The sequence below is a fragment of the Bradyrhizobium sp. 190 genome, from assembly GCF_023073415.1.
GTDB lineage: Bacteria > Pseudomonadota > Alphaproteobacteria > Rhizobiales > Xanthobacteraceae > Bradyrhizobium.
In genome coordinates this window covers 1-56,007 of the sequence record NZ_JADPJL010000070.1, presented here as the reverse complement: position 1 = coordinate 56,007, position 56,007 = coordinate 1, and the positions used below count along the sequence as shown (strand labels likewise).

The window sequence follows — 56,007 nt, the reverse complement described above, 5'->3', positions numbered from 1 at the left end:
GAATTCGTCGGCCTGGAAAATTACCAGTCGCTGTTCGCCCAGCCCGAATATTACGCATCTATGCTGGTGACCGTAGTGTTCTCCTCGCTGGTTGCGGCGTTGTCGCTCTCCATTGCGCTGCTATTTGCCACCCAGGCCGACAAGAACCTGAAAGCCGCCGGCGCCTACAAGACCCTGATGATCTGGCCCTATGCGGTAGCGCCTGCGGTTGCCGGCGTGCTGTGGATCTTCATGTTTCATCCCTCGCTCGGCACGCTGGCACGCCCGCTGCGCTGGATGAATTTCGACTGGAATCCGCTGCTGAACGGCAACCACGCCATGGCGCTTGTGGTGATGGCTGCGGTGTGGAAGCAGATCTCCTACAATTTCCTGTTCTTCCTGGCCGGCCTGCAGTCGATCCCCAAGAGCGTGCTGGAAGCCAGCGCGATCGACGGCGCCGGTCCGCTGCGGCGGTTCTGGACCATCACCTTTCCGCTGCTGTCGCCGACGACATTCTTCCTGCTGGTTGTCAATGTCGTCTACGTCTTCTTCGACACCTTCGGCATCATCGACGCGGTCACCGGCGGCGGCCCGGCCGGCGCGACCACCACCATGGTCTACAAGGTGTTTGCCGACGGGCGCCTCGGCGGCGACCTTGGCGGCTCGGCCGCGCAGTCGGTGGTGCTGATGGTGATCGTGATCGCGCTGACCGCGATCCAGTTCAAATATGTCGAGCGCAAGGTGCAGTACTGATGGTCGAGCACCGCCCGCTCAGCGACATCATCGCCTATGCGATCCTCACGCTTGGCGTGTTCATCGTCGCCTTTCCGGTCTATCTGGCGCTGATCGCCTCCACCTACGACGCCGCCACTGTGGTCGGTGGCAGAATGCCGCTGTCGCCCGGCGATCAAATGCTGGAAAATTACTACCGCGCGATATTCGTCGGCGGCGCCCGCACCAGCCGCGAGCCGGTCGCTCAGATGCTGATCAACTCGTTCATCTCCGCGTTCGGCATTGCGCTCGGCAAAATCTTCATTTCGATGCTGTCCGCCTATGCGGTGGTGTATTTCCGCTTTCCGTTCCGCAAGACCGCGTTCTGGATCATCTTCGTCACGCTGATGCTCCCCGTAGAGGTCCGCATCTATCCGACCTACAAGGTGGTGGCCGACCTCAAGATGCTCGACACCTATGCCGGACTGATCTTGCCGCTGATTGCGTCCGCCACGGGAACGCTGCTGTTCCGGCAGTTCTTCATGACCATCCCTGAAGAATTGCTGGAGGCGTCGCGGATCGACGGCGCAGGTCCCTTCCGCTTCTTCTGGGATACGCTGCTGCCGCTCTCGGTGACGACGATCGCCGCGCTGTTCGTGATCCAGTTCATCTATGGCTGGAATCAATATTTGTGGCCGCTTTTGATCACCACGCAGGATTCGATGCAGACCATCGTCATCGGCATCAAGAAGATGCTGTATACGACCGACGAACTCGCCGAATGGCAACTCGCGATGGCGACCGCCATTCTCGCGATGCTGCCGCCGGTCGCGGTCGTCGTATTCATGCAACGGCTGTTCGTGCGCGGCCTGGTCGAGACGGAGAAGTAGGGTAGTCATGGCTAACGTCACCCTCCGTAATGTCCGCAAGACCTATGCCGGCGGCTTCGAGGCCATCAAGGGCATCGATTTCGACGTCGGCGACGGCCAGTTCTGCGTGCTGGTCGGCCCGTCCGGCTGCGGAAAATCCACGCTGCTGCGCATGGTCGCAGGCCTGGAGACCATCACCGGCGGCGAGATCGATATCGGCGGGCGCGTCGTCAACCAGATCGAGCCGGCCGACCGCGACATCGCGATGGTGTTCCAGAACTACGCGCTCTACCCGCATATGAGCGTCTACAACAACATGGCCTACGGCTTGCGCAACCGCGGCATGGCCGAACCCGAGATCAAGACCCGCGTCGAAGAAGCCGCGCGCATTCTCGAACTCGGCGCGATGCTCGACCGCAAGCCGCGGCAATTGTCCGGCGGCCAGCGCCAGCGGGTAGCGATGGGCCGTGCGATCGTGCGGCAGCCAAAGGTGTTTCTGTTCGACGAGCCGCTGTCGAACCTCGACGCCAAGCTGCGCATCGCGATGCGGGTCGAAATCCGCAAATTGCAGCGCCGCCTGTCCACGACCTCGATCTACGTCACCCACGACCAGCTCGAGGCGATGACACTGGCCGATATTCTGGTGGTCATGAACGGCGGCCAGGTCGAGCAGATCGGCAATCCGCTCGACATCTACCAGAAGCCTTCGACCACCTTCGTCGCCTCCTTCATCGGCGCGCCGCCGATGAATCTGATGCCGTTGCGCTCCGACGAGATCAAATCGCAGCTGGCCGGCGATATCAGAGCCAGCGAAGCCGGCATCCTCGGCATTCGCCCTGAGGATTTCGTCATCACGAACGAAACGGTTTCCGGCGGCGTGGCGCTCGGCCTCACCGTGGAAGCGATCGAGCGGGTCGGCGCCGAAACTTTCATCTACGGCACCCGTCAACAGGAGGAGCAGGGCGTCGCGGCGACCCCGGGCGAGCTGCCGCCCGGCGAAATCATCGTGCGGATTCCCGGCGCCATAGGCCCCGCCATCGGCGAGCGAATCAGGGCGGTCGTCGCCAGCGACAAGCTGCATCTTTTTACCGCCGATGGCCGCAAGCGAATCGGTTCCTGAACCGTCCTTTACCAGCGCAAAAGCCTGTGACCCCCCCCGCCGCGGCCGATTTACGCAGCTTTCAGAGGCGCTTGAACCGTTCCCAAATCACCCCCATATTCCCTTGTGACCGGACGGCAAGTCGGCCGGCCGGTTGAATGGGGCGCCGCAAGGGCCCCTCAAAGTCGCTTCGAGAGGACTTTGTAATGTCTCGTGTTCCTTCGTTATCCAGTCCGTTCCTGCTTGGGTTCGACGAAATCGAGCGCGCGCTCGATCGCGTCGTCAAAGGCGCCGACGGTTATCCTCCCTACAACATCGAGCGGTGTGACCGTGCCAACGGCCAGCCCGAACGGTTACGCATCACGCTCGCGGTAGCGGGTTTTACCCGCGACCAACTCGATGTGAGCACTGAGGAAAACCAGCTCGTGATCCGGGGCCGCCAGCAGGACGACAAGGCCCGGCAATACATCCATCGCGGCATCGCCGCGCGCCACTTCCAGCGCACCTTCGTGCTGGCGGAGGGGATGCTGGTGCTGGGCGCGGATCTGAAAAACGGGCTGTTGTCGATCGACCTCGCCAGGCCGGAGCCTGAAAGGGTCGTTAAGACAATTGCTATCAATGAGCACGAATAATGGAACAAGTAGCGGACTCGACCGCTTAGACCCAGAAGGAGTCGAGACCATGAGTGACGTGAGTGTGACCTTCGAAGCCGAAAAGGTTTCCGTCGAGGCGCTGGCCCATCTTGGTGAAGGCCATATCGCCTACGTGAAACAAGTCCGTTCCGAGGATGTGCCGGGACTGTTTCCGCAGGCGCCGAAAATCGCGCCAGGGCTGAAACTGTTCGCGCTGCATGCCGCCGACGGCACCCCGATCATGCTGACCGACAGCCGCGAGGCTGCGATCGCCAATGCATGGAGCAACGAGCTTCAGGCCGTCAGCGTGCACTGACAAAGCCTGCCGTCGCTGACGCGGCGCTTGCTGCTGTTACAGACGCAAGCTTGACGGCCCGATTGAGGTCGCAAGAGAGTTCACAATACGCGGGCACGTCCTTGATGGGATCGGGCCCGCGTATTTTTTTTGCATTTTCGAATGCGCCAAAGATGCCGCCGAACGCCGCATCAGATGCCTTCCATGCGGCGTTGGGCTTTGTCGAGGTCGGCTTTGTCGAGGTCGGCACCGCCAGCATCCATAACGGAAGCCGGACGGTACGCTACCTGTCGTACACGCCGGCGAGCTAGCTCACGCCGCGCGCACGGTCGAGAGGAATTTCTCCACCTCACCCTTGAGATGATTGCTCTGTCCCAGCAGCGACCGGGCCAGCCCGTGCACATGCGTCGACGCCGCGCCGGTATCGGTCGCCCCGCGGTTGACGTCGGTGATGCTGCCCGCGACCTGTGTGGCTCCCTGCGCGGCCTGCTGCACGTTGCGCGAGATTTCATGCGTCGCGGCGCCCTGCTCTTCCACGGCTGCCGCGATCGCCTGCGAGATTTCCGCGATGCGGCCGATCGTGCCGCCGATTTCCTGAATGGAAGATACCGACTGATGGGTCGCCGATTGCATCTGGCCGATCTGCTCGCTGATTTCCTCGGTCGCTTTCGCGGTCTGCGCGGCGAGCGCCTTGACCTCGGATGCGACGACGGCAAATCCCCGTCCCGCCTCGCCGGCGCGCGCCGCCTCGATCGTGGCGTTCAGCGCCAGGAGGTTGGTCTGCTCAGCGACCGCGCTGATCATTTTGACCACTTCGCCGATCCGGCTGGCGGACTGGGCGAGATCGGCAATCCGGGCATTGGTCTGCTCTACCTGGCTTACTGCCTCGCGCGATATCTTGTGCGAGTCCTGCACCTGGCGGCTGATCTCCGACACCGATGAGGCCATCTCTTCCGCGGCCGCCGCGGCGGACTGCGCGTTGGCCGAGGATTGCTCCGATGCGGACGCGACGGTTGCCGAAAGCACCTGGGTCACCTCGGCGGTCTTGGTCAGTTGTCCCGCCGATGATTCGAGTTCGGACGAGGCGGTCGATACGGTCTGGATGATTTTTCCGATCGCGGAATCGAAGCCGTCGGCCATCTGCTGCATCGCGGCCTTGCGCTCGCCTTCCGCCTTCAGCTTCAGGCCGGCCTGCTCCTGTTCCATCGACTGAACGCGCAGCGCGTTATCCTTGAAGACCTGGACCGCGCGCGCCATGGCGCCCACTTCATCGCCGCGGCTGAGCGCCGGAACCGAAACGTTGAGGTCGCCACCCGCGAGCCCCTTCATCACGTCCGTCATTGCCGCGATCGGGCGAATGACGCCGAATGCCACGCCGAAGATGCCCGCACCGATGATGAGAAACACCACCGTGGAAACACCCCATAGCAACAGGGTGAACATGCTGACGCGTTCGGTCGCCGCGACTTCCGTCGCCGCGTTCTGATCGTTGGTTTGCTTGACGATGTCGTCGATGATGGCGCGGTGCGCGGCATAACGTGCGGCGATCTCCGCATAGGACTTCGCCGCCGCGGCATTGTCGGCCTTGGACAATGCCGGCAGCAAACCTTCCTGGATCGCGGTCCAGAAGCGCCGCACTTCGTTGTGGGATTTTTCCACCAGCTTGGTCTTCAGCGTCGGGTCGAGATCGGACTTCACCCAGAATGCGTGCCGCTCGTCATATTCCTTCTTGAGCTGTGCAAGCCTGTCGCGATGCGCCGGAAGCTGGGCCGGATCGTGCAGCACGAGGGTAGCCTCGAGATAGGCCTCGATCACGTATTCCGGTGGCGGCAGAATGTCGGCGATCAGGTCGTTGCCGAGCTTGATCTGGTTGTAGAGCGGACCACCGACCTTGAGCTGCGACAGCCCGTAAACGCTGGTGGTAATCACGGCACCAAGGCCTAATGCGGTAACCAGTCCAAAAATCAATATTGCGCGCGAAATCGTCAGCCGCAGCGTCATGGCAATGTTCTCCGGGTGAGAAAAAATCCCAGCGAACGCAATAACTGCTATTTAGCTTAAAATTGCGTTTATCCGATCTGCTACCATGCAGGGAAGTTGTTTCGCCTGGCGAAACTAGGCCGCGCTCGCGGGCGGCAACGCCAGCACGGAATAGATCGCTTGGGCGTCGCGGGAGGCGCGCAGCTTTTTGGCGACGTCCTGGTCGCGCAACAGGCGCGCGATTCGCGCCAGCGCCTTCAGGTGATCGGCGCCGGCGCCTTCCGGCGCCAGCAGCAGGAAGATCAGGTCGACCGGCTGGCCGTCCATCGCCTCGAAATCGATCGGGCGCTCAAGCCGGGCGAACAGCCCGAACAGCTTTTCCAGTTTCGGCAGCTTGCCGTGCGGAATGGCGACGCCGTAGCCGACGGCGGTGGTGCCCAGTTTCTCCCGCTGCAACAGCACCTCGAACACCGAGCGTTCGTTCTGGCCGGTCAGGGCGGCGGCCTTGGCCGCCAGTTCCTGCAGCGCCTGTTTCTTGCTGATGACCTTCAACGCCGGGAGAATCGCCTCGGGTGCGACCAGATCGGTAATCGTCATTGGGCGTTCCGAGGTGAATTGAACCGTCAGGTTGCGAAGTAGGTTCTAGAACTGGGGCGACACGAAGATGAGACGGGAGGCGGGCTTAGACCCGGGTCCCGATTTGGGGGCTTCTACTCCAACGCATGGTCGGTGCCAACTCCCGAAGGGCCAGTTCCTGCACCCTGTCCGTTGAGGCGGCGGACCATAGGGAGAGCGGCTGTGGGCGTCAATGCTGTCAGGCATAATGTCACGGGGTAACCGCCGGGGGGTCGACCCAGCCGACATTGCCATCCGTACGGCGGTAAATGATGTTCACCCGGCCGCTGGAGCCATGCTGGAACACAATGCAGGCAGCCCCGGTCAGATCCAGTTCCATGACCGCCTCGCTGACCGAAAGCCGCTTCAGCGATGTGGTCGCCTCGGCAATGATGACGGGGCTATAGGTGGTGACTTCGTCGTCGCCCTCCGCCGGAGCCTCGATCACGTAGCTCGGCGCGTCGATATCCGCTAGCGCCGCATTAGCGGCATAGGTCTTGCGGGCCGAACGGTCCTTCAGCCGGCTCTTGTAGCGGCGCAGACGCTTCTCGATCATCAGGAGCGCCTGATCGGCGCTGGCATAGGCATCGGTGGCGTTGGAATCGGCCTCCAGCGTAATCCCGGAATCCAGGTGCAGCGCGCAGTCGGTGCGGAAGCCGAAACCATCCTTACTCAGCGTGATGTGGCCGGAATAATTGCCGTCGAAATATTTTCTCAGGACCTCATCGGTGCGCTCGCTGACGCGCGAACGAAGGGCGTCGCCGACACTGATGCTTTTCCCGGAGATTCGAAGGGTCATTGGATGCCTCGCTTGGTGCCTCGACCACTCTGGTTTTGTTGGAGAATCTTTTCGAAAGACCGTGCCCACTCTCCTTCATGCTGTGGCGGGGAACCGAGACTATCGCGATTTGGCGCGAACGCAATCAGGCCGGAGCCGTATCGCGGGACCGGTCGGCGGCGGTGGCAGGGGCGGAAAGTGCGTTACCGAGCATGCTCTGTTTGTCGCGGCGGCGCTGGACCGAGGAAGGAATGCGCATCGCTTCGCGGTATTTCGCGACCGTGCGGCGGGCAATATCAATGCCGGATTCGCGCAATCGTTCCACGATGGTGTCATCGGAGAGGATCGCGGACGGGGCTTCCGCGTCGATCAATTGCTTGATGTGGTGGCGGACCGCCTCCGCGGAGTGCGCCTCGCCGCCGTCGGCCGATGCAATCGAGGCGGTGAAGAAATATTTCAGTTCGAAGCTGCCGCGATTGGTCGCCATATATTTGTTGGCGGTGACCCGTGACACCGTCGATTCGTGCATCTGGATCGCGTCCGCCACCGCCTTGAGATTCAGCGGCCGCAAATGCGCGACGCCATGGGTGAAGAAGCCGTCCTGCTGGCGGACGATTTCGGTAGCCACCTTCAGAATGGTGCGGGCGCGCTGATCAAGCGCGCGCACCAGCCAGGTCGCGTTCTGCAGACAATCGGTGAAATAGGACTTGTCGCCGTCCTTGCGGATCGTCTTCGACAGCTCGGTGTAATAGACCTGATTGACTAGCACGCGCGGCAACGTGTCGCTGTTGAGTTCGACATGCCAGCCGCCGTCCGGGCCGGGCCGCACATAGACGTCCGGCACCATGGTCTGCGTGCGCGCCGAGCCGAACTTCAGGCCGGGCTTGGGATCGAGACGGCGGATTTCACCGATCATGTCGGTGATATCTTCGTCGTCGACGCCGCACAATTTGCGCAGAGAGGCGATGTCGCGCTTGGCCAGCAGATCGAGATTTTCCACCAGCGCTTGCATGGCGGGATCGTAGCGGTTGAGTTCGCGGAGCTGGATTGCGAGGCACTCGCTCAAATTCCGGGCACAGACGCCGGGCGGATCGAACTTCTGCAGCACGGTCAGCACCGCATCGACATCCGCTTGCGAGGCGCCCAGCCGTTCGGCGGCCTGCCCAAGATCCGGCGGCAGATAGCCGGCATCGTCAACGAGATCGATCAAATATTGTCCGATCATGCGCTGTGCCGGCCCGCTGAACGCCACCGCGAGCTGCTCGGCGAGGTGGCTGCCGAGCGTCACTTCGGCGGCGACGAAAGCTTCCAGATTGTAATCGTCGTCGTTGGAGGCGCCGCCGCCCCATTCGGTGTAGGCGGTCGGCGCCGCGTCCTGCGCCACGCGGGCGGCAGCTTCGGCGGGTTCTTCGGAAAAGACGTTGTCGAGCGGGGTGTCCAGCGTCTGCTCGATCTCGGTACGGGTGCCGAGATCGCGGTTCAGCCACTCCTCCTGACCGGTTTCGAAGGCGTCGCTTCCTATGCTGGTGCCCATATCGGAGGCATCGCCGCCCTCGTCACCATAGCTGCCTGAATCGCCCGAATCGGAGAACTCGGCGCGTTCGGCAACCGGCTCGCCCGCGACCGGGAGTTCGGGGCCGTCGCTGGCGCGATCCAGCAGCGGATTGCGCTCCAGTTCCTCCTCGACGAACGCCGAGAGGTCGAGATTCGACAATTGCAGCAACTTGATCGCCTGCATCAATTGCGGCGTCATCACCAGCGACTGCGACTGGCGGAACTCTAGTCTCTGCGTCAGCGCCATGAGGGCAAGAACCGATCCACTAAAAGTTGGTCCGATTCTTGCTTATATTAGTCCAGCGACCTTGTACACGGCTTGACGAACGCCAAAATCCGATTAGAGGCGGAATTCCTCGCCAAGGTAAAGGCGGCGTACATCCGGATCGTTGACGATTTCTTCCGGACTGCCCTCGGTCAGGATCTGCCCGGCATAGACGATGTAGGCACGGTCGGTCAGGCCTAGCGTTTCCCGCACATTGTGGTCGGTGATCAGGACGCCGATGCCGCGGTTGGTCAGGTGGCGGACGAGGTCCTGAATGTCGCCGACCGCGATCGGATCGATGCCGGCGAAGGGCTCGTCGAGCAGCATGTAGTTCGGGCGCGTCGCCAGCGCGCGCGCGATTTCGACGCGGCGGCGCTCACCGCCGGACAGCGCGATCGACGGCGATTTGCGCAAGCGCGTGATGTTGAACTCATCGAGCAGCGAATTGAGTTCGGCCTCGCGCTTCTTGCGGCTGGGCTCGACGACCTCGAGCACGGCGCGAATATTCTGTTCCACGGTGAGGCCGCGAAAGATCGAGGCTTCCTGCGGCAGGTAGCCGATGCCGAGCCGTGCGCGCTGATACATCGGCAGCTTGGTCACGTCGTGGCCGTCGAGTTCGATGGCGCCGCGATCGGCCTTGATCAGTCCGGTGATCATGTAGAACACCGTGGTCTTGCCGGCGCCATTCGGGCCGAGCAGGCCGACCGCCTCGCCGCGGCGGACATAGATGCTGACGCCGCGCACCACCTGGCGGGTGCCGAAACTCTTTTCCACGCTGTGCACGGCGAGGAAGCCGGGCCGCTTGATCAGGCGCGGCGCTTCGCCGCCATTGGGCTTGGCGCTGGACTTGGGACGGGCTTGCGCACGGGGACGCGGTTCGCGCGGCGGTTCTACGTCGGGCTGCGACTGCGGCAAGTCCAGCCCGGGCAGTGACGCTGAACGCGCCATCGGCGGCCCATCGCGCACCGGGCTCGCCAGCATGTCGCCAAAGGAATCGCCGAGAGCAGTGATGTCGTCGCGCGAACGCGCAAACCCCGGGGCGCCGCGTTTCGCGGGGCGTCGACGGAACATGCCGAATAAATCCACCATCCCGCTTCGCTTACGCCTTTCACGGTGATTCCGCGACGCGTCCGCCGGCGAATCGCTTCGCTAGCGAACCATGAATGAATGGATGTCCCTGCCCAGCGAAACACCCCGCCGTGCGCCCTGCCCAGTAAATACAGGCTCGCGCTATCAGCTTCAACCGCACGAGCTATAAATATTCTTTAAGGCATTGATCTACAATTATTTTTTACCGGGGATCAGCGACGGTATCTGTACCGGAGCCGGAGCCGCTTTCGACCCGCCCGATCCCGACCCGCAATCCTGTCCCTGGATGAACATGCCCTGCACCTTGCCGCTGTCGGATTCGACCCGCGACACGCCGGTGGTCATGTCGACTTTGAGGCGGTCGCCGCGGAGCACATTCTTGCACTGGGTCAGCACGACCCCACCGACCATGGTGATGAGGTTGGCCCGCGTGTCGAAGATCGCGGTCTCGCCCGTCACGACCTGGTCCTTCTGCGTGACCACGACGGAGCCCTTGGCTTCGAGCCGGCGGATCGACGAACTGCCGCCGGGCCCCGGCGTCGCGGACTGCATCGGCCCGGATTTCGATCCCTTCGGCGCGGCGGGCGCAGGCGTCGCCGGCGCCGGGCCGGAATCGTAGAACACCACCAGCGACTTTGAGGTCATGGTGGTGTCGCCCTGCACGACCTTCACGTTTCCGGCGAAGGTCGCCTCCTTCTTCTTGTCGCGCATTTCGAGCGACGCCGCTTCGATCTGAATCGGCTGGTCGCGGTTTTGCGAAAAGCCCTGCATCGCATTCGGCACGCCCGACATGGCGCCTTGCGCCAGGGCGTCACCGGAGGCGACCAGCGCGAACGCAAGCGCTGCGGCCGCAAAACTGCGCGAGAAGAACTGCATCATAAATTTCATTTCGCGTTTGATGACTTGCCGGTGACGGACCGCGTCCTCGGCGGTGGCGACGGTTCGGGCTCGGGCTCGGGCGCCGGAGGGCTTTCCATGATCAGGTTCATCACGACATTGCCTTCGAAGCGAACGATCTCGCCGCTGTCGACGATCCTGAGCCTGTCGGCGGTGAGCGTACCGTTCAGCAATTTGACGTCGACATGCTCGTCCGACGTCACCGTTCCCTTGTTGATGTCGACATAGGCCTGCGACATCCGGGCCTCATAGCCGGTGGAGGATTGCAGGAAGATGTCCTTGCGCAGGTCCAGCATCTGCTGCTTGCTGTCGTAAAATCCCGTGCGCGCATCCATCGTCACCGTGCTCTTGTCCTCCATCATGACCTTGGCCCGCAGCGTCCGCAGCTCGACGTGATCGGGGTTGGCCAGATCCTGAATCGCAGCCTTGGCCCACAATTCGTATGGACGCTGGTCGGCAGAGAAACCCGCGAGGTGCGGCGTTTCCATGGTGATCTTGGTGCCTGACACCACAAGATTACTCATGTCGACGGGCAGCTTCGTCAGCCCCGTGATGCGGAACGGGTTGAAGACCGAGATGGCGACGATACCCGCCATGGCCAGCAGCACGGCCGCCGGGACCGCGACGCGCAGCACCCGCACCATCCGGCTGTGGCGGGCCGCCGCGGCAAAGCGGGCCTCCATTCCGGTGGCATAGGCTGGGTTCTGTACCGAGTTCACCGTTGCTCCAAGGGGCCGCTAGGAACGCCAAGACAGCGTTATTCTACCCGCAATCGTGGGATTATGCAGCCCGGACACTCGCGATGAGTGTGACCGAAACGGGGCGGAGGCGGCAGCCGAACCGCTTCAGATAGCCTCGGTCACGAATGCGCGAAGATGTCGTCGGCCTCCCAGCCGCCGAGATCGAGCTTGGCCCGGGTCGGCAAGAAGTCGAAACAGGCCTGCGCCAGCGGCGTGCGGCCTTCGCGCGCGAGCATGGCGTCGAGGCGCTCGCGCAAACCATGCAGATGCAGCACGTCGGACGCGGCATAAGCGAGCTGCGCTTCGCTGAGGCTCGCTGATCCCCAGTCGCTCGACTGCTGCTGCTTCGACAGGTCGATGTTGAGCACTTCGCGCACCAGATCCTTCAGGCCATGCCGGTCGGTATAGGTGCGCGTCAGCCGCGAGGCGATCTTGGTGCAATAGACCGGCTGCGGCATCACGCCGAACGTGTTGTAGAGCGCGGCGAGATCGAACCGCGCGAAGTGAAAGATTTTTGTGATGTTCGGATTGGCCAGCAGCGCTTTCAGGTTCGGCGCGTCGGTATGGCCCTTGGGAATCTGGATGACATCGGCGCTGCCGTCGCCGTTGGACATCTGCACCACGCACAGCCGGTCGCGATGCGGGTTGAGCCCCATGGTCTCGGTATCGATCGCCACCGAATCCTTGTAGCGGGACAAATCGGGCAGATCGCCGCGATGCAGGCGGATGGTCATGAAGGAAAGCCTCGTGTCTCAGGTCGATTCGACGGGAACACTAGCGCCCGGAGCCGCGGGAGGCGAGCGGTTGGGCATGGCTTATAGGACGGGAATTGGCGGCTTCGTCGGGATTCTTACCCGCCAATCAGGCATTCGCATGCTTCGCGCGAACTGAAGCGTTACCACAACTACGGTTTGCGCCGAGAGGGCAGGGCCATTCAGGCCGTCTTCTCTTCAGACGATTTCGGCGGCTGAAGCTCCGGACTGTTGGCCCAGCGGTCGAGATTCTCCATGACGTCCGCATGGCTCGGCCGCCGTGGAGGCGGCGATTTCTGCTCTTCGGACAGCTTGCGCGGCAGCTTGATGTTCTCGGTCATGGGCGGCTCCATGCAGAAATTATGCGCCCGCGCAGACCATAAATCAACCATTAACGCAATGTTTTTACTACGGTATTTAGATAATTTGGCGTCTGAATCTCGTTTGATGGAACCACCGCCAAGAACAAGTAGTCCGCCCGCACATAGTGGCCCCGCGACCACGAACCCAGCCCACCTCCACAGCGACCAAATCCTCCGCGAATTGGGCATCGAGGTCGGGCTATGGGTCGCGACGTCATATTGCTGCTCGCTCTCGCCGCCTGCACGCCACTTCGCGGCCTGCACCGCCGGCGACGGAGGCCCTGAAGCGATCAGCGCATGCTCGCGGATCGTCCTGGTCGCGAAAATCCCGCTGCTTGGCTTGCAATTCGATGACCGCGACCTCGCCCAGGTTTACATGGCACGCGGCGGTCGACTTCGATGAGGCGATCCGCCTCGACCGGCGCATGGTCGGCCCTAGCGCGGCGGCATATTTCGCGAGCGTGGCGCGCACGCAAGGCGCTCGACGATTTCACGCTCGCGATCCGCAACGCGCCGATGCAGGCGCGCCTCTACGTCGAGCGTGCGCAAGGCCACGAGAAGCTCGGCCGGCTGTTCGGAAGCGCTCGACGATTTCCGCGTCGCGCGCGGGCTCGACCCGCGGATGCAGAAGGCTCGACTGCGACAGTTCAGCGAATCATGGGCAAGGGCAATGGTGCCCAGGAAAGGACTCGAACCTTCACGGCCGTGAAGCCACTGGCACCTGAAGCCAGCGCGTCTACCAATTCCGCCACCTGGGCCCGGGCGGGTTAGTAAGGAACGGTCACGCGCTTGTCAAATCGCTTCAATGCCAACCAAATACGCTGTACAGCGACCGCGTGTTGGCGTATCGCGAATCCGCTAAATTCAACCGATATCTCTCGAATTCGACCCGCGCAGGAATTGACCATGGCATCGAACCTGGAAACGCTCGTCACGGTTTTTGGCGGATCGGGGTTTCTGGGGCGAAACGTGGTCCGGGCGCTGGCCAAGCGTGAATACCGGATCAGGGTGGCGGTGCGGCGGCCGGAACTGGCCGGCCACCTGCAGCCGCTCGGCCGGGTTGGCCAGATTCACGCCGTGCAGGCCAACCTGCGTTATCCGGCTTCCGTCGAGGCGGCGATGCGCGATTCCCAGGTCGCCATTAATCTCGTCGGCATCCTGACCGAGAGCGGCGCGCAGACCTTCGAGGCGGTTCAGGCCACGGGCGCCGAAACGATCGCGAAGTCCGTCGGCGCCACGGGCGCCCGTATGGTGCACATTTCCGCGATCGGCGCCGACGAGAACTCGCCTTCGGGTTACGGCCGCGCCAAGGCATCGGGCGAAAAGGCCGTGCTGGCGGCCGTGCCCTCGGCCACGATCATGCGGCCGTCGCTGCTGTTCGGCCCCGAGGATCAATTCACCAACCGCTTTGCGGCGCTGGCGCGGATGTCGCCCTTCCTGCCGCTGATCGGCGGCGGGGAGACCCGCATGCAGCCGGCCTATGTCGGCGACGTCGCGGCCGCGATAGCCAATGCCGTCGACGGTAAGACCAAGGCGGGCGCGACTTACGAGCTCGGCGGACCGGAAGTGCTGACCATGCGCGAGATCATGGAAGTCATTCTCACGATCACCGAGCGCAAGCGCATGCTACTCTCGCTGCCGTGGGGCTTGGCGAGGCTGCAGGCGATGTTCCTTCAATTTGCGCCGGGGCCGCTCAAGCTGACGCCGGACCAGGTGGCGATGCTGCAATCGGACAATGTGGTGTCGGACGCCGCCAAGGCCGCGGGCCTGACGCTTGAGGGGCTCGGCATCACGCCCGAATCGATGGAGGCGATTGCCCCGCAATATCTCTGGCGCTTCCGCGCCGCCGGGCAATTTCAGCGCAAGAGCGCGTAAGTCGTAGGGTGGGCAAAGGCGCTCTTGCGCCGTGCCCACCATCCAACACCGCGCTCGTGATGGTGGGCACGCTTCGCTTTGCCCACCCTACGACTTCGAATCCTACTTCCCCAGCGCCAGCGCGATCAGGCCGACCGTGCCGATGACGACGCGCCACCACGCAAAGAGCGTGAATCCGTGGCGGGTGACGTAAGTCAGGAACGTCTTCACCACGATGATCGCCGTGATGAAGGAGACCACGAATCCGATCGCTAGAATGCCTATGTGATCGACCGTCATCTCGGCGCGGTTCTTGTAGAAATCATAGGCGAAAGCGCCGACCATGGTCGGGATCGCCAGAAAGAACGAGAACTCCGCCGCCGAGCGCTTGTCGCCGCCGAGCAGCATCGCCGCCACGATGCTGGCGCCGGAGCGCGACACGCCGGGGATCATCGCCACGCATTGCGCGATGCCGATCCACAGATACATCATCAGCGGATAGCGCGTGGCATCGTCGTGGTGCGGCTTGAGATCGAGCTGATCGACCCACAAAAGGATCGCGCCGCCGACGATCAACGTGAAATTCACCACCCACGGATTGAACAAAAGCTCCTTGATGTACTTGCCGGCAACCAGGCCGATGACCACCGCCGGCAGGAACGCTACCAGCACGCCGATCACGAACCGGCGGTCGTCGGCATTGGTGAACATGCCGAGCGCTACGCGCCATAGCTTGCCGAAATACAGCGCGACGATCGCAAGGATCGCGCCGAGCTGAATCAGGATCACAAAGCTCTGCCAGAAGGCGCCCTCGCCAAGGCCGAAGAAGCGTTGCGCCAGCAGCATATGGCCCGTGGAGGAAACGGGCAGAAATTCCGTGATACCCTCGATGATGCCGAGAATCACCGCCTTCACTGCATCAGACATCATGCTGTGGTCCGTTTTGACTGGAAAAGCCGGGCCCTTCTCGCCTATTCGATCCCGTGCCGCAATCGCAAAAAAACGGCAAAACACCATTGTCTCGCGCGTTTGCTTGGCTAGTGTCCGATTCGCATGACGCGGCTTGACGGCCCCTAGGGTTCCTCCAGCGCCGCGAGTTTACTTAGGGATTTCATGTACACGCTCTATCATCACCCGTTCTGTCCGCATTCGCGCTTCATTCGCCTGGCGCTGGGCGAACACGGCCTTGACCTGCGCCTGGTGGAAGAACGGGCCTGGGAACGGCGCGAAGGGTTTCTCGCGCTCAATCCCGCGGCCACCACGCCGGTGTTGATGGCTGACGGCTTTCCGCCGATTCCGGGCGCTGGGATCATCGCGGAATATCTCGACGAGACGCACGGCCTGGAGGCGGGTGAGCGGCGGCTGTTGCCGGCCTCGATGGGCGAGCGTGTCGAGGTGCGCCGGCTGATGGCGTGGTTCAACGAAAAATTCTTCGAGGAGGTGTCGAACCCGCTGGTGACCGAGCGCATCTACAAGCGTTTCATGAGCGAGGAGAACGGCGGCGGGGCGCCGGCGACCGACGTGATCCGCGCAGCCAAGGTCAATGTGCGCTATCATCTGGCCTATATCGGCTGGTTGGCGCAGACGCGGAATTTCCTCGCCGGCGACCGGCTGACCTACGCGGATCTCGCCGCCGCGGCGCATCTTTCGGCGATCGATTATCTGGGCGACGTGCCATGGAGCGAGGACGACGCGGCAAAGGCGTGGTACGCGCGGGTGAAATCCCGCCCGTCGTTCCGCCCGCTGCTGAGCGAATGGCTGGCGGGCGTGCCGGCGTCGCGCACCTACGTGGACCTCGACTTCTGAACAAGGACGCTAAACTCTCCGCCGCCGATCTGAAGGCCGCGCTCAAGCGCGAAGCGGAGACGCTAGGTTTCGACTGCATCGGCGTGACCGGTCCCGACACGATCGGCAGCGCCGGCAAATACTTCCGCGAGTTTCTCGATGCCGGCGCGCATGGCGATATGGACTGGCTCGCGGCGCAGCCCGAACGGCGAATGGACCCGCGCGTGCTGTGGCCTGGCGTGCGCTCGATCATCATGCTCGGCGTCAATTATGGCCCCGATGAAAATCCGCTCGCGCTTCTCGAACAACGTACGCGCGGCGCGATCTCCGCCTACGCGCAGGGCGACGACTATCACGACGTCATCAAGAAGCGACTGAAGACGCTGGCGCGGTGGCTCGTCGCCGCGTCAAGCGAAGAGGTGAAGGTTTTCATCGATACCGCCGCCGTGATGGAGAAGCCGCTGGCGCAGGCCGCGGGGCTCGGCTGGCAGGGCAAGCACACCAACCTCGTCTCGCGCGAATTCGGCTCATGGCTGTTTCTCGGCGCGATCTTTTCCGCATCCGACCTGCCGCGCGACGAGCCCGACAGCGATCATTGCGGCTCCTGCAATGCCTGCCAGGAGATCTGCCCGACCGCGGCGTTCCCCGCGCCCTACAAGCTCGATGCGCGCCGCTGCATTTCGTACCTAACGATCGAGAACAAGGGACCGATCCCGCATGAGTTCCGCAAGAGCATCGGCAATCGCATCTATGGCTGCGACGATTGCCTCGCCGTGTGCCCGTGGAATAAGTTCGCGCAAGAGGGCCGCGAGGCCAAACTGGCCGCGCGCGCGGAACTGCGTGCGCCGTCGCTGGCAGAGCTGGCGCGGCTCGACGACGCGGCGTTTCGCGCGCTGTTCACCAAATCGCCGGTCAAGCGTATCGGCCGCGACCGCTTCATCCGCAACGTGCTGATCGCGATCGGCAACGCCGACGATGCGTCGCTGGCGGCGGAGGCCGAACGTTTGCTGGATGATGCGAGCCCGCTGGTTCGCGGCGCGGCGGTATGGGCGCTGTCGCAGTTGGTGGAGCGGGAGAGGTTCGCCGCGCTGGCGACGAAGGCGGTGGGTGTCGAGACGGATAAAAATGTAGTTGAGGAGTGGAGGCAAATCTCGACCGTCATGCCCCGCGAAGGCGGGGCATCCAGTACTCCCTGATGACGGTGACCTTGCGCGACCGCGCCGACGTGGCGCTGTGGTCGACAACGCTCGATCGCAAACCCGTGTAGCTGTTGCGACGGGCGCAACCGCTCAAGGCCTGATGCCGCCGTTCTTCAGCAGCGCCCGCAGCGCATCGGTCGAATAGGGCTTGGGCAGCCGCAGCTTCGTCGCGAATGCAGCCGGAAGCCGGGCGTCGGCGCCATAGCCGGTGACGAAGGCAAACGGAATCTTGAGCGCCTCCAGCCGTTCGGCGACGGCAAAACTCTTCTCGCGGATGAGCCCGACGTCGAGCAGCGCGAATTCCGGCGGCCGGTCAGCGATCATATCGAGCGCTTTGGCCACGTTCGCGGCGGTCCGCACCGTCTTCACGCCAAACCCCAAAATCGTGTCTTCGAAATCGAGGGCAATGATTGGATCGTCTTCGACGACCAGCACATCGTTGGGCATGCCGTCGGAGGAGGCGGGGTCCATGTTTCTCGCCAGTTCAAGGGTTCAGCATTTGATCAGAGGCCGGGCCGAAGCCCCGGAAGGCGCAAGGCCAGCCGACACCCGTAAAAAGCGCATCCCGGTTCCGGAACTGAAACCACCACATGTAAGTTCTACCGTCTGTTCACTAGTGAACACATAAACCGGTATTGGATCGATTATTGTGCTCCGGCGAGGAGCAGGAACCTTCAATGATTTTGCGACAGGAAGATACGGCTCGCGAGCGGCCGTTCAACAATCTGCTGCGCCGCCTGAACGACGCCGATTTTGCGTTGATCGAACGGCACCTCATGCCGGCCGACGCAGCTCCGAACGATCTGCTCTACAGCCCCGGCGACCACGTCGAGACCGTGCACTTCCCCTGCGGTCCCAGCCTCGTGTCCTACATGGTGACCAACGAGGACGGCCGCGATGTCGAGACCATCCTGATCGGCCGCGAAGGCGCCGTCGGCGGCATCGTCAGTCAAGGCTTTCTTCCCGCCTATACCCGCATCACCGTCAAATTCGCAGGTCCCTTCGTGCGGCTGCCGGTCGGCAAGCTCGACGCGGCGAAATCGAAATCACGTACGCTGAGCAACATTTTCGCACGTTACGCCGACTGCATGCTGGCTCAGATCTTCCAGTCAACCGCCTGCAACGCCATCCATTCGATCGAGCAACGCACGGCGAAATGGATCATTTCGGCGATGGAACGCGCCGACGGCGACGAGGTCGTGCCGCTGACGCATGAGCAATTGGCGACCCTGCTCGGGGTCGGCCGCTCCTATACCAGCCGGGTCATCCAGACCTTCAAGGCAGAAGGCACGCTGGAGACCCGGCGCGGCTCGATCCTGGTCCGTAACCCGGAGGCCATGCGAAACCGGTCCTGCCAGTGCAATGAGGCGGTCAAGGCCCATTTCGAGGAGGTCTTGCGGGGGGTCTATCCCGACCCCGAAAAAGGCAATTAGGGCCGGCGTCACGCCCAAAATCGGCTAACCAAATGCCAAACAAACCATTGTTTTTTGGCGTTTTCTGAATATATTGCGCCGCAACGCGTTAGGTGTGCCCGGTCTTTTTGGCCGGGCTTCCTTTTTGGGGGGAAAGCGCCCCCGGAGCATGATCCGGAAAAGTGGGTACCGGTTTTCCCTCGGGACAAACGCGGTACGCGTTTGCCCGGAGATCATGCTCAAACAAAAAGATGGATCGGGATGACGATTCGAAGAAGCGTCATCACGCGCCAGTATTCCAGGTTTTAGAAGCGCGATCCGGAAAAGTGGGTCCCGGTTTTCCGGTGAGATCGCGCATCCACCATGCACGACCAGAAGAAGAGCCATGAACCTTCGTAACGTCGCCATCATCGCCCACGTCGACCACGGCAAGACCACCCTCGTCGACCGCCTGCTGCAGCAATCCGGCACCTATCGCGAGAACCAGAAGGTGACCGAGCGCGCGATGGACTCCAACGACCTGGAGCGCGAGCGCGGCATCACCATTCTGGCCAAGGCCGCCTCGGTGCAGTGGAAGGACACGCGCATCAACATCGTCGACACCCCCGGCCACGCCGATTTCGGCGGCGAGGTCGAGCGCATCCTGAACATGGTGGATGGCGCGCTGGTGCTGGTCGACGCGGCCGAAGGTCCGCTGCCGCAAACCAAATTCGTGGTCTCCAAAGCGCTCAAGGTCGGGCTGAAGCCGATCGTCGTCATCAACAAGGTCGACCGTCCCGACGCCCGCCCGACCGAAGTCATCAACGAAGTGTTCGACCTGTTCGCGGCGCTCGACGCCAGCGAGGAGCAGCTCGATTTTCCGATTCTCTACGGGTCGGCCAAGCAGGGCTGGATGGCCGACAGCCCGGACGGTTCGCCAGAAGCCGGCATGCAGCCGCTGTTCGACCTGATCGTGCGCCACGTCGCGCCGCCGACCGTCGAGGAAGGCCCGTTCCGGATGATCGGCACCATCCTCGAAGCCAATCCCTATCTCGGCCGCATCATCACCGGCCGCATCACTTCCGGCTCGATCAAACCGAACCAGGCCGTGAAGGTGCTCGGCGCCGACGGCAAGACCATCGAGCAGGGCCGCATCACCAAAATCCTCGCCTTCCGCGGCATCGAGCGTACCCCGCTCGATGAAGCCGACGCCGGCGACATCGTTGCGATTGCGGGCCTCACCAAGGGCACCGTCGCCGACACCTTCTGCGATCCCTCCGTCGAGACGCCGCTGGTGGCGCAGCCGATCGATCCGCCGACAGTGTCGATGTCGTTCATCGTCAACAACTCGCCGCTCGCCGGCACCGAAGGCGACAAGGTGACCTCTCGCATGATCCGCGACCGCCTGCTGCGCGAGGCCGAAGGCAATGTCGCGCTGCGCGTGGTCGAGGCGACGGACAAGGATGCCATGGAAGTGTCGGGCCGCGGCGAATTGCAGCTCGCGATCCTGATCGAGACCATGCGCCGCGAGGGCTTTGAGCTTTCCGTGTCGCGTCCGCGCGTCGTGCTGCAGAAGGATGAAGCCACCGGCCAGTGGCAGGAGCCGATCGAGGAAGTCGTGATCGACGTCGACGAGGAGCATTCCGGCGTCGTCGTGCAGAAGATGAGCGAGCGCAAGGCCGAGATGATCGAGATGCGCCCGTCCGGCGGCAACCGCCTGCGGCTGGTGTTCTACGCACCGACCCGCGGCCTGATCGGCTATCAGGGCGAATTGCTCACCGACACCCGCGGCACCGCCATCATGAACCGCCTGTTCCACGGCTACGCCAACTTCAAGGGCGACATTCAGGGCCGCCGCAACGGCGTACTGATCTCCAACGATCAGGGCGAAGCGGTGGCCTATGCGATGTTCAAGCTGGAAGATCGCGGCCCGATGATGATCGAGCCGGGCTGGAAGGTCTACAAGGGCATGATCGTCGGCGAGCACACCCGCGACAACGACCTCGAAATCAACGTGCTCAAGGGCAAGCAGCTCACCAACATCCGCACCACGTCGAAGGACGAAGCGGTGCGCCTGACGCCGCCGATCCGGATGACCCTGGAAAAGGCGCTGGCCTATATCGAGGACGACGAGCTGGTTGAGGTGACCCCGAAGTCGATCCGCCTGCGCAAGAAGTTTTTGGACGCCAACGACCGCAAGCGCGCGGAAAAGGCCAAGGAAGCGGTGGCGTAAGGTCTTCGCGGCCACTTATGCAAAGCTCTCGCGAAGGCGGGGCATCCAGTACGCCGCGACCTCTCGATTCAATCACTTACGTCTCTGGAATACTAGGTCACCCGCCCCAGTGCGCAATTGCGCACAAGGCGGGTGATGACGGCTATGCACGGGGCGGCTTCAGGCGCGGCGGCGAACATGCTAGAGGCAATGGCATGTCCTCCCTCCCCTCCTCAATCGATGTCGCCATCATCGGCGCCGGCGCTGCCGGCCTCGGCGCCGCCAATGCGTTGAAGAATTCCGGCCTCTCCGTCCTCGTGCTCGAAGCGCGCGACCGCGTCGGCGGCCGGGCGCACACCATCATGGCTTCGCCTGACGTCACCTTCGACGTCGGCTGCGGCTGGCTGCATTCGGCGGACCAGAACTCCTTCGTTAAAATTGCCGAGCAACTGAATTTCGAAATCAACAAGTCGCTGCCGCCCTGGCGCGAGCGCGCCTATGGCAAGGCGTTTCCGCAAGACGACCGCGACGACTACATGCGCGCTCTCGATGCGTTCTACGATCGCGCCGAGAAGGCTGCGATCGAAGCCGAGCGGAGCGGCCGCGATGTTGCCGCCAGCCTGTTCCTCGAGCCCGGCAACCGCTGGAACCCGATGATCGATGCGATCTCGACCTACATCAACGGCTGCGAGCTCGATCAGGTCTCCATTCTCGACATGGACGCCTATGAGGATACCGACCTCAACTGGCGCATCCGCCGCGGCTACGGCGCGCTGATTGCCGCCTACGGCGCGACATGTCCGCTCGCGTTCAACCGCGTGGTGACGCTGATCGATCATTCGGCAAAGCGCGTTCGCATCGAGACCTCGCAGGGCGTGCTGACGGCCGACAAGGTCATCGTCACCGTGCCGACCAGTTTGATCGCGGACGAAGCCATCCGCTTTCATCCGCCCTTGCCGGCAAAGGTCGACGCCGCGCGCGGCCTGCCGCTCGGCCTCGCCGACAAGGTGACGCTCGCGCTCGACGAGCCGGAAGCGCTGCCGAAAGAGGGCAATCTGCGCGCCGCCACCATGCGCACCGCAATGGGCACGTATCACATCCGCCCGTTCGGCCAACCCTGCATCGACGGTTTTTTCGGCGGCCGTTTTGCGCAGTCGCTGGAAGACGCCGGCCCCGGCGCGCTCGCCGCCGAGAGCATCAACGAGATCGTCTCAATCCTCGGCAATGATTTTCGCCGCAAGCTGAAGCCGCTTGCGGAATCGCGCTGGGCCCACGACCCGTTTGCGCGAGGTTCGTATTCGCACGCGCTGCCGGGTCACGCAGGAGATCGAGAGGTGCTGGCGGCGCCGGTCGACGGCCGGCTGTTCTTTGCGGGAGAGGCAACGTCGCCGGAATTTTTCTCCACCGCACATGGGGCGAGGGATAGTGGGGAGAGAGCGGCTGAGGAAGTTATTGCTGCGCTCGCGGGTAATAGAGGGGGTCGGGTCGGAGTCTGATCGATCCGCTATTAGTTCGAAGCATTAACGATCTCCTATCACGGACACAGTGCAAACGCGCTTCCGGGTACCCCACCGGCCCCTAGACACAAATCGCAAAAACAACCCCATGCAAAGTAGAATGGGCCGGTTCGCAGCCTTGGGCAAAGATCGTCCGTCGCCACAGCTCAGCCGAATCTCATCCTGCTCCGAGGAGTTTTGCGGGAAGCTTAGTGCGGCCCTACTCCATCACCCGCGCCCGCATCTCCGCATCCGGCACGAAGCATTCCTCATACTTGCCGAAAATCCGGTACCGGTTGCGCGCAACGAGGCCATAGACGCCATCCCGCAGCGGTTTCGGGACCGCGAACAACGCGCGCGTCCATTGCCAGCCGGGCAGTGAGCTCAGCACCGTCAACGCGGCATCGGATTTGAACCAGGCCACGCCGCCATGCACGACGGCATTGGTATCGGGGTCATCGGGATCTATCCCGAACGCCTGCGCCAACCGCGTGCCGTAGGGCGACTGGATCGCGGTGAAGCGGAATCTTCGCTCGACGTCGCGGGTCGCGACGAAGCGGACCCAGCGCGAGCAGAAGACGCAGACGCCGTCATAGAGGATCACGTCATCGTCGGGCCATTGGGTCACGGGTTTTGGGGTCATGGGTTTGGGGTCATCGATTATCCAATGTCAGTAGCGCCACCAGCATCAGCACGACGGCGGGGCAGGTCTTCACCAGCGCGCCGAGCGGCTCGATCCAGAGGTCCGGCGTCAGGATCGCCGCGCCCATCATATAGCCGAGCGACGCGGCGATGCCCGCGATCAGACCAAATGCCGCGGTGCGGCGGAACGCAATCAACACGCCGATGCTCATATCCATCAGGCTGGTGCCGACGGTGATGGGGCCTATGAGCGCCGGCGGGAAGCCGTGGCTGCGCAGGATCTCCGCCGCAGCGTCATAGGAAATCACCAGCGCAATGAAGCCCGAGACGACCCAGAACAGCACGAGGCTTGCGATGACAAGCGCCTTGATCGGGAACAGCCGGGCAAACCATTTGTCCTGAATGGTCGCCGGGCGCCTTCCGGCCGTCTGTTCGATGCGCTTCGGCACGATGCCGGTGGCGGCCATCCAGCCGGCGGGGTCGCCGCTGACGCCGCGGCGCAGCTCCGCTATCGCGGTGGTTCGCATCGGCGGCATCCAGCCGAACTGGTTCGCGAGATCGCCGAGCCTGGCGCCGAGATCGAGCAGGAACGCCGGCATCACGATGCGCCACCATCTGCCGGTGCCGAACACCTCGCGGAATTGATCGATCACGTCACCGAGCGTGACCGGCTGCTCCTGCATCAGGTCCCATGTCACGGCGTTCGCCTCGCCAGGATCACGCGCCGCAAGCCAGGCGATGGTCGCGGCAATGTCCTCCATGGCGACCGGCTGGAATGGCGCGGCCCGTTCGGCGGCCGGGAGATCGAGCGGATACGCCGCCAATGAGCGCACCATGGCGCTGCCGCCATAGGCCGCAAGCGCCACCACGAAGCCCGGCCGCAGGATCGTGAACGCGACGCCGGACTCCGCGATCAGCCGCTCGGCCTCGCGTTTGGTGATGCTGAAGGCGGTTCGGTCGGTATCGCCCGTGCCTGGAATCGAGATATGCACCAACCGGATCACACGGTCGCTGTCGCGGATCGCCTGCAACAATCGCGCGATGAAATCGCGATGCACAGCGGCGGTGTCGCTGCCGGGGCCGTCCTGCAGCACGCCGAGGCAATTGACGACGACATCGATGCGGTGATCGCGCAGCAGCCGCGCCAGTTGAGCTGCTTCCATCGACATGACAGGCAGTTCGAGATCGAGTGGGCCGCCCTTCTGAGAAGCGGCTAATCTTCGGGCAACGCCCACTACGGAAAATCCTCGCCCGCGCAGATCGTCGGTCACGAAGCGGCCGATCAGACCGGAGGCGCCGAGCACGAGGATTTTTCGGATGTCGGCGTTCATGTGCCTAAAGCGGTTTGGCGATCATCAGCCAGAGAATAGCCATGACAGAGCCAAAACCGGGAATGCCGAACAGAAACCAGCGGTGGAAAAGTGCGAAGTAGCGCGGTGGCAACTTCTGGTTCTGCTCAGCCGCCTTGCGTGCGAGATCGCGCATTTCGATCTGCATGAAGGTCACCGGCACCCAGAACAGCCCCGCGACCGCATAGAGCCCGAGCGAGGTCATCAGCCAGCGCTCGCTCCAGGCGGTGGAGGACAACCACATCAGCACGCCACCGCTCACCGGCTGCAGCAGCACCGCCGTCAGCGTGAACAGCATGTCCGCGATCACGACGGTCCCAGCCGTACGCGCGATGAAGGCCGCGTCCCGGCTGCGATGGGCCATCAGCATGAAGAACGCGATGCCGGCGCCGGTGCCGATAATGACGATCGCGCCGACCACATGCAGATATTTGATGAGGAAATACAGCGTCACCGCTTCTTTGCCGAGGTTGCAGATCGTGCCTTCAAGGCGCGATCGAGGTCGCGTCCAGCGAGTTTTACCCCGCCCTCGGTTTCCACCAGCCAGTGCCCCTCGCCGCCATGGGCCGGCAGCACGTGAAAATCGGCCTTGCCGCCGGGGTTGCGAAACGCGTCGACCAGTTGGCGCGAGAATGCGGGCGAAAAGTAGCTGTCATTGGCGGCTACCAGCCAGGTCACCTTCACGCGCGCGGCCTTGCCGAATTCGCCCGCCGCGGCCATCAGCGCGTGCGGCGCGCAGACCCGGTTGGGAAAATCATTGGCATGCCCGCCGCGCCCCGGCGCGAACGCGACGATGGCGGCAATTTTCGTCGGTTCTTCGCTGGCCAGCGCCAGCGCACCCCAGGCGCCGGCCGAATGGCCGATCACCACGATACCGTCCGGCCGGATGAAGGATTGCTTCCGTACAAAGCCGACCGCTGCGGCTATCGCATCCGCCGTGGCGCGTCCCGCCTTGGCGTAATCAGCCTCATCGCAGCCGCCCTGATCCTCGAGGTACTTTCCACCGGTCGCGCCATGGCCCGGACGCTCGGGAATCAACACGGCAAAACCGCGCGCCACCAGCCAGGCGGCGAGCGCGCGGTATTCGGACTGCGGCATTTGCGCCCGTCGCAGCGCGTTCTGGGTGGAGGCGTGGGCGATCACGGCAAGCGGAAACGGACCCTCGCCGGGCGGCCGAAACAGCACCGCATGCGCAGCGGTGGCGGGATCGGGAGAAGGTACCAGCCATTGCTGCAGCCGGTGAGGCTCGCCTTCCGCACCTTGCCCGCCAAGGGCGGGCTGCGCCGCCGCAGCCCTCATACCGAGCGCGGCAACGAGAACCAGCGCAAAAAGCACGTTTGGCGAACGCATGAACGGGCCTGACACAGCCGAGGGAGGGCGCATTTGCGAAGTCACCAACAGAATACCGCCGGCGAATCAAATCCAGCGCATTTTTCCGTGAACGGAATTCGCGGAGGCGTTTCCGCAGGTAATTCTGACAACCATTTCGCCCACATTCATCGGCAAATACCGTTAAGGACAGCACCGTTGTCCTCTTTCGATACAGAAGGACAGAAAAACTGATGCAGAAAATCCACAGGTTAACCGATAATTAACGATGGACCTTGAAGCCGGCCCGCTGACTTGCTTTGATCGGGTCATGAGCACAACCCTGATCGAGGTCCGACCGGCCAAGGCTGCAGACGCAGCTGCGGTGGCGTCTACCCATGATGAAGCCTGGCGGTCCGCCTATCAGGGCATCATTCCCGGCGCCGAGCTCGAAAAACTCATCAACCGCCGCGGCCCGCAATGGTGGGACAGCGCGATCCGCAAAGGCAGCCGCGTCAGCGTGCTGGTGTTCGGCGACAAGGTCGCGGGCTACGCCAATTACGGCCGCAACCGCGCCCGCAGCCTGCATTTCGAGGGCGAGATCTACGAGCTCTATCTGCGGCCGGAATTCCAGGGCCTCGGCTTCGGCCGCCGCCTCTTCACCGCCGCCCGGCGCGACCTGATGCAAAGCGGGCTGAAGAGCATGGTGATCTGGGCGCTGTCCGACAACGACACGGCGACGGAATTCTACCGTGCGCTCGGCGGCCGGATGGTGGCGCGCTCCTCGGAGAAATTCGGGCCCAAGTCGCTCGATAAAGTCGCTTTCGCCTGGACCAACTGAAGCTATTTCAGGCTTTTCCCTGCTCCGCTGCGGGTCTAAACGGACCCTGACGTGCGCCTGATTCCGGGCGTGCCCCTTAACGCCAGCGGAGCCCCTTATGCGCATTGACGCCATCCCGATCGGAGTAAATCCGCCACACGACGTCAACGTCATCATCGAAGTGCCGGTTGGCGGCGAGCCGATCAAGTATGAAATGGACAAGGAAGCCGGCACGCTGGTGGTCGACCGCTTCCTCTATACGGCGATGCGCTACCCAGGAAATTACGGCTTCATCCCGCACACGCTGTCCGGCGATGGCGACCCCTGCGACGTGCTGGTCGCCAATACCCGCGCGATCGTGCCGGGCGCCGTGATGAGCGTGCGCCCCGTCGGCGTGTTGTTGATGGAAGACGAGGCCGGCGGCGACGAGAAGATCATCGCGGTACCGTCTTCGAAGCTGACCCAGCGCTACGACAAGGTCAAAACTTACAGCGACCTCCCCGATATCACGCTGCAGCAGATCCAGCACTTCTTCGAGCACTACAAGGATCTCGAGAAGGGCAAATGGGTGAAGGTGCTGCGCTGGGGCGGCGCCGAGGATGCCCACCGGCTGATCCTGGAAGGCATTGAGCGGGCGAAGAAGAAGTAGGCGTCGCGCGGATACCGTCATTGCCTGCGACAAACGCGAAGCGTTTGCACAAGGGAGCAAAGCGACGAGCAATCCAATTTACCGCTTGTTGCTCCATGGATTGCTTCGCTACGCTCGCAATGACGGGGGACAACACCATGCGCCGGGCACTTCGCATCATCCGCAACATCCTGCTGCTCGCGATCGCTGTTATCATCATCGTCGCCGGCGTATTGGCGTTCAACACCTTCACCCACGGTTCGCGGCAGCTCCAGGTAACCGCCGTGCCGCGCGCCGAGGTCGACGCACAGGCATCCGCCAAGCGCCTGGCCGAAGCGATCCGCTTCCGGACCATTTCCAGCTACGAAAAGCCCGACCAGCACGCCGAAGCGCTCCGCGGCATGCGCGCGCATATCGAAAAGAGCTTCCCGGCGTTTCATGCCGCGGCCAAACGCGAAATCGTCGGTCGCTACAGCCTGCTCTACACATGGGCAGGCTCCGACCCGAGGGCGCAGCCGATCGCATTCCTCGCGCATCAGGATGTCGTGCCGGTGGCGCCCGGCACCGAGAAGGACTGGCAACAGCCGCCCTTTGACGGCGTCATATCGGACGGCTTCATCTGGGGCCGCGGCTCCTGGGATGATAAGGGCAACCTCTATTCCATGCTGGAGGCCGCCGAGGCGATGGCCAAGGCCGACTTCCGCCCCAAGCGCACGATCTATTTCGCGTTCGGCCATGACGAGGAAACGGCCGGCACCGCCGGCGCCAAATCGATCGCGGCGCTGCTCGCCTCGCGCGGCATCCGCCTCGATTTCGTGATCGACGAGGGCCTGTTGATCACCGAAGGCATCATGAAGGGCCTCGACAAGCCGGCCGCGCTGATCGGCGTTGCCGAAAAGGGCTATGCCACGCTGGTGCTGAACGCGCAGGCGACGCCCGGCCATTCGTCGATGCCGCCCCGCGACACCGCGATCGGCATGATGAGCGCAGCGCTGGCGCGGCTGGAAGATCGCCGCCTGCCGATGCAGATCCGCTCTACGGTCGCGGAAATGTTCGACACGCTGGCGCCCGAGATGTCCGGCTTCAACCGCGTGGTGCTGTCGAACCTCTGGCTGTTCAGGCCGCTATTGCTGCGCGAGTTCGAAAAGAGCGGGCCGACGGAAGCGATGGTGCGCACCACCACCGCGCTGACGATCTTCAACGCCGGCGACAAGGACAATGTGCTGCCCGGCAATGCCGAGGCGACTGTCAACTTCCGCCTGATTCCCGGCGACACGCAAGGAAGCGTGATCGATCACGTGCGCAACACGATCGCCAATGACCGTATTTCCATCAAGCCGTTTCCCGGCAACACCGACCCGCCGCCGGTGACGGCGACCGCAAGTCCATCGTTCCAGATGCTCAACCGGACCATCCGGGAAATCTATCCGGATGTGATCGTCGCGCCCGGCCTGATGGTAGCCGCCACCGACTCGCGCCATTACACAGATATCACAGACAAGATTTTCCGCTTCTCGCCGGTACGCGCCAATTCGGAAGATTTGAAGCGCTTCCACGGCACCAACGAACGCCTTCCCGTCGAGGGCTATGCCGACATGATCCGGTTCTATCGGCGGCTGATCGAGAATGCGGCGGGGTAGCTATTTCCGACGTCATTGCGAGCGAAGCGAAGCAATCCATTCTTCTGGCGCGGCGAGATGGATTGCTTCGTCGCTTTCGCTCCCTTGCGCAAACGCTTCGCGTTTGTCGCAGGCAATGACGTAGAGAGAGCGTTGCCTCACACCGCAGGCTTCGGCAGCCCGTGAATCCCACAAGCCGCGCGCAGCGTATTCACCAGGAGGCACGCCACCGTCATTTGCCCGACGCCGCCGGGCACCGGCGTGATGGCGCCGGCGACCTCGGCGACTTCCTTGAACGCGACATCGCCGACCAGCCGGGGTTTTCCGTCGGGTAACGGCGTGCGGTTAATGCCGACGTCGATCACTGTGGCGCCCGGCTTGATCCAGTCGGCGCGCACCATCTCTGGCTTGCCTACGGCGGCATAGACCAGATCGGCGCGAGCGCAGAGTTGCGGCAGATCCTTTGAGCGCGAATGCGCAATCGTCACCGTAGCGTTCTCGTTGAGCAGCAATTGCACCAGGGGACGGCCGACCAGGTTGGAGCGGCCGATCACGATGGCGTTCAAGCCTTCCAGCGAGCCATGCACGCTCTTGGTCAGGATGATGCAGCCGAGCGGCGTGCATGGCGACAGCGCGGCAAAGCCGCCGGCCAGCCGGCCGGCATTGTTGGGATGCAAGCCGTCGACATCCTTGGCGGGATCGATCGCGTTGATGACCGTTTCGGTGTGGATCGATTTCGGCAGCGGCAATTGCACGAGAATGCCGTGCACCGCTGGGTCGCCGTTGAGCTTTGCGATCAGCGCCAGCAGATCGGCCTGCGCCACATCGGCGGGCAGTTTGTGCTCGAACGAGGCCATGCCGGCCGCCTGGGTCTGGGTGTGCTTGCTGCGGACATAGACCTCGCTCGCGGGGTCGTTGCCTACCAGCACCACGGCAAGGCCCGGCGTGAGCTGATGCTCGCGCTTGACCTTTGCTACCTCTTCCGCGACGCGGGCGCGAAGCTCCGCCGCAATGACCTTTCCGTCGATAATGCGTGCCGTCATCTCAATCCTTCGTCTTTTCCGCCTTGGCGACGGTCGCCTTCCGAAGCGTTTCGCCGAGAATTTTGGGATCGCCTTCGATTGCGACCTGTTTCAGCCGCGACGTGACGCCTGACAGAATCTTCACCTTCGCCTTCGGTACGCCAAGCGCCTTCGCCAGTAATTCGGTCACCGCGCGGTTAGCCTCGCCACCTTCGGCGATGGCGCGGACGCGCACCTTGACCACGGAGCGCCCGTTGGCGAGCGTTTCAACGCCGTCGATGTCGTCGCGGCCACCGCGCGGTGTCACCCGCAGCGCGACACTGATGCCCTCGGTGGAATAGCGCCAGGGATCCATGAGCTATCCATCGGCGGCCGGCGCCCGCGATCAGACGACGTTGGGATAGACGTAGTAGGCGATCACCCGCTGAACGAACATGATGACCAGGATCAGGATGATCGGCGAGATATCGAGCCCACCCAGATTGGGCATGAACCGGCGGATCGGCGCCAGCGCCGGCTCGGTGATCCGGTACAGGAACTCGGCCACCGCCGCGACGAACTGGTTGCGCGTATTCACGACATTGAAGGCAATCAGCCAGGACAGGATGGCCGAAGCGATCAGGAGCCAGACGTAGAGGTCAAGGACGATGATGATGATATCGAGGACAGCGCGCATGTGGAGGGGGCTCGAGAGGAAGGGTATCAGCTAGATATCGGTTCATCCCCCCGCAAACAAGGGAAGTTCCCGGCAAAATGACGCCAAAATCGGCCGTTTCAAGTTTCTTGCACCGTTCTTGACTTGGCCTTGGGCCGGACTGTAAATGGCGCCGATTGTCGGCCGCTTCGGGTCACTTCGAGGCGGTCGCGACGGGGCCATAGCTCAGCTGGGAGAGCGCGTCGTTCGCAATGACGAGGTCGGCGGTTCGATCCCGCCTGGCTCCACCACGCTTCGCCCTTCGGGCTACGCGTGGCACAGCCACGCAAGAGCCCGAAGGGTGAAGCGTGGTGCCCGGCATAGCCCGAAGGGCGACGACGGGCTGGACCCGCAAGCAATCACTTCCCCGTAAACTTCGGCGGCCTCTTCTCCACAAAACTCGCCACACCCTCGCGGAAATCACTCCCCTTCAGCGCGATCTGCATTTCGCGGTTGGCCTCGATGGTGGCCTCGGCGAGCGTCTGGAACGGCACGTCGTAGAGCTGCCGCTTGATCACCGAAATCGCACTCGGCGAGACGAAATCGGCCAGATCCCGCGCATAGGCATAGGTCTGCTCGCGCAACTGGTCCGGCGGATAGAGCCGGTTGACCAGCCCGATCCGCAGCGCCTCCTCGCTTGAGACCCGCCGCGCGGACATCAGGAGATCGAGCGCGTTGGCGTGGCCGACGATGCGCGGCAGCATCCAGCTGATGCCGTGCTCGGCAATCAGCCCGCGGCGCGCGAACGAGGTGGTGAAGACGGTGTTGTCGGCGGCAAAACGCAGGTCGCAATAGAGCGCATGGACGAGGCCGATGCCGGCGGTGGCGCCGTTCAGCATGCCGATCACGGGCTTTGGGATCGCCGGATAATAAGCATAGCGCGTCTGCCAGTCCGCCCGCCGGTTCATGTCGAACGATGGCGTGTTCTCGCCGCGCCTGATTTCGCTGGGATCGATGGCCTGCAAGGCTTCCATATCGGCGCCGGCGCAGAAGGCGCGACCGGCGCCGGTGAGCACGATGACGCGGACGTTGTCATCACCGGCCGCCGCCTCCATCGCATGGCGCACGTCGCGCTCCATGGTCGCGGTCCACGCATTCATGCGGTCGGGCCGGTTGAGCGTGATGGTCGCGATCTTGTCGCTGACCTCGTAGAGAATATGCTGATAGTTCACCGCGACCTCCCTGTTGTTCTTATCATTGACGTTTCGCGCGCGAGCCTTCGGTGAAATGGTTGGCGAAGCGCGCGCCATCGCCTGACTCCGCCGATCGCGTGAAATCACTGAGGAGCGATGCAAACTCGTCGCCGGTCATGTCGCCTCCCTTCGCCCGCTGATATCCGCAGGCTTCAGATAGCGACTCTATCACATCCAGGAATTTTGAAAGATGCTCGCAGGCACGGATAAAATTCCGCGTGGCGGCTATTCGGCGGCATCCAGCATGATCGCGCGCGGCGCTCGCCCGATCCAGCCTGCAATGAAATTCTTCAACCACGCCCGCTCGATCACGTCGTGCGCCGCGCGGCCTTCGAAATGAAGGTGACGCGGCTGCGCACCCGGCGAATCCATGCGGACGCACCCGCGCGTGGTCCAGCGGTGCATCATGGCGTAGGTCACATCAGGATGAAACTGGAAGCCGAACGCATGATCGTGCTGATACGCCTGCACCGGAAAGTCGTCGCCTTCGGCGAGCAGTTTTGCGCCGCGAGGCAGTTGAAATCCTTCGCCGTGCCAGTGGTAGACGCGCTCCGGCCAGTCCGGGCATAGCGCATGTCCGGCCTCCGTTGGGCGGATCGGATAGTAGCCGACCTCGACCCGGCCTTCATGATGCGGCGCGACCTGCGCGCCTAATTGTTTGGCAAGCATCTGCGCGCCGAGGCAGATGCCGAGAAACGGCCGCTGCTCACGCAGGGGAACTTCGATCCAATCGATTTCGCGGCGGACATAGTCGTCGGAGTCGTTGGCGCTCATCGGGCCGCCGAATATGACCGCGCCGGCATGCCGGTCCAGTGTTTCCGGCAGGGGATCGCCGAACCGCGGACGCCTGATGTCGAGGGGGTGGCCGAGCGCCCGCAGCGCATTGCCGACGCGGCCCGGCGTCGAGGTTTCCTGATGGAGAACGATCAGGACCGGTGGCAGCGGCGTGGGGTCAGTCGCCCCCACCGTGCGTCGGCCCGGAAAGGGCAGCACGTTTTCGTGATTATTGTTCGACCGGAACGACATCAGCGTTGCTCAGGTACCTCACACCGAAACCATACCTAGGTGACTCTTAATTTCGCGTGAGTTCACGCACACATCCAAAAATGTAAGCAAACCGCGGGCCAGATGCGGTCAGCGCGTCCGACCGCGGTGCGAACAGGCTTTGGCCCCGCAAAAACCCGGGATTTTTTAGCGCTGGCGGAGCTGGAAGCGGCCAACCGCTCCGAGGATAAAGGAGCGCGGAAACAGCCGGAGCAGGAACGGCACGATCTTGATGCCCAAACCAGGCAACACTGCCCGCTTATTCGCCATCAATCCGCTGTAGGCCTGCCGCGCGACATCGGCCGGCGAAACGTTGAGGATCGCTGAATCAAAACCGGGTCTAAATCCGGCGCGCGCCTGAAATTCCGACGGCACGGGACCGGGACACAACACCGTCACGCGCACGCCATGTGGTGCCAGTTCTGCGCGCATGGCTTCGGTGAACGACAGCACATAGGCCTTGGACGCGTAATAGACCGCCATTCCCGGGCCCGGCAGAAAGCCCGCGATCGAGCCGACATTGAGAAGGCCGCCGCGATTGCGGATCAGGTGATCGGAAAACCGCAGTGACAGATCGGTCAGCGCGCGGATGTTGACAGCGATTATCTCCAGCTGATTGGAGCGATCGCGCTGGATCGCTCTGCCGAACACGCCGAATCCGGCATTGTTGACGATGTATTCGACCTCTACGCCGGAGGCGGTCAAGGCCTCGGCAATCCTGTCGCCGCAGTCGGGTTGCGCAAGGTCACAGGGAATGACGATCGGCGCCGCGCCGCCCGCCGTCTTGATTTCGCTGGCCAGCGCTTCCAGGCGATCGGCGCGCCGCGCCACCAGCGCCACGCGATGACCCTTCGATGCAAAAACGCGCGCCAGCTCGGTGCCTATGCCCGCCGATGCACCGGTAATCAGCGTCACACGCTCGGTCACGATTGAATGCTCTTAAAAATCAATTCAAGGTTATGCCGTCAGCACGGGAACGAGAGCATAGGCGCGCGGTGTGGCGCAAGCCATCCCCTGAACATGGCGCCATGCGGACCCGCGTGCGCCACGCGCTGAAGTCTCTATATTTTCAGGCTTATCGCGCGTTATCGTAGCCGATTGCACAGCACATTAAAATTTCGTCATCTGCAATGATGCGCGGCTGCGCAGCTCATTGTCACATCGCCGCGTCTTCGGCTTTCGGCGTGCCCACGGAAGAGGCCTGTTGCCGCTGCTCCGCCACCTTGTGCTTGAGATCGATCCGGTCGCGCGATGAAATACCGAGCAGATCAGCCGCGCGCCAGACGACATTATCCTCGAACTCGCTGACCTGGCCGTCGGCGTATACCACTTCCCACATCATCTCGATGATGCGGAGCCGGCCTTCCTCGTTGACCGAACGCATGATGACGCTGGTGAAACGATAGAGATCGACTGCCTCGCCTTCGGCCCGGGTCGCCTGCGCGATCAATTGATCTGCCTTGCCGGGATCTAGCTTGAAGCGGCTCTCGATCAGGCTGTGTAGTTTGCGCTTCTCAGACGCGGTCGGCTCGCCATCGAGCGAGGCGACGTGAACCAGCAGCGCGGTCGCCGCCAGGCGATACCCGGTGTCGTCGAACGCGAGATCCGAATCCGCACTGGGCGCAACGATGTCGGCAATGAATTGGCGCAGTCCGTCGAGCATCAATCTACCTGCAAGAATCGTGGAAGCTGTTCAGCGAATATGGGTCGAAGATTTGGCCTCCGCAATCCATGCGATGCCTGCCTCACGGTGCAGGCAGATTAAATCGACGTCACGTTGACTGAAACATCTGCGAACATCGGGCAGCGCCCGCAACGGTCGTAGCGGTCTGCCGAGCCTTCGCTTCCTGTTGGGTCGGAGCCCGGAGGCGTCGGTTCAACGCGCGAAACCTAGCCTCCTTCGGAGGACGCGGCCGGCCAGAGGCTGGTTGCGCGATTCGCCGCAGGCAGCGAGGTCGATATCCAATTGCAAATCATTCGCATTTGCATTAATGGTGAACCCATTGTTCCAGCAAGCGATTTTTCAAAGGAAACGAACATGACCACCTTCCGCTTCGCACTGGGTGCTGCCGTCGTGTTGGGAGTAGCTTCGGGAGCTGCGCTGGCGGCGGGCGACCTGTCGAGGCAGACGCCGATCGAGGTGACGGTCGATCTCGGCTCGCCCGGCAAACACGAATTCGGGCCGAAGCAACTGAAGTTTGAAACCGGCAAGCTCTACAAGCTGATCCTGCGCAACACGAGCAGCGATCCGCATTACTTCACCTCGCATGCGTTCTCGCAGATGGTGTTCACGCGCAAGGTGCAGGTGACGCAGCAGCAAAACGGCAAGGCCGTGACGCTCGCCGAATTCAAGGGCGCGATCCGCGAGATCGAGGTCTATCCGGGACAATCCGCCGAATGGTGGCTGGTGCCGATCGCGGCGGGCCGTGCCAGCGACCTGCGCTGCGACATCAAGACCAGCGACGGCAAGACCCACGCCGAACTCGGCATGACCGGCGAGATCGTGATCGAGTAGCGATCACGGTATCTCGTACACCACGATCTTGTCGGCGATGCCGCGCAGCGCGGCTTCCTTCTGGATCGGCCTGATCGCCTGCTTCTGAAGGATCGTAGCGACCGCCGGCGATTCGATCACAGGTCCGGTGATGTGGATCTCTTGCGAGGTCGACAGGCTCTGCACACGCGATGCGATGTTGACGGTCTGGCCGAAATAATCCTGCCGCTCGTTGAGCATCACCGCAAGGCACGGGCCTTCGTGGATACCGATCTTGACGATCAGATCCTCCCTGCTGCGCGCGGCATTGAGCTCAGCCATCGCCGCACGCATGCGCAATCCGGCAACGATCGCATGTTCCGGCCGGATGAAGGTCGCCATCACGGCGTCGCCGATCGTCTTCACGACCGCGCCCTTCTCGGACGCGATGATTTCGAGCAGCGCATGGAAATGCGCGCGCACCAGATCGAATGCGGCGAGATCGCCGACCCTTTCATAAAGCGCGGTGGAGCCTTTCAGATCGGTGAACAGGAACGTCAGCGAGGTGATCTTGAGGCGTTGATCGACATTGAGGTTATCCGCCTTGAAGACGTCGCGAAAAGTCTGGTTGGACAGCATCCGCTTGGCGGTCAGGATCGGCTTGCGCTTGCCGAGCAGCTCGTGGAGCGTATCGTTGGCGATCCAGACCGCGGGCAGCACCCGGTGGTCGGTCTGGTTTTCGAGAGATAGCCGCAGCGGCCCGGGACGCATCACGGTCGTGCCGGTCGGCGCGTGCAGCTTGTTGAAGACGATGGAAAACTGCTGGCGCTCGCGGGTCGGCTCGCCCTGGATATCCAGAAAATGCGCCGAATGCGTTACCGGCTCGAACACGATCACGAACTGATTGGGCAACTGCAGCGACAGCACCGCCTTTTCGCCCGCCGGCAGCTCGATGGCCTCGAGCGAAACCTCGTCGACCAGCCGCGTGATCGATTCCTCGCTCAGGTCCATCCCCGAGCTCCAGAACATCTGGCGGTTATATTCCCAGATCGGCAACGTATTGGGATCATGCGCCGCGATACGCCTGACGCGGGGACTGACGGTGAAGGAAACCTCCACGCGGTCGTCGACGGATGCCTCATAGCCCTGAGCGCATAACGCGCAATTGTAGTCGTCGTGCCGAAGCGATTTCAGGGTGTTGTGCGCACCGAGCACGCCACCACAGCCGGGGCACAGGACATTCCAGCTGAGATCGAACAGCCCGAGCCGCGCCGAATGCAGAAAGGCCGAGATGACCTTTTCCTCGTCAAGCCCGTACCTTGCGGCAAAATCCAGCAGGTTGATCCGGTTGAGATCCCGATCCTCGCCCTTTGCGATCAATTGCGAGATGGCGTCGACCACCGCTAGATCAGCGGTCTGCCGCAGAACAGAGAACTGGGCCTGGGTATCGCTCATGGTGATGACCTAGATGACGTTCCCAAGCCCGCTTCGCAAGGTGCTCTTCCTTGTTTGACGCGTTTTCTTCGCGCTAACGGGCAAGCCAGGCTGATCAAAAAAATACTACCGGGGCGTGATGGCAAACATCGGCGAACGGTCGGGCTGCGTCGTTACCACGCCGATCGGCATCACCGGCTCCTTGTCGACCAGGCCGACATGAAACGCGCCGATCATCTTCGCCAGCGCCAGCGTTGCTTCGACCAGCGCGAAATGCGCGCCGATGCAGACGCGCGCGCCGACACCGAACGGCAGATAGGCGAAGCGATCGGGCGGCGTGCCGGTCATGAAACGGGACGGGATGAACGCGTTCGGATCGCGCCAGAGCTTTTCGTGCCGATGCAACAGCCACGGCGCGATCAGGATGATGTCCTTCTTCTTGACCGGCAGACCCGCAATCGTGTCCGGGGCGCCTGCCGCACGCGCGATCAGGAACGCCGGCGGATAGAGCCGCATGGTTTCATCGATCACCGCGCGGGTGAATTTCAGCCGCTCGATATCGAGCGTGCCGTCTACGGTTGCACCCTCCACCTCCGTCGCGACGTCCTGCTGGATCGCAGGATCAAGCGCCAGAAGGTACAGCGCCCAGAACAGCGCCGTGGCCGTCGTCTCGTGGCCGGCGAGAATCATCGTCGCGATCTGATCGCCGAGCTGATCGTCGGTGAAGGCCTCACCGGTTTCCGGATCGCGCGCCTCACCCATCAGGTCGAACAGGTCGCGCGCCGGTGCGCCCTCGTTCTTGCCGGCGGCGCGGCGCTCGGCCATCAGCATGCCGACGAACGCCGTCCAGCGCTTGCGAAAACGGGCGCGGGAGAGATCCTGCGGGCTCGGCCAGCCGAGCGGCAGCAGCAGATCGAGAAAATGCGGATGCGCCAGCCGCTCGCCATACTCCATCACGAAGTCGCGCAACGCGGCGCCGTGCCGATCCATTCCGAACGAGAACATGGTGCGGCCGGCGATTTCCAGCGTCATCCGCTGCATCGCCTCGCGCAGGTCGACGGGCGCGTTGCTGGCCGCCCTGAGCTTGGCGACCGTCTCGTCGGTCGCCGCCAACATGTGCGGAACGAGCGTCGAGACCGCGCGCGGCGTGAAGGCCGGCGCCAGCGTTCGGCGCTGGTGTTTCCACGCGCGTCCTTCGGCAATCAGCAGGCCTTGGCCGAGAATCGGACGCAGCACGCGGATGCCGACCGGCGTCCTTGTATAGTTTTCGTAATTGTCGACCAGCACGTGCTTGATCGCGTCAGGCGTGTTGAGGATGAAAGTGTTGCGCCCGAGGAAGCGGCTCTGGACGATATCTTCCTCATAGGCACGCTGGCCCCAGCTACCGATCGGACTAATGCGGATCGCCTTCATCCGCCCGAACACCGTCATGTCGTCGGGGGCCCGAGGTGGGCTTGGCGGCACCAGCGGCGCGCGCGCGGCCGGCATGTCGTAGGCTTCGGCTATGGTCATGGGTGCCACTTTCGTAGCCCGGATGAGCGCAGCGATATCCGGGATCCTGCCAAAGCCCCGCATATCGCTGCGCTCACGCGGGCTACTGCCAAGACTATGTCTTTCGATCCGGGCGCCATAAGGGCGCATCGATCCAGACTAGCTAGTAAGTCAGTTCGGCAATCGCAATGCGGTTTTCCGAGGCGGGCCAGGCCGGCGCCACGATTCGCTCTGTATTGAAAATGCTTACCACCGGGCGGCCAATCTCCTCCGCCGGAAGCCGCAAGGTCGTGACCGAATCGGTCGGCACGCCGGATTTCACGTCCCTAGGCTCCTTGCCGTCGATCAGCACCACATCCCGCGGCAGGCCGAAATAGCCCCTTGGGCGCGACATCAGGACCACCGCGCCGGCACCGGCATCGGCCGGCCCGAGCGGGCGCGCGGCGCGCAGATGCACGACGTCGGAGGAGCGCGGGAACGGCGAACGATACAGATGCGTCGTGGGAGAGCCGGCCGATGCCAGCACGATCTCGAGATACCAGGCCGGCTCGACCAGCGCCGGGCCCCAGCGGCCGTCGGCGCCGGTTTGCGAAGAATGGATCGGCCCACCGATGCGTTCGCCGGTGTCGGCGGAGACGCGATAGATTTCAACCGTCGCGCCGGATACCGGGCGGTTGGTGACCACGCCGCCCGGCGTGCCCGTCACGAGCCCGCTCAGTTTGACTTCCGCTTCCGGCACGATCGCGATGCGTGACGGCTCCTGGCCCGCAATGAATTTGTAGATCTCGCGAAACGCGCGCGGATGAAACGCGACCTCGCGATGATCGAGCGCACCGAGCACGAGATTGGTCGCGCCCTTCAGCGCAGGCCCATCGGATGTCACGCCGGTCGGCGTGCCCGGCTTGCCGACGAAGCGCCCATCGGGTTGCGCAAATTTATCGATGCCGTCGCTGCGCAAGGTGAGGAACGCCGTGCCCGGCGTCACCTCGCTCTCGCCCTCGTTCAGGCCGCGCAGGAACGGGCCGCGGCCGTTGAACTCGCCGCCGAGTCCCTCGTCCCATTCATAGATGCCGTGGTTGGGAACGCCGCACAGCACCGCGTGACTGATATCGGCCCCGCCGCCATTCTTGATGTAATTGCGGATCGAATTGCCGCCGCGCGAACTGCCGACCAGTGCGATGCGAGACACACCGGTGCGGCGCTGCAATTCCTTGACGGCCTCGCCGAGCTCGCGGCGCTGGTCTTCGGTCGAGGAGCGATTCGGTTGTTCGACCCTGTCGTCGGTGCGCGCCAGGGGATCGGTGAAATTGATCGCCAGCATCCGCTCGCGTGGCACGCCGTTCGATTCCATGCGCCACAATGTGGTGATCCAGAGCGCTGCGTGATCGCCATTGCCATGCACGAACAGGACCGGCGGAATGTCGGCCGCGACGGATGGCGTTGACGCGGTCTGCGCCATTGCGGAGGAGCTGAGATTGCTGGCAAGATTGCCGGCTAGCAAAGGTAGCACGCCGGTACCCCAGAGCATCGCGCGCCGCGTCAGGCCCATTTTAGTTCCTATCGTCATTATCATTACCTTAGCTGTGCTCTAGCCATTCTCAGAGCGACCTAACTACTGGACAGAGCAAGGTTTTCGCAGGCATCTGTGAGGGCCCGCAGGAATCGTCGCCCCTCATAGCAGCCCAACCGGAACGGGATATGACCGAACCGCCGAAGCGTTCCGATAGTATCTTCGCACCGCTGCGGCATGCCGTGTTCCGGCGTATCTGGCTCGCCAGCCTCGTCTCAAATCTCGGGATATTGATCCAGGGCGTCGGTGCGGCCTGGGCGATGACGCAGATGACCTCTTCCGCCGACAAGGTCGCGCTGGTGCAGACCGCGCTGATGCTGCCGATCATGCTGATCGCGATGCCGGCCGGCGCCATCGCCGACATGCACGACCGGCGGATCGTCGCCCTGGTCTCGCTCGGCATCGCGCTTGTCGGCGCGACCACGCTGACGGTGCTGGCGTGGCTCGGCCTCGTGACGCCGAATATCCTGCTGGCGCTGTGCTTCGTGGTCGGCAGCGGCATGGCGCTGTTCGGGCCGGCCTGGCAGGCCTCGGTCAGCGAGCAGGTGCCGGCGGAAACGCTGCCGGCGGCGGTCGCGCTCAACGGTATCAGCTACAACATCGCGCGCAGCTTCGGCCCGGCGATCGGCGGCATTGTGGTCGCCACATCAGGCGCGGTGGCGGCGTTCGCCGTCAATGCGGTGCTGTATCTGCCACTAATGGTGGTGCTGTTTCTCTGGAACCGCAGCCACGAACCGTCGCGCCTGCCGCGCGAACGTCTCAACCGCGCTATCGTCTCGGGTGTGCGTTACATCGCAAACTCGCCGTCGATCCGAATCGTCCTGATCAGGACATTGGTCACCGGCGTGATCGGCGGCTCGGTTTCGGCGCTGATGCCGCTGGTCGCCCGCGACCTCCTGCATGGCGGCGCACAAACCTACGGCATCATGCTCGGGGCTTTCGGCATGGGCGCAGTGTTCGGCGCGCTGAATATCGGCGAGGTGCGCCGCCGCATGAGCGGCGAGGCCGCGGTGCGCGCCTGCACGATATCGCTGGCCGGCGCGATCGCCGCGGTCGCCCTGAGCACCAGCCCCATCCTGACGGCGATTGCCCTGGTGATCGCGGGAGCGGTGTGGATGCTGGCGGTCGCCTTGTTCAACATCGGCGTGCAGCTCTCGGCGCCGCGCTGGGTCGCCGGCCGCTCGCTGGCGGCATTCCAGGCCGCAATTGCCGGCGGCATTGCGATCGGAAGCTGGGGCTGGGGTCATCTCACCGATATGTACGGCGTCGAGGTGGCGCTATTGGTCTCCGCCGGATTGATGTTGCTTTCCCCGCTGCTCGGAATCTGGTTGCGCATGCCGCCGGTCGGCGCGCGCTATGAGCCGCCCGCCGAAGCGCTGGCCGATCCTGAAGTGAAACTGTCGCTCACCGGGCGCAGCGGGCCGCTGGTGGTCGAGATCGAGTATCGCGTCGCGCAGGACAGTGCGCGCGCCTTCCACATGATGCAGGAAGTGCAGCTCAGCCGGCAGCGCAACGGCGCCTATGGCTGGTCGATCGCGCGCGACATCGCCGACCCCGAATTGTGGACCGAGCGCTACCACTGTCCGACCTGGCTGGACTATCTGCGCCAGCGCAATCGCCCGACCCAGTCCGAGCGTGCCCTGCACCAGCGCGCGATCGACTTTCATCTCGGGCCCGAACCGATTCGCGTCCGCCGCATGCTGGAGCGGCCGTTCGGCTCGGTCCGCTGGAAGGAAGATACCCCCGACCGCGCCGCAAACGAGGTCTTGCCGGTGGTCGCGACGGCGGCAGGCAGCAGCACCTGACCTGATCCGTTAAACGCATGACGCGGCGCGGCTATTAGGCGCAGAATGTCGCGGGAATAAGCCAGCCAATCTGATTCAGACCGCTTGCCGAATTCGCGCGACCAATTTTCCTGCGACTAAAGTGCAAGACTTCGGTGCTCTTTCGCTCCGCCGAGCGGATACGGTAGGGTCTGTTTCGCGCCTGCGAAACAACACGCTGCCTTACCGCATGCGCGATTCACCATGAGCGAACGCACTTCCCGCTTGCCAAAGCGCCGCGCAAGCCTTTGACTTGGCATCAAGACAAAACAAGCCCGCGCCAACAGCGGACGATCTTTCAACCGGGAGGAACTCATGAGCAAGCGTAGCGATACAAAAACGACGCGCCGCCGCTTTCTGACGGCCGCGGCCGCCGGCGGTGCGGTAATTGCGATGCCGCAGGTCAGCCGGGCGCAGACAGCGACCCTCAAGATGCAGGGCTCGTGGGGCAAGGCCGACGTCTTCAACGAAATGGCCGAAGACTATGTGAAGCGCGTCAACGAAATGGCCGGCGGCCGGCTGCGCATCGACTATCTGGTCGGCGGCTCGGTCGTGCATCCGTTCCAGGTGTTCGACGGCGTGCATGGCGGTCAGATCGACGCAGCGCACACGGTGCCGGTCTACTGGTACGGCAAGCACAAGGCCGCGTCGCTGTTCGGCACAGGACCCGTGTTTGGCTTCAACGCCAATGAAGGTCTCGGCTGGATCTATAATGGCGGCGGCAAGGAGCTCTTCGAAGAACTCCAGACCCAGATCATGAAGGTCAACATCAAGAGCTTCTTCGCCATGCCGATGCCAACCCAGCCGCTCGGCTGGTTCAAGAAGCCCATCACCAGCGATGCAGACCTGAAGGGGCTCAAGTACCGCACGGTGGGTCTGGCCGCCGACCTGTTCCAGGCGATGGGCGCCTCTGTCGCTCAGCTTCCGGGCGGCGAAATCGTTCCGGCCATGGAGCGCGGCGTGATCGATGGCTTCGAGTTCAACAATCCGACCTCGGACCGGCGCTTCGGCGCGCAGGACGTCGCCAAGAACTACATGATGGGCAGCCACCATCAGGCGACGGAATACTTCGAGATCATGTTCAACAAGACCAAGTTCAACGCGCTGCCCGCCGAGCACAAGGCCATTCTGCAATATGCAGCCGAGGCCGTGTCCTCCGCCAACGAATGGAAGGCGATGGACTATTACTCCAAGGACCTGCAGGAACTGATCAGCAAGGACAAGGTCAACGTTCAGCGGACGCCGAAATCGGTGTTCGATGCACAGATCAAGGCATGGGACGGCATCATCGCCCAGCTTGGTTCGGATCCGTTCATGAAGAAGGTGATGGACTCGCAGAAGGCATGGGTGCGCCGCGTGGTTTACTACAACACGTACAACGACACGGACTACCGCGGCGCCTTCGAGCATCACTTCCCGGGCGTGATCAAGCTCTGACGGCTTTCGCTACGCATCGCTGACGATGTATGAATGTTGGGCGGCGCAATTAATGCGCCGCCCAACGACAAGAAATGGTGGGGGACATCCGCATGTGCGACTCGCGGCGAGTTCAGTTCGCATGAAAAAATTTCTTTTCTTCATTGATGAGCTCAGCACCTGGGTCGGTAAGGCGTTCGCCTGGCTGATTCTCGTCCTGACGCTGGGTGTCAGCTACGAGGTGTTCGTGCGCTACGTGCTGCGTGCACCGACCACATGGGCTTTCGACATCAGCTACATCACCTACGGGGCGATGTTCCTGATGGCCGGCGCCTATACGCTCTCGCGCAACGGCCATGTGCGCGCCGACGTGGTCTACCGACTCTGGTCGCCGCGCACCCAGGCGACGATGGACCTCGTTCTCTACATCTTGTTCTTCCTGCCGGCGATCGCGGCGTTGATGTATTCGGGCTGGAACTATGCCGATATGTCGGTGCGCTTCCGCGAAGTCAGCATCTTCAGTCCGGCCGGCGTGCCGGTGTTTCCGCTGAAGGCGCTGATCCCGGCCACCGGTGTCCTTCTGTTTCTGCAAGGGGTGGCCGAAATCATCCGCTGCGTGCTGTGCATCCGCACCGGCCGATGGCCGCAACGCCTGCACGACGTGGAGGAGACCGAGAGCCTCGTCATCCGCGAACATCAGCAGGCGGCGGCTGCGCAGCAGGGCGAGAAGGGAGCAGGCGCATGACCGATCCACAACTCGGCATGCTGATGCTGGGCCTGTTCATCTTCATCATCATGCTCGGCTTCCCGATCGCCTTCACGCTGATGGCGATGGGCGTCTCGTTCGGCTACTATGCCTACTACACGGCCGGCCAGGATTTCTTCGAGAATCGTATCTTCACGCTTCTGGTGCAGAAGACGTTCGAGGTCACGTCCAGCGACGTGCTGGTCGCGGTTCCGCTGTTCCTGTTCATGGGCTATCTGGTCGAGCGCGCAAACATTCTCGACCGTCTGTTCTACTCGCTGCAACTGTCGATGAAGAACGTGCCGGGCGCGCTGGCGGTAGCGACGCTGATCACCTGCGCGATGTTCGCGACCGCCACCGGCATTGTCGGCGCGGTTGTCACGCTGATGGGCCTGCTGGCTTTGCCGGCGATGCTGCGAGCCGGCTACGACGTCAAGTTGTCGGCCGGCGTGGTCTGCGCCGGCGGTTGCCTCGGCATCCTGATTCCGCCGAGCATTCTCCTGATCGTCTATGCGGCGACCGCCGGCGTTTCGGCGGTCAAGCTTTATGCGGCCGCTTTCTTTCCGGGATTCCTGCTGGCCGGGCTCTATGTCCTCTATGCGATCACGCGCGCCATCATCAATCCCGCGCTGGCGCCGAAGCTGCCGCCCGAGCAGACCAACGTACCGCCCAGCACGGTAGTCTGGGCGCTCGCAACATCGTTCCTGCCGCTGGCGCTGCTGATCGTTTCGGTGCTCGGCGCGATCCTGTTTGGCCTGGCGACGCCGTCCGAGGCGGCCGCGGTAGGCGCCCTCATGAGCATCGTTCTGGCGGCTGCCTATCGTTCGCTCAACTTCACGATGATGCGCGAATCGGTGTATCTGACCGTGCGCGCCACCGCGATGGTCTGTTACCTGTTCATCGGGTCGTGGACGTTCTCCGCGGTGTTTGCCGTCCTTGGCGGACAGACGGTGGTCGAGCAGTTCTTCACCTCGATGAACCTGTCGCCGATCGCGTTCCTGCTGTTGACCCAGGTGATCATCTTCCTGCTCGGCTGGCCGCTGGAATGGACGGAGATCATCATCATCTTCGTGCCGATCTTCCTGCCGCTGCTTCCCCAGTACGGCATTGATCCGATCTTCTTCGGCATCCTGGTTGCACTGAACACGCAGACGGCGTTCAACACGCCGCCGGTCGCGATGGCTGCGTTCTATCTGAAGGGCGTGGCGCCGCCGGAAGTGAAGCTCACCGACATCTTCTCCGGCGCGCTTCCCTTCGTTGGCCTGGTCTTCTTCACCATGGCACTGGTCTATATCTTCCCGGGAATAGCGTTGTGGTTGCCCGGCTACCTCTATGGATCGCGGTGAGCAGCTTGGGTAAGACGCCGAAGGGGTGCGCATGAGCCTCAATGCGCTCAGCCTCACGGAAGCTGCGGCCGGCATCCGCGACGGCCGGCTCAGTTCGGTGGAGCTCGTCGGCGGCTGCCTCAAGCGCATCGATGAGGTCGATCGCAATATCGACGCGTGGGCGTTTCTCGACCGTGACCACGCGATGCTGCAGGCCGAGGTTGCCGACGATCGTCGCAAGCAGGGCAAGGCCATAGGCCCGCTGCATGGCGTGCCCGTCGGCATCAAGGACATCTTCGACACCGGCGACATGCCGACGGAATTCGGATCGAAACTGTGGGCCGGACGCACGCCGCGCCGCGATGCAGCGGCTGTGGCGCGGCTGCGGGCGGCAGGCGCCGTGATCCTCGGCAAGACGGTGACCACCGAATACGCCTACTTCAATCCGGGCAAGACCCGGAATCCGCACAACCCGGATCACACGCCGGGCGGATCGTCATCGGGCTCGGCCGCGGCCGTGGCGGCGCTGATGGTGCCGGGCGCGATCGGCTCGCAGACCAACGGCTCGGTGATCCGCCCCGCCGCCTTTTGCGGCGTGGTCGGCTTCAAGCCGACGCACGGCCTGATTCCGCGGAGCGGCGCGCTGCTCTTGTCGCGGGCGCTAGATCATGTCGGCGTCTTTGCGCGCTCGGTCGACGATGCGGCACTGCTTGCCGAGATACTCGCCGGCTTCGACGAAGGGGATCCGGATACGCAGCCCCTCGCCCGTCCGCCCTTTGTCGAGGTGGCGGCAAGCGAGCCGCCATTGCCGCCGCGCTTCGCCTTCGTCCGTTCGCCGGCCTGGACGCATGCCGAGAAGGTGACCACGGAGGCATTTGCCGAACTGGTGGAAACGCTGGGCGAGCAAATTTCCGAGGTCGAGATCGGGCAAAGTTTCGACCGTGCCATCGACATGCACCGCACCGTCATGGAAGTAGAAATGGCGCACAACCTGCATCGCGATTTCGAGCAGGGCGGCGATTCCCTGAGCGAGGTGCTGCGCGCATTGATCGAGCGCGGGCGCAAGGCTCTCGCCGTCGACTACACGCGGGCGCTGGCCGGCAGTGCGACGCTCAACGCGGCGCTCGACGGTGTGTTCGACGAATACGACGCGATTTTGACTCCGGCAGCGCCCGGCCCGGCGCCGCGTGGCCTCGACAGCACCGGAAACCCGGCGTTCTGCTCGATATGGACTTATCTCGGCACGCCGGCCGTGACGCTGCCGCTGCTGCATTCGGAAAGCGGCCTGCCCATCGGCGTGCAACTGGTCGGACGCCGCGGCAACGATGCGCGGCTGTTGCGGACGGCCAACTGGCTTGTCAAAACACTCGGAGAACGCGGCGGCGCCGCGCCTGCGAAGACCAGCGCGCGTCGCGCTAAAACAAGGAGCGGCAGATGACGAATTTCATCACCGGACTAGTCGGCGTTGCCGGCGTCTGCGCGTTTCTCGGCATCATGCTCTGGTGGATCAAGGCAGTCCCGCTGATCATCATCTGCGTGCTGGTGATGGCGCTGCTGATCTACGATTTCTACCAATCGCTGCGCGCCAACGGCAACGGGGCGGGATAGGTCGCGGCTGCCCGGCGCGTTCTACTGCCCGTGGCTCGCCAGCTTCCGCTGGCAGGCCTTGCTGATCTTGGCGCGGTTCTGCTTCAGGCAGGCCAGAATGATCTGATCGCCATCCTGCATCTGCGCCCGGCAATACCGCGAGACGTCGCGCGCGCACTCGTCATGCCCCTCTTTCTTTTGTGCCGACGCGCTTGAGGCCATCAGGATCAGGGGAACGACGAAAAGAATCTTGGTCATTTGCTATGCCTTTACACGAGAACGCAATCCGCGCGTTCTATATCGTTTTCCAGCGAAAGCCAGCCGGACCCCCTCCGGGTGGACACCGGCTCGCGTCAAGAGAACGTGTCAGAACGAGAATCCGGGCACCGAAATTCGGCCGGCAACGCATTTGTGAACGGACGAAATCGCGCAACCGTTCGTTTTGTGCCCCCTGAAACGGAAAAAACGCCTGCGTCGCATCGACGCAAGCGTTTCCGAGCCGTCAGAGACCGCGAAGACCGCGCCGTTATTGCGCCGCGAACTTGCCGGATTTCTGGGCGGCGAGTTCGCGGTCCATCACGCCGCGGCAGCCCGAGCTCAGATCGGCGCGATGCTTCACCATGCAGGCCGTGATTTTCGGAATGTTCGGGATTTCCGAGCTGCAGAGGCGGAACGCATCGCCCGTGCACTGCTGCTGCGCTTCCGAACTGAAAGCAAAGCTCGCGGTCGACGAGACGGCGGCGAAAGAGGTGGTCAAGGCCAGCACTAAACTGGCCTTGCGAACGGTATTGAAGAATACTGCGGTCATTTTCGGCTCCTGTTGGCCCGGCAAAGCGGACCCGTTGTTGATGGAAGGAGCATGCGCCTGGACCGCGGGCGCGACTGTGACTGACGTCACTCAGATATAAACCCCTCATTCTCCTCGCCTAACCGGCGCGTGTTCGCGAGACGTTAAGATTTTGTTGGCATTAATGCCCCGTTGCGTGTGTGTACCCCGAGTATGTGGAAAGAGTAGCGATGCGTAATGCGTTGGGCCTGATGCTGGCCAGTGTAGTCACGGCGCTGGTGATCACCGGCGTTTGGTTCTGGACCTCCTCGCCGCGCGCCGACGCGGCCCCGCCTCAAACCGTCGCCGCCCGCAAGGCCGAGCCGTTACCGGCGCCCGCCGCAGCCAAGCTCGCGCTGAAGGACGACGTCGAGATCACGGCTTCTCTCTCGAAGCCCGCCCCTGCCCCCGCGCCGGTTCTGGCGCCGCAGCCGGTGCGATCGGCCTGCGCCAATCTCGATGCACTCGGCGTCAGCCGCACCGTTGTGATCGACACCACGGGCGGTCCCGGTTTTGGCTTCCTGCAATACAAGCAGTTCGACTTCCTGGCCGAGAAGGAGGTCGTGCTGACGTTCGACGACGGTCCGTGGCCGACCACGCCGGCGGTGCTCAAGGCGCTTTCGGATGAATGCACGAAAGCCCTGTTCTTCCCGGTCGGCAAGCACACCACCTATCATCCGGAGATTCTCAAGCAGGTCGCGGCCGCCGGCCACACGATCGGTTCGCACACCTGGTCGCACGCCCATCTCGACAGCAAGAAGCTGACCGAAGCGCAGGTCAAGGAAGAGATCGAGAAGGGCTTTAGCGCCGTGAAGATGGCGCTCGGGACTGCGCCCGCGCCGTTCTTCCGCTTCCCGGGCCTCGCGCACACGCAGGCAGCTCTCGGCTATCTCGCCTCGCGCAACATCTCGATGTTTTCAGTTGATGTCGATTCCAACGACTTCAAATCGTCGGGTCCCGACCAGGTCATCCAGAACGTCATGACCAGGCTCGACAAGCAGGGCAAGGGCGTCATCCTGATGCATGATCTGCAGAAGAGCACGGCGCAGGCCTTGCCGACGCTGCTGCGCCGCCTCAAGACCGGCGGCTACAAGGTCGTTCAGATGAAGGCCAAGGAGCAGCTCGAAACGCTGCCGGAATACGACGCGATGCTGGTGAAGGATCAGAAGATGCCGGCGGTTGCCAGTCGCCCGATCAGCAGCGTGGTGCAGACGGTTTCGCAATAAGTTTGGCGGGAAGCCGTTCACCGGCTCCAGCCTTACGCAATGAAAAGCGCGCCCTTCGGATTTGAACCCGAGAGGCGCGTTTTGCTTTGGCAATGTTACCAATAGATGCCGTGCCGGTGCAGTGCGCCGATGATGCGCGCGATCCGGTAGCGCACGCCGTGCGGCCTCGCGCTCCTCGACATGTACGCCGTTCTCCGGGCCACAGGCCTTGCGGGTCCGGCGCTCATGCGCCCGGCAGCGGGCCGATACGCCTTGGCCGCCCTGGGCCTCGCCGTCTCGGTCCTGGTCGTCTCGGGCTTGCTCGTCTCAGCCTTGGGCTCGACGACCGCGGGCCGCTCGACATATTTCGGGGCTTCCGCAGCCGGCGGCGCTTCAGCAGTTTTCGATGCATCCCTAGCCCTGGCCGGCGCCGGAGCGGTGTTCGTCTCGACGCCTCCGAGCGAAAGGCTTCGATCGCCAGCTTGAGCTGCGGCGGATACCAAAACGAACCCTGCGATGAAAATGAATTTACGCATATTTGTGTCTCCCCTTGAGGTTGACGGGGAGACTATGCCTGACGGGCCGAGATTTATGTGAGACAGGTCACGCCGACGCGTGCGATGGACGGCGAACGTGGACGTGTTCGGTCTGGAAAGCTGGTGCCGCAACTTGAGGCGCCTCAATGGGCCGCCTCTGCAGGTCATGTCGAGCACTTGCTGTTTCTGGCAGCTACCTCCGGCATAGGCCCTAATTGCGTAGTGAGGTTGACCAAAGCGAGGATCATTCTGAGCGGCGTAAGCGTTGCCCCAGGGTGTGCTTTATCCTCCCCAGTAGGTGGGCGCAGTCGCCGCGGCGACTGCGCCATACCCGTATCCGTATCCGTATGCGGCCCGCCGGTTCTGTCGCCGCGCGACACCCGCAACGCTCACGGGGGTCAGCGGGCGACCGACCCGCGCCTGTGCGCTCTCGACTGATAACGAGACGCCGTGTTGCTCAGACCCGCCGACGGAGAGCAGCGTCGCAAAAGCAAAGGCCGAAATTGCCGCTTTGATTTTGATCAGTTTTCTCTGCGTCACGAGTTTCTCCACCAACTGACCGCCCATTCGGCGATGCCAGCTCGCCGTCAATCCAATGCGCTATCTTCGTGTCGTTGATCGGAGGCGGTCCCCGGATGGAAACAGTTTGCGCTCGACGGAAACAGTCGGCGTGCTGGTAGAGAGAGGCCATATCGGAGGCGCGCGGATCCGTTCTCAGAGAGAACTCCGTCATATTGCGCAAGCATCAAAGCTGAAAGCCGTACGAAGCGCTATTGGCCTAACGTGCCGTAATAGGTCACCGCCGCTGTCCTGGTGGCACGGTTGCTCGCGTGGCATCAATAGCGGAAGCCACAACGGCATGACGCTACTCTTGCGTGACCAATTCTTGAAAACGGAAGCACGCTAATGTGAGCAGCAGGTCCGACGCAAATCAAAGCCGTCCACCGCGCTATCGCATGTCTGGTGTTTCGGAACGCTGAACTGGATCTGCGTGGCTCGCGCCTGCGGACGCTTTCCAATGGTTGCAAAAAGGACTAGCCTCTCCCTCTTCGTGCAATTCAATAATCAGATCGGAGCACAGCACACAGCAAATTTAAGGGAGGGAACAATGGTGAAGAGAGCGATTGCGCTTGGCGGTGGTGGTCCCGCAGCCGGCCTGCACATCGGGGTTCTGGAAGCTATTGCCGCTGCCGATATAGAGCCGAAGATAACGTTTGATGTATGGGCATTGTCCTGCATCGGCGCGTGGGTTGGCATTGTTTACAATCAATTCGGCGATGAAGTTGAAAACAAAGACAGGGCCGAACTGACCTATCAATTCTTCAAGAACGACGTATTTCGAGACGACGAAAGCTATGAGCGCTTTCCGATCAATACGGTATTCGGACCCGATTGGCGCGCCAATATAAAAGCTTTGAACAAGTTCGTAACTGATTCCGATAATTACAAAGATTTTGTATGGGACCCGTACAGAATGGTGGATTCGTTTCAGGAATCCATATCGCTTCTGTTCAATCGGATAAGGGACGGCGAAAAATTGGACGACGGAGACATCAATGGATGGATTTTCAATCACGGGATGGCGCCGAACCCCTTGGTTCGTTATCTAACGTCCATGATGTACTTGTCCAATGTCACCGGCCTTTCAAGGATCAACTATCCGAACAGCGAATTTATGAAACGCATCAGATTCGAAAACCTGTTCGACATAGAGAAGAGAGAAATGGAACAGAAGGAAGAAGAGGAAAAGAAGGAAGTAAAGGGAGAGAAGGAAGAAAAGGAAGCAAAGGGAGAGAAGGAAGAAGAGAAAAAGAAGCCATTCATTTTTCACAATGCGTGGAATCTTGATAAGCAGGAGCTCGCGCTGTTTTCAAATCGCCCCATGCGCGGTGAATTTTATCAAGGCCCCATCAATGCATCAACTTTGTGCGCGTGTTCGGCGCTTCCCTTCATCGAGGAAACTGTAAAGATCGATGGAGATACATACTGCGAAGGGGCTTTGGTCGACACGGTCAACTTCTGGAGCTTGATCGAGGAGCACCATAAGCCAGATGATAAATTAGACGAAATATGGGTGGTCCGGATTGTCGATTCGACGCAAGTTCGCAAACCGGACAACCTTCATGATGCCTTGGCAAATCTCTGCCAGCTGTTTGCAGCAACCGTCGGCGAGGATGACGTCAAGTTGTTCAAATATCACGTCCAGCATGACAAACTCGAACCTGGGAAAGAGCCATGGGGAGGCACGGTAGTCGAGATTCACGTACCGTCGGGCATTAATTTCAAATGGAACCACAGCAATCTGGATATGGGGCGGAAGCTGGGAAGAGAGGCGGCGGTGAAAGCAATCGCCGCGTATGAAGCCAGGGATAAAAAGCGTTTCGCCAAAGACGAAAGAGTTCGGTTCATCAACGAGAGGAAAGACGACAAAAGGGGGCGGGATATCGATAGGGATCGGCTGGCAAGAGCTCTTGCCACGGCGACGGGCACACCCGATCTGGATCGTTGGTTGAAAAAAATGAAATCGCAGGTTGATCTCAAGTCTGGAAGAGAAGTCGTGCCGGACGGGGCTGGCAAATATCCGAAAGACTCCATTCCTTATCCCGACTTCGCACTACGGAACCCCGAGGTGAAGGCGAACTACGACCGACTTGGTCGGCTAGACCCCGGTTTAGAGCGGCTGTTTTAGGTCAGGTCATATCAACCGGTCGAGCAAGGCCTTTGCCTGCTTCAGATCTTGCGTGTCAAAACCCTCGGTGAACGAGGCGTAGACCGGCGCGAGGAAATTGAGCGCTTCCTCGCGTCTGCCCTGATCGATCCACAGCGCGGCACGGTCTGTTGCGGCTCGAAGTTCGAGCGTCTTGGCGTGTTGGCTTCTTGCCGTGGTCAATGCCAGGTCGAGCAGTACCTGCACTTCGGCTTCGACGTCCGGTCCGCCGCGGACGACCAGCACCCGTGCCTTGAGCCGATACAATTCGGCCTCCAAAATTCGTTCGCTGTTGCGGCTGGTTGTAGCGAGGCCGTGCTCAATCAATTCCAGCGCGGCCTCGTAGTCGTGACCCGTCAACAATGGCGGACACAAAAGCACGTCGAGCGCGGTGATGGCCAGCTGATAACCTGCGCTACGATATTCGTCTAACGCGGCACGGATCTCCCCGAGTGCGCTGGGTGAAGGATCGAGCGACGCCACGCATATGCCCCGAATGGCGCGCGCCAGCCGCCATTGCCGGAATCCATGCTCCTCCGACAGGGCAATACAACGTTCGGCATGGCCTTGCGCAGTCAGGAACTCGCCGCGAAGGGCGTGAAGAATGCATGCATAGTAACAAGCATACGCCTGCGAGTGCGGATGACCGATGGCGTCGGCGCGCTGAATGGCAGCGTCCATTCGCATAATTGCCGTATCGGCGTGGCCAAGCAGCCAGAGAGTCCACGACATCAGCGCCAGGTCGGCCACGCCGGCATCCTGGCCGGCCGCACGCGCCGCCAGCCTGTCCTCCTCGCTGCTCGCCTCGAACGCTTCGACGGCCCGTTCGATTGCTTCATGGGCACCGGTGAGACGTCCCATGAAAAGGCGGATCATCCCCTGCCCGCGCATCGCGTTGAGCAACGCCGGTCGATCGGCGCGCGCTTCGGCGAGTTGAAGCAGGACCGCGATGGTTTCCTCGGCCAGCAGCAACTCACCGCGCATGACGCTCGCGGTGGTCAACCAGAACATCACCTGGTGTTGCTCGGGAGGGTCTCCAAGGCGCTCGCACAGCTCACGCGCGCGGGCAAAGGTTGCCATCGCCTTGTTCGAGGCTGGTCCTTGCGTAGCGATCAGGCAGGGCCCGAGAGCGAATTGGAAGTCAAGTTCCAACCTGTCCTTTCGCGCACTGTCGGGCAGATGGCTGGAGGCCTCGGTACCTCGTTGCAAATGCGCGATGGCCTCAAGGTTGGCCGAGCGCATGGCAGCCTTCTTGCCGGCGTGCAGCCAATATGCCTCCGCCTTCTGGAACAACCCTGCCTCCGTCAGATGGTGCGCGAGAGTTTCGGGCTGAGCCTCTACAATTTCCGGGAACCGCTGCTCGAAGGCGTCCGCGATCGTGGCATGCAGCGCTGCGCGCCGGCTCTTCAGGAGTCCCGAGTAGGCTGCGTCCCGCACAAGCGCGTGCTTGAAGGTATAGACCGCCTGGGGTATCTCGCCCCGGCAGAATATCAACTCCGACCGAACCAACTGGGCAAGCGCCTCCTCAAGTCTCTCTTTCGGCAACCCGGCTACGGTGCTCAGCAGCTCGTAGGAGAACTCGCGGCCCACCACGGCGCCGATCTGAGCCACTTCCCTCACCGGAGCCATTCGATCGAGCCTCGCCATCAGCGATGCGTGCAATGTCGTCGGTATCGCCATCGAAGGCAGAGGACGGTTGAGGACGTAGTGATCGTCCTGTTCTTGTAGCAGCCCGGTTTCGAGCACCGTCTTGGTCAGTTCCTCCACGAACAGGGGCACGCCATCGGTGCGCGCGAGGATCTGGTCCATTACCTCTTCCGGGAGTGTCTTGCCGGCGGTGACGCGCTCGATTAACGCCGCCCCATTACGTCGGTTCAGCCGCGTGAGCGAGATCGTCGTCACATGCGCATGACCTGGCCAAGGCGGCGTGAACTCTGGCCTCGCGGTGATAAGCAGTAGCACCCGAAGCCGCGGTACCTGTTCCAGGGTCATCGTAAGCAGCTCCAGCGACGTCGGATCCGCCCAATGGACATCCTCAACAATGGCGAACACAGGCTGTCGCGCCGCCAAGTGATTGAACTGAGTCAAAAACGCCGCCAATGTCATCTCCTTGCGCTTCTGCGGACTCAGCTCTGGCATGCGGTAGCGGTCACTGGGTGGTAGCGACAGGAGGTTGGCCAGAGGCAGCAATATGCGGTCGGCATCAGCCCGCACGAGCAGAGCCTCAAGCTTGGCGAACTTCTCTACGGGCGGGTCGCTCCGCTCGAACCGGGCAGCGCGTTCGAGCTGGCGAATGAATGGATACAGCGCACTGTTGGTGTGGTGCGCCGAGCAGAACTGGCGCACCGTGATGTGCGGTTCGGCCTGGAGTCGCTCGTCAAGCGCTAGCGCAATGTGCGACTTGCCGATACCGGGCTCTCCGGTGAGCATCACCGCGCACCCTTCGCCGCGTCTGGCGTGCTGCCAGCGACGCAACAGCATGTCGATTTCCTCGTCACGTCCAATTGGCGGCGCCAATCGGGTTTTGTGCTGTGCCTCAAAACGGCTTTCCACTTCGGTCGTTGCCAGGACCTGCCAGGCTGGTATTGGCTCCGCCCATCCTTTAAGCGCGACAGGACCGAGATTGCGGAATTCGAAATGCCCATCAGTGAGCCGGTGCGTACTCTCGGAAATCAAAACGGTACCGGGATTGGCAAAGGTCTGCAGGCGCGAAGCCAAGTTCGGCGTCTCGCCAATAACCGTCTGCTCTTGAGCCGAGCCTTCGCCGGTCAAATCGCCCACGACAACCAGGCCGGTAGCGATGCCAACGCGAACCTGTAGCTCGGTGGCGGGATCTGTCCGGAGGCTTGCGACGGCATCGACCAGCGCCAGCCCGGCGCGGGTCGCCTGTTCGGCATCATCCTCGTGCGCCTGGGGATAGCCGAAAAAGGCGAGCACGCCGTCACCCATGTATCGCGCGATAACGCCCTCATTCTGGGCAACAACCTCTGCAATGCAGCGGTGATAGGTGCCCATTACGGCCCGTAAGTCCTCCAGATCAAGGCGGGCCGAAAGTGCCGACGAGCCGACCAAATCGCAAAACATGACTGTAAGCTGACGCCGCCCGGCGTTGTCCCCCGACGCCGGCCTGGTGCCTGCTTGAGGTGTTCGCGGAACCTCTCCCTGAAGTTCTACGATCGCACGCAGCATCTTGCGGCGATGTCCGAGCAGGACGCCCAGGTCCTTTAGATCCTGCTCAGTGAGATCTCGGACAACCGAAAGGTCGATGGCGTTTTCGCGGAATCGCTCGGCGTACTCGCCCAAACCGATCGACGCTAGCCACTCTGCGATACCTGTCATGGCACACCTGTGGGCTGATGCGATGAGCATAGCACGTTGGAGGCATGCGGCGTGATCCAAAGAAGCCCGCTACATCCGGCCCGCTTCGCAACCCTCTTGCCGGCTCGACAGCGCAGATTCCACGATCGCTCAGCGCCACGTTGGACGTGATTGGAGGAAACCGGCCAATAAAAAGCTGGATGCCCAAAGTTGAAGGTAACTTTGAACCGGCTCTGATTTTCTGGAGATAGAAAGCTGGTGCCGCAAACAGGACTCGAACCTGTGACCCCGTCATTACGAATGACGTGCTCTACCAACTGAGCTATTGCGGCGGACCAAACACGGCGTTCGGGCGTGACCCGGAAACGCCCGCACCTGATATCGGGGACAGCCCCGATTGGCAAGAAAAACGGGCCTAGTTGCCGCCCCAGCGTGACAAAAATCCCCGCCAGCCGCCGGCCTGCGCCTTGGGCGTGCCGATTTGTTCCGCAAATTCGTCCGCTGGCCCGTCCTCGTCGATCCCGGGATCGTCAGGCGCCCGGACGAGAGGAATCACGGCCGGAATCGGGGTCGGAATGGCCCTCGGAATATCCTGCCGCGAGCGGAACAGGGGAGCCGGCCGGCTTGGTGCTGGTTCGGCCGGCTTGGGCGGGGGTGGCGCTGGGGCGGCGACTGGCT

53 protein-coding genes, 3 tRNA genes and 1 pseudogene (1 of these 57 only partly in view) are annotated in these 56,007 nt (G+C 62.6%); 25 read left to right on the top strand and 32 right to left on the bottom strand.

The features are described from left to right. The 6 genes from ugpA to IVB22_RS37365 form a co-directional block, all read left to right on the top strand. Positions 1-732, top strand: partial view of a sn-glycerol-3-phosphate ABC transporter permease UgpA gene (gene ugpA, locus IVB22_RS37390; protein WP_247522147.1) — the 3' portion only. Its footprint begins 150 nt before the window's first position; the window shows 732 of its 882 coding nt (coding positions 151-882); its start codon lies beyond the left edge, outside the window; it ends in the stop codon at positions 730-732. Continuing rightward, entirely contained in the window at positions 732-1,580 is an 849-nt protein-coding gene (ugpE, locus tag IVB22_RS37385; RefSeq protein WP_247522146.1) for a sn-glycerol-3-phosphate ABC transporter permease UgpE, read from the top strand. The genes ugpA and ugpE overlap by 1 nt, the downstream gene beginning before the upstream one ends. Positions 1,581-1,587: 7 nt before the next feature. After that, the gene (locus IVB22_RS37380) at positions 1,588-2,679 is read left to right on the top strand and encodes a sn-glycerol-3-phosphate import ATP-binding protein UgpC (RefSeq protein ID WP_247522145.1); all 1,092 of its coding nucleotides are present in this window, start codon (positions 1,588-1,590) and stop codon (positions 2,677-2,679) included. A 185-nt stretch (positions 2,680-2,864) separates the two neighbouring features. Further along, the gene (locus tag IVB22_RS37375; protein ID WP_214488119.1) at positions 2,865-3,290 is read left to right on the top strand and encodes an Hsp20 family protein; all 426 of its coding nucleotides are present in this window, start codon (positions 2,865-2,867) and stop codon (positions 3,288-3,290) included. A gap of 49 nt (positions 3,291-3,339) precedes the next feature. Next, on the top strand, positions 3,340-3,606 hold the full coding sequence (locus IVB22_RS37370; RefSeq protein ID WP_213286757.1) for a DUF1150 domain-containing protein: 267 nt from the start codon (positions 3,340-3,342) through the stop codon (positions 3,604-3,606). Positions 3,607-3,758: 152 nt separating this feature from the next. Beyond that, entirely contained in the window at positions 3,759-3,896 is a 138-nt protein-coding gene (locus IVB22_RS37365; RefSeq protein ID WP_247522151.1) for a hypothetical protein, read from the top strand. A 1-nt stretch (position 3,897) separates the two neighbouring features. Here the strand turns inward: IVB22_RS37365 and IVB22_RS37360 are convergent, their stop codons facing one another. From IVB22_RS37360 to IVB22_RS37315, 10 genes are all read right to left on the bottom strand, one after another. Beyond that, the gene (locus tag IVB22_RS37360; RefSeq protein WP_247522144.1) at positions 3,898-5,586 is read right to left on the bottom strand and encodes a methyl-accepting chemotaxis protein; all 1,689 of its coding nucleotides are present in this window, start codon (positions 5,584-5,586) and stop codon (positions 3,898-3,900) included. A gap of 114 nt (positions 5,587-5,700) precedes the next feature. Beyond that, positions 5,701-6,162 carry a PTS IIA-like nitrogen regulatory protein PtsN gene (gene ptsN, locus IVB22_RS37355; protein WP_247522143.1) on the bottom strand — a complete coding sequence of 154 codons (462 nt, stop codon included), beginning with the start codon at positions 6,160-6,162 and terminating at the stop codon, positions 5,701-5,703. Positions 6,163-6,391: 229 nt separating this feature from the next. Beyond that, complete coding sequence (gene hpf / locus IVB22_RS37350; protein WP_247522142.1) at positions 6,392-6,979, bottom strand: ribosome hibernation-promoting factor, HPF/YfiA family; 588 nt, start codon at positions 6,977-6,979, stop codon at positions 6,392-6,394. A 124-nt stretch (positions 6,980-7,103) separates the two neighbouring features. After that, on the bottom strand, positions 7,104-8,759 hold the full coding sequence (rpoN, locus tag IVB22_RS37345) for an RNA polymerase factor sigma-54 (RefSeq protein ID WP_247522141.1): 1,656 nt from the start codon (positions 8,757-8,759) through the stop codon (positions 7,104-7,106). Positions 8,760-8,852: 93 nt separating this feature from the next. After that, the gene (gene lptB, locus IVB22_RS37340; protein WP_247522140.1) at positions 8,853-9,866 is read right to left on the bottom strand and encodes an LPS export ABC transporter ATP-binding protein; all 1,014 of its coding nucleotides are present in this window, start codon (positions 9,864-9,866) and stop codon (positions 8,853-8,855) included. A 195-nt stretch (positions 9,867-10,061) separates the two neighbouring features. Continuing rightward, positions 10,062-10,745 (bottom strand): LptA/OstA family protein, encoded by a 684-nt coding sequence (locus IVB22_RS37335; protein ID WP_374207837.1) that lies wholly within the window; start codon positions 10,743-10,745, stop codon positions 10,062-10,064. Positions 10,746-10,750: 5 nt separating this feature from the next. After that, positions 10,751-11,482, bottom strand: a complete 732-nt coding sequence (gene lptC / locus IVB22_RS37330) for an LPS export ABC transporter periplasmic protein LptC (protein ID WP_247522138.1) — start codon at positions 11,480-11,482, stop codon at positions 10,751-10,753. A gap of 140 nt (positions 11,483-11,622) precedes the next feature. Beyond that, on the bottom strand, positions 11,623-12,237 hold the full coding sequence (locus tag IVB22_RS37325; protein ID WP_247522137.1) for a ribonuclease D: 615 nt from the start codon (positions 12,235-12,237) through the stop codon (positions 11,623-11,625). A gap of 200 nt (positions 12,238-12,437) precedes the next feature. Then, positions 12,438-12,596, bottom strand: a complete 159-nt coding sequence (locus IVB22_RS37320; protein WP_247522136.1) for a hypothetical protein — start codon at positions 12,594-12,596, stop codon at positions 12,438-12,440. Positions 12,597-13,288: 692 nt separating this feature from the next. After that, positions 13,289-13,375 (bottom strand) — tRNA-Leu (locus tag IVB22_RS37315). A gap of 148 nt (positions 13,376-13,523) precedes the next feature. Between IVB22_RS37315 and IVB22_RS37310 the strand changes: the two genes are divergently transcribed. Further along, positions 13,524-14,492, top strand: coding sequence for a complex I NDUFA9 subunit family protein (locus tag IVB22_RS37310; protein WP_247522134.1), 969 nt, complete (start codon positions 13,524-13,526; stop codon positions 14,490-14,492). Between the two features lie 102 nt (positions 14,493-14,594). On the opposite strand, the gene IVB22_RS37305 is transcribed toward IVB22_RS37310, so the two are convergent. After that, positions 14,595-15,401 (bottom strand): undecaprenyl-diphosphate phosphatase, encoded by an 807-nt coding sequence (locus tag IVB22_RS37305; RefSeq protein WP_247522133.1) that lies wholly within the window; start codon positions 15,399-15,401, stop codon positions 14,595-14,597. Between the two features lie 183 nt (positions 15,402-15,584). Between IVB22_RS37305 and IVB22_RS37300 the strand changes: the two genes are divergently transcribed. Both IVB22_RS37300 and queG read left to right on the top strand, forming a co-directional pair. Then, positions 15,585-16,277 carry a glutathione S-transferase family protein gene (locus IVB22_RS37300; protein WP_247522132.1) on the top strand — a complete coding sequence of 231 codons (693 nt, stop codon included), beginning with the start codon at positions 15,585-15,587 and terminating at the stop codon, positions 16,275-16,277. Further along, entirely contained in the window at positions 16,226-17,452 is a 1,227-nt protein-coding gene (gene queG / locus IVB22_RS37295) for a tRNA epoxyqueuosine(34) reductase QueG (protein ID WP_247522131.1), read from the top strand. The genes IVB22_RS37300 and queG overlap by 52 nt, the downstream gene beginning before the upstream one ends. A 93-nt stretch (positions 17,453-17,545) precedes the next feature. On the opposite strand, the gene IVB22_RS37290 is transcribed toward queG, so the two are convergent. Further along, on the bottom strand, positions 17,546-17,926 hold the full coding sequence (locus IVB22_RS37290) for a response regulator (protein WP_247522130.1): 381 nt from the start codon (positions 17,924-17,926) through the stop codon (positions 17,546-17,548). Between the two features lie 206 nt (positions 17,927-18,132). On the opposite strand from IVB22_RS37290, the gene IVB22_RS37285 reads away from it, so the two are divergent. The 3 genes from IVB22_RS37285 to IVB22_RS37275 all read left to right on the top strand — a co-directional run bounded on the left by IVB22_RS37285 (position 18,133) and on the right by IVB22_RS37275 (position 22,554). Then, positions 18,133-18,888, top strand: a complete 756-nt coding sequence (locus IVB22_RS37285) for a Crp/Fnr family transcriptional regulator (RefSeq protein ID WP_247522129.1) — start codon at positions 18,133-18,135, stop codon at positions 18,886-18,888. A gap of 364 nt (positions 18,889-19,252) precedes the next feature. Then, entirely contained in the window at positions 19,253-21,079 is a 1,827-nt protein-coding gene (gene typA, locus IVB22_RS37280) for a translational GTPase TypA (RefSeq protein WP_247522128.1), read from the top strand. A gap of 194 nt (positions 21,080-21,273) precedes the next feature. Next, positions 21,274-22,554: an NAD(P)/FAD-dependent oxidoreductase gene (locus IVB22_RS37275; RefSeq protein WP_247522127.1), complete on the top strand. Its 1,281-nt coding sequence runs from the start codon at positions 21,274-21,276 to the stop codon at positions 22,552-22,554. A gap of 220 nt (positions 22,555-22,774) precedes the next feature. Here the strand turns inward: IVB22_RS37275 and IVB22_RS37270 are convergent, their stop codons facing one another. From IVB22_RS37270 to IVB22_RS37255, 4 genes are read right to left on the bottom strand one after another with little or no spacing between them, the layout of a single operon-like run. Then, the gene (locus IVB22_RS37270; protein ID WP_247522150.1) at positions 22,775-23,182 is read right to left on the bottom strand and encodes a thiol-disulfide oxidoreductase DCC family protein; all 408 of its coding nucleotides are present in this window, start codon (positions 23,180-23,182) and stop codon (positions 22,775-22,777) included. Between the two features lie 25 nt (positions 23,183-23,207). Then, positions 23,208-24,527, bottom strand: a complete 1,320-nt coding sequence (locus IVB22_RS37265; protein ID WP_247522126.1) for an SDR family oxidoreductase — start codon at positions 24,525-24,527, stop codon at positions 23,208-23,210. Positions 24,528-24,531: 4 nt separating this feature from the next. Continuing rightward, positions 24,532-24,999, bottom strand: a complete 468-nt coding sequence (locus IVB22_RS37260; RefSeq protein WP_247522125.1) for a DUF2269 domain-containing protein — start codon at positions 24,997-24,999, stop codon at positions 24,532-24,534. Next, complete coding sequence (locus IVB22_RS37255) at positions 24,996-25,895, bottom strand: S9 family peptidase (protein ID WP_247522124.1); 900 nt, start codon at positions 25,893-25,895, stop codon at positions 24,996-24,998. The genes IVB22_RS37260 and IVB22_RS37255 overlap by 4 nt, the downstream gene beginning before the upstream one ends. Positions 25,896-26,184: 289 nt before the next feature. Here IVB22_RS37255 and IVB22_RS37250 point away from each other — a divergent pair, with 289 nt between their 5' ends. The 3 genes from IVB22_RS37250 (at position 26,185) to IVB22_RS37240 (ending at position 28,941) form a co-directional block, all read left to right on the top strand. Next, entirely contained in the window at positions 26,185-26,694 is a 510-nt protein-coding gene (locus tag IVB22_RS37250; RefSeq protein WP_247522123.1) for a GNAT family N-acetyltransferase, read from the top strand. 97 nt (positions 26,695-26,791) lie between these two features. After that, complete coding sequence (gene ppa, locus IVB22_RS37245) at positions 26,792-27,322, top strand: inorganic diphosphatase (RefSeq protein ID WP_214488272.1); 531 nt, start codon at positions 26,792-26,794, stop codon at positions 27,320-27,322. Positions 27,323-27,459: 137 nt separating this feature from the next. Then, positions 27,460-28,941: a M20 family peptidase gene (locus tag IVB22_RS37240; RefSeq protein ID WP_247522122.1), complete on the top strand. Its 1,482-nt coding sequence runs from the start codon at positions 27,460-27,462 to the stop codon at positions 28,939-28,941. A 137-nt stretch (positions 28,942-29,078) separates the two neighbouring features. Here the strand turns inward: IVB22_RS37240 and folD are convergent, their stop codons facing one another. Genes folD through IVB22_RS37225 form a run of 3 tightly spaced genes read right to left on the bottom strand, consistent with a single transcriptional unit; the run spans position 29,079 to position 30,618 of the window. After that, positions 29,079-29,963 carry a bifunctional methylenetetrahydrofolate dehydrogenase/methenyltetrahydrofolate cyclohydrolase FolD gene (folD, locus tag IVB22_RS37235; RefSeq protein WP_247522121.1) on the bottom strand — a complete coding sequence of 295 codons (885 nt, stop codon included), beginning with the start codon at positions 29,961-29,963 and terminating at the stop codon, positions 29,079-29,081. Between the two features lies 1 nt (position 29,964). Next, positions 29,965-30,297 (bottom strand): DUF167 domain-containing protein, encoded by a 333-nt coding sequence (locus tag IVB22_RS37230; RefSeq protein WP_247522120.1) that lies wholly within the window; start codon positions 30,295-30,297, stop codon positions 29,965-29,967. 30 nt (positions 30,298-30,327) lie between these two features. Beyond that, positions 30,328-30,618, bottom strand: coding sequence for a YggT family protein (locus tag IVB22_RS37225; RefSeq protein ID WP_214488268.1), 291 nt, complete (start codon positions 30,616-30,618; stop codon positions 30,328-30,330). Between the two features lie 193 nt (positions 30,619-30,811). Between IVB22_RS37225 and IVB22_RS37220 the strand changes: the two genes are divergently transcribed. Next, positions 30,812-30,887, top strand: a tRNA-Ala gene (locus tag IVB22_RS37220). A gap of 108 nt (positions 30,888-30,995) precedes the next feature. Here the strand turns inward: IVB22_RS37220 and IVB22_RS37215 are convergent. The 4 genes from IVB22_RS37215 to IVB22_RS37200 all read right to left on the bottom strand — a co-directional run bounded on the left by IVB22_RS37215 (position 30,996) and on the right by IVB22_RS37200 (position 34,536). Beyond that, complete coding sequence (locus IVB22_RS37215) at positions 30,996-31,808, bottom strand: enoyl-CoA hydratase (RefSeq protein ID WP_247522119.1); 813 nt, start codon at positions 31,806-31,808, stop codon at positions 30,996-30,998. A gap of 246 nt (positions 31,809-32,054) precedes the next feature. Further along, entirely contained in the window at positions 32,055-32,855 is an 801-nt protein-coding gene (locus tag IVB22_RS37210) for a glutamine amidotransferase (RefSeq protein WP_247522118.1), read from the bottom strand. A gap of 165 nt (positions 32,856-33,020) precedes the next feature. Beyond that, complete coding sequence (locus IVB22_RS37205; RefSeq protein ID WP_247522117.1) at positions 33,021-33,800, bottom strand: SDR family oxidoreductase; 780 nt, start codon at positions 33,798-33,800, stop codon at positions 33,021-33,023. A gap of 229 nt (positions 33,801-34,029) precedes the next feature. Beyond that, positions 34,030-34,536: a TerB family tellurite resistance protein gene (locus IVB22_RS37200; RefSeq protein WP_247522116.1), complete on the bottom strand. Its 507-nt coding sequence runs from the start codon at positions 34,534-34,536 to the stop codon at positions 34,030-34,032. Between the two features lie 375 nt (positions 34,537-34,911). Here IVB22_RS37200 and IVB22_RS37195 point away from each other — a divergent pair, with 375 nt between their 5' ends. Beyond that, positions 34,912-35,388: a hypothetical protein gene (locus IVB22_RS37195; RefSeq protein WP_247522115.1), complete on the top strand. Its 477-nt coding sequence runs from the start codon at positions 34,912-34,914 to the stop codon at positions 35,386-35,388. A 3-nt stretch (positions 35,389-35,391) separates the two neighbouring features. On the opposite strand, the gene IVB22_RS37190 is transcribed toward IVB22_RS37195, so the two are convergent. The 3 genes from IVB22_RS37190 to IVB22_RS37180 form a co-directional block, all read right to left on the bottom strand. Continuing rightward, a complete protein-coding gene (locus tag IVB22_RS37190; RefSeq protein WP_247522114.1) occupies positions 35,392-36,801 on the bottom strand; it encodes an adenylate/guanylate cyclase domain-containing protein in 1,410 nt (469 codons plus the stop codon). Between the two features lie 105 nt (positions 36,802-36,906). Then, positions 36,907-38,292, bottom strand: coding sequence for a cytochrome P450 (locus IVB22_RS37185; protein ID WP_247522113.1), 1,386 nt, complete (start codon positions 38,290-38,292; stop codon positions 36,907-36,909). A gap of 142 nt (positions 38,293-38,434) precedes the next feature. Further along, complete coding sequence (locus IVB22_RS37180) at positions 38,435-39,820, bottom strand: hydrolase (RefSeq protein ID WP_247522149.1); 1,386 nt, start codon at positions 39,818-39,820, stop codon at positions 38,435-38,437. Between the two features lie 149 nt (positions 39,821-39,969). On the opposite strand from IVB22_RS37180, the gene IVB22_RS37175 reads away from it, so the two are divergent. From IVB22_RS37175 to IVB22_RS37150, 6 genes are all read left to right on the top strand, one after another. Beyond that, positions 39,970-41,646 carry an MFS transporter gene (locus IVB22_RS37175; protein ID WP_247522112.1) on the top strand — a complete coding sequence of 559 codons (1,677 nt, stop codon included), beginning with the start codon at positions 39,970-39,972 and terminating at the stop codon, positions 41,644-41,646. Between the two features lie 333 nt (positions 41,647-41,979). After that, positions 41,980-43,101, top strand: a complete 1,122-nt coding sequence (locus IVB22_RS37170) for a TRAP transporter substrate-binding protein (RefSeq protein WP_247522111.1) — start codon at positions 41,980-41,982, stop codon at positions 43,099-43,101. A gap of 121 nt (positions 43,102-43,222) precedes the next feature. Then, the gene (locus tag IVB22_RS37165; RefSeq protein WP_247522110.1) at positions 43,223-43,825 is read left to right on the top strand and encodes a TRAP transporter small permease subunit; all 603 of its coding nucleotides are present in this window, start codon (positions 43,223-43,225) and stop codon (positions 43,823-43,825) included. Further along, positions 43,822-45,171: a TRAP transporter large permease subunit gene (locus IVB22_RS37160; protein WP_247522109.1), complete on the top strand. Its 1,350-nt coding sequence runs from the start codon at positions 43,822-43,824 to the stop codon at positions 45,169-45,171. The genes IVB22_RS37165 and IVB22_RS37160 overlap by 4 nt, the downstream gene beginning before the upstream one ends. A gap of 31 nt (positions 45,172-45,202) precedes the next feature. Further along, entirely contained in the window at positions 45,203-46,588 is a 1,386-nt protein-coding gene (locus tag IVB22_RS37155) for an amidase (RefSeq protein WP_247522108.1), read from the top strand. Continuing rightward, entirely contained in the window at positions 46,585-46,758 is a 174-nt protein-coding gene (locus IVB22_RS37150; protein WP_247522107.1) for a hypothetical protein, read from the top strand. The genes IVB22_RS37155 and IVB22_RS37150 overlap by 4 nt, the downstream gene beginning before the upstream one ends. Before the next feature lie 21 nt (positions 46,759-46,779). Here IVB22_RS37150 and IVB22_RS37145 read toward each other — a convergent pair whose 3' ends face one another. Then, positions 46,780-46,995 carry a hypothetical protein gene (locus IVB22_RS37145; protein ID WP_247522106.1) on the bottom strand — a complete coding sequence of 72 codons (216 nt, stop codon included), beginning with the start codon at positions 46,993-46,995 and terminating at the stop codon, positions 46,780-46,782. 268 nt (positions 46,996-47,263) lie between these two features. After that, positions 47,264-47,545 (bottom strand): hypothetical protein, encoded by a 282-nt coding sequence (locus IVB22_RS37140; RefSeq protein WP_247522105.1) that lies wholly within the window; start codon positions 47,543-47,545, stop codon positions 47,264-47,266. 209 nt (positions 47,546-47,754) lie between these two features. Between IVB22_RS37140 and IVB22_RS37135 the strand changes: the two genes are divergently transcribed. Further along, positions 47,755-48,789 (top strand): polysaccharide deacetylase family protein, encoded by a 1,035-nt coding sequence (locus tag IVB22_RS37135; protein WP_247522104.1) that lies wholly within the window; start codon positions 47,755-47,757, stop codon positions 48,787-48,789. A gap of 95 nt (positions 48,790-48,884) precedes the next feature. On the opposite strand, the gene IVB22_RS37130 is transcribed toward IVB22_RS37135, so the two are convergent. Further along, complete coding sequence (locus IVB22_RS37130; protein ID WP_247522103.1) at positions 48,885-49,304, bottom strand: hypothetical protein; 420 nt, start codon at positions 49,302-49,304, stop codon at positions 48,885-48,887. 1,108 nt (positions 49,305-50,412) lie between these two features. Between IVB22_RS37130 and IVB22_RS37120 the strand changes: the two genes are divergently transcribed. Beyond that, positions 50,413-51,993, top strand: a complete 1,581-nt coding sequence (locus IVB22_RS37120) for a patatin-like phospholipase family protein (RefSeq protein ID WP_247522101.1) — start codon at positions 50,413-50,415, stop codon at positions 51,991-51,993. A 6-nt stretch (positions 51,994-51,999) separates the two neighbouring features. Here the strand turns inward: IVB22_RS37120 and IVB22_RS37115 are convergent, their stop codons facing one another. From IVB22_RS37115 to IVB22_RS37105, 3 genes and pseudogenes are all read right to left on the bottom strand, one after another. Continuing rightward, on the bottom strand, positions 52,000-55,350 hold the full coding sequence (locus tag IVB22_RS37115) for an adenylate/guanylate cyclase domain-containing protein (RefSeq protein ID WP_247522100.1): 3,351 nt from the start codon (positions 55,348-55,350) through the stop codon (positions 52,000-52,002). 235 nt (positions 55,351-55,585) lie between these two features. Then, positions 55,586-55,661 (bottom strand) — tRNA-Thr (locus IVB22_RS37110). A gap of 83 nt (positions 55,662-55,744) precedes the next feature. Further along, positions 55,745-56,007 (bottom strand): annotated as a pseudogene (locus tag IVB22_RS37105) (hypothetical protein); the annotation flags it as partial.

Bases quoted from the DNA above. Each gene is read 5' to 3' on its own strand.
- IVB22_RS37150 (WP_247522107.1), top strand. From the start codon at position 46,585: ATGACGAATTTCATCACCGGACTAGTCGGCGTTGCCGGCGTCTGCGCG.
- IVB22_RS37160 (WP_247522109.1), top strand. From the start codon at position 43,822: ATGACCGATCCACAACTCGGCATGCTGATGCTGGGCCTGTTCATCTTC.
- IVB22_RS37145 (WP_247522106.1), bottom strand. From the start codon at position 46,995: ATGACCAAGATTCTTTTCGTCGTTCCCCTGATCCTGATGGCCTCAAGC.
- IVB22_RS37265 (WP_247522126.1), bottom strand. From the start codon at position 24,527: ATGAACGCCGACATCCGAAAAATCCTCGTGCTCGGCGCCTCCGGTCTG.
- IVB22_RS37225 (WP_214488268.1), bottom strand. From the start codon at position 30,618: ATGCGCGCTGTCCTCGATATCATCATCATCGTCCTTGACCTCTACGTC.
- IVB22_RS37135 (WP_247522104.1), top strand. From the start codon at position 47,755: ATGCGTAATGCGTTGGGCCTGATGCTGGCCAGTGTAGTCACGGCGCTG.
- IVB22_RS37375 (WP_214488119.1), top strand. From the start codon at position 2,865: ATGTCTCGTGTTCCTTCGTTATCCAGTCCGTTCCTGCTTGGGTTCGAC.
- IVB22_RS37210 (WP_247522118.1), bottom strand. From the start codon at position 32,855: ATGTCGTTCCGGTCGAACAATAATCACGAAAACGTGCTGCCCTTTCCG.
- IVB22_RS37130 (WP_247522103.1), bottom strand. From the start codon at position 49,304: ATGCGTAAATTCATTTTCATCGCAGGGTTCGTTTTGGTATCCGCCGCA.
- IVB22_RS37195 (WP_247522115.1), top strand. From the start codon at position 34,912: ATGACCACCTTCCGCTTCGCACTGGGTGCTGCCGTCGTGTTGGGAGTA.
- IVB22_RS37310 (WP_247522134.1), top strand. From the start codon at position 13,524: ATGGCATCGAACCTGGAAACGCTCGTCACGGTTTTTGGCGGATCGGGG.
- IVB22_RS37285 (WP_247522129.1), top strand. From the start codon at position 18,133: ATGATTTTGCGACAGGAAGATACGGCTCGCGAGCGGCCGTTCAACAAT.
- IVB22_RS37325 (WP_247522137.1), bottom strand. From the start codon at position 12,237: ATGACCATCCGCCTGCATCGCGGCGATCTGCCCGATTTGTCCCGCTAC.
- IVB22_RS37275 (WP_247522127.1), top strand. From the start codon at position 21,274: ATGTCCTCCCTCCCCTCCTCAATCGATGTCGCCATCATCGGCGCCGGC.
- IVB22_RS37305 (WP_247522133.1), bottom strand. From the start codon at position 15,401: ATGATGTCTGATGCAGTGAAGGCGGTGATTCTCGGCATCATCGAGGGT.
- IVB22_RS37250 (WP_247522123.1), top strand. From the start codon at position 26,185: ATGAGCACAACCCTGATCGAGGTCCGACCGGCCAAGGCTGCAGACGCA.
- hpf (WP_247522142.1), bottom strand. From the start codon at position 6,979: ATGACCCTTCGAATCTCCGGGAAAAGCATCAGTGTCGGCGACGCCCTT.
- folD (WP_247522121.1), bottom strand. From the start codon at position 29,963: ATGACGGCACGCATTATCGACGGAAAGGTCATTGCGGCGGAGCTTCGC.
- IVB22_RS37180 (WP_247522149.1), bottom strand. From the start codon at position 39,820: ATGGGCCTGACGCGGCGCGCGATGCTCTGGGGTACCGGCGTGCTACCT.
- IVB22_RS37190 (WP_247522114.1), bottom strand. From the start codon at position 36,801: ATGAGCGATACCCAGGCCCAGTTCTCTGTTCTGCGGCAGACCGCTGAT.
- IVB22_RS37320 (WP_247522136.1), bottom strand. From the start codon at position 12,596: ATGACCGAGAACATCAAGCTGCCGCGCAAGCTGTCCGAAGAGCAGAAA.
- lptB (WP_247522140.1), bottom strand. From the start codon at position 9,866: ATGGTGGATTTATTCGGCATGTTCCGTCGACGCCCCGCGAAACGCGGC.
- IVB22_RS37360 (WP_247522144.1), bottom strand. From the start codon at position 5,586: ATGACGCTGCGGCTGACGATTTCGCGCGCAATATTGATTTTTGGACTG.
- IVB22_RS37365 (WP_247522151.1), top strand. From the start codon at position 3,759: ATGCCGCCGAACGCCGCATCAGATGCCTTCCATGCGGCGTTGGGCTTT.
- ppa (WP_214488272.1), top strand. From the start codon at position 26,792: ATGCGCATTGACGCCATCCCGATCGGAGTAAATCCGCCACACGACGTC.
- IVB22_RS37185 (WP_247522113.1), bottom strand. From the start codon at position 38,292: ATGACCATAGCCGAAGCCTACGACATGCCGGCCGCGCGCGCGCCGCTG.
- IVB22_RS37370 (WP_213286757.1), top strand. From the start codon at position 3,340: ATGAGTGACGTGAGTGTGACCTTCGAAGCCGAAAAGGTTTCCGTCGAG.
- IVB22_RS37170 (WP_247522111.1), top strand. From the start codon at position 41,980: ATGAGCAAGCGTAGCGATACAAAAACGACGCGCCGCCGCTTTCTGACG.
- IVB22_RS37290 (WP_247522130.1), bottom strand. From the start codon at position 17,926: ATGGACCCCGCCTCCTCCGACGGCATGCCCAACGATGTGCTGGTCGTC.
- IVB22_RS37140 (WP_247522105.1), bottom strand. From the start codon at position 47,545: ATGACCGCAGTATTCTTCAATACCGTTCGCAAGGCCAGTTTAGTGCTG.
- IVB22_RS37380 (WP_247522145.1), top strand. From the start codon at position 1,588: ATGGCTAACGTCACCCTCCGTAATGTCCGCAAGACCTATGCCGGCGGC.
- ptsN (WP_247522143.1), bottom strand. From the start codon at position 6,162: ATGACGATTACCGATCTGGTCGCACCCGAGGCGATTCTCCCGGCGTTG.
- IVB22_RS37165 (WP_247522110.1), top strand. From the start codon at position 43,223: ATGAAAAAATTTCTTTTCTTCATTGATGAGCTCAGCACCTGGGTCGGT.
- IVB22_RS37230 (WP_247522120.1), bottom strand. From the start codon at position 30,297: ATGGATCCCTGGCGCTATTCCACCGAGGGCATCAGTGTCGCGCTGCGG.
- typA (WP_247522128.1), top strand. From the start codon at position 19,253: ATGAACCTTCGTAACGTCGCCATCATCGCCCACGTCGACCACGGCAAG.
- IVB22_RS37200 (WP_247522116.1), bottom strand. From the start codon at position 34,536: ATGCTCGACGGACTGCGCCAATTCATTGCCGACATCGTTGCGCCCAGT.
- IVB22_RS37115 (WP_247522100.1), bottom strand. From the start codon at position 55,350: ATGACAGGTATCGCAGAGTGGCTAGCGTCGATCGGTTTGGGCGAGTAC.
- IVB22_RS37335 (WP_374207837.1), bottom strand. From the start codon at position 10,745: ATGATGCAGTTCTTCTCGCGCAGTTTTGCGGCCGCAGCGCTTGCGTTC.
- IVB22_RS37175 (WP_247522112.1), top strand. From the start codon at position 39,970: ATGACCGAACCGCCGAAGCGTTCCGATAGTATCTTCGCACCGCTGCGG.
- rpoN (WP_247522141.1), bottom strand. From the start codon at position 8,759: ATGGCGCTGACGCAGAGACTAGAGTTCCGCCAGTCGCAGTCGCTGGTG.
- IVB22_RS37240 (WP_247522122.1), top strand. From the start codon at position 27,460: ATGCGCCGGGCACTTCGCATCATCCGCAACATCCTGCTGCTCGCGATC.
- IVB22_RS37255 (WP_247522124.1), bottom strand. From the start codon at position 25,895: ATGCGTTCGCCAAACGTGCTTTTTGCGCTGGTTCTCGTTGCCGCGCTC.
- queG (WP_247522131.1), top strand. From the start codon at position 16,226: ATGGCTGGCGGGCGTGCCGGCGTCGCGCACCTACGTGGACCTCGACTT.
- IVB22_RS37300 (WP_247522132.1), top strand. From the start codon at position 15,585: ATGTACACGCTCTATCATCACCCGTTCTGTCCGCATTCGCGCTTCATT.
- IVB22_RS37120 (WP_247522101.1), top strand. From the start codon at position 50,413: ATGGTGAAGAGAGCGATTGCGCTTGGCGGTGGTGGTCCCGCAGCCGGC.
- ugpE (WP_247522146.1), top strand. From the start codon at position 732: ATGGTCGAGCACCGCCCGCTCAGCGACATCATCGCCTATGCGATCCTC.
- IVB22_RS37155 (WP_247522108.1), top strand. From the start codon at position 45,203: ATGAGCCTCAATGCGCTCAGCCTCACGGAAGCTGCGGCCGGCATCCGC.